Annotated in this window: 54 protein-coding genes and 1 tRNA gene (2 of these 55 running past the window's edge); 25 read left to right on the forward strand and 30 right to left on the reverse strand. The window is 70.8% G+C overall.

Annotated elements, in window-relative coordinates; translation table 11 throughout:
* The 4 genes in view from K7G59_RS08310 to K7G59_RS08325 are tightly spaced (at most 5 nt apart) and all read right to left on the reverse strand, a layout consistent with a single transcriptional unit that may run on beyond the window.
* Window positions 1–202 carry the 5' portion of an ABC transporter permease gene (locus K7G59_RS08310; protein WP_225831719.1) on the reverse strand. 869 nt of this gene lie to the left of the window's left edge, so 202 of the gene's 1,071 nt are visible here — the first part of the coding sequence; its start codon is at window positions 200–202; the stop codon falls past the left edge of the window.
* Entirely contained in the window at window positions 199–1,446 is a 1,248-nt protein-coding gene (locus K7G59_RS08315) for a betaine/proline/choline family ABC transporter ATP-binding protein (protein ID WP_225831722.1), read from the reverse strand. Before K7G59_RS08315 ends, K7G59_RS08310 begins: the two co-directional genes overlap by 4 nt.
* The gene (locus K7G59_RS08320) at window positions 1,439–2,086 is read right to left on the reverse strand and encodes an ABC transporter permease (protein WP_225831724.1); all 648 of its coding nucleotides are present in this window, start codon (window positions 2,084–2,086) and stop codon (window positions 1,439–1,441) included. The genes K7G59_RS08315 and K7G59_RS08320 overlap by 8 nt, the downstream gene beginning before the upstream one ends.
* A 5-nt stretch (window positions 2,087–2,091) precedes the next feature.
* Complete coding sequence (locus tag K7G59_RS08325) at window positions 2,092–2,586, reverse strand: Lrp/AsnC family transcriptional regulator (RefSeq protein WP_225831726.1); 495 nt, start codon at window positions 2,584–2,586, stop codon at window positions 2,092–2,094.
* A 122-nt stretch (window positions 2,587–2,708) separates the two neighbouring features.
* Here K7G59_RS08325 and hppD point away from each other — a divergent pair, with 122 nt between their 5' ends.
* Window positions 2,709–3,854, forward strand: coding sequence for a 4-hydroxyphenylpyruvate dioxygenase (gene hppD / locus K7G59_RS08330; protein ID WP_225831728.1), 1,146 nt, complete (start codon window positions 2,709–2,711; stop codon window positions 3,852–3,854).
* Window positions 3,855–3,906: 52 nt separating this feature from the next.
* Here hppD and K7G59_RS08335 read toward each other — a convergent pair whose 3' ends face one another.
* Window positions 3,907–5,406 carry a lipopolysaccharide assembly protein LapB gene (locus K7G59_RS08335; protein ID WP_225831730.1) on the reverse strand — a complete coding sequence of 500 codons (1,500 nt, stop codon included), beginning with the start codon at window positions 5,404–5,406 and terminating at the stop codon, window positions 3,907–3,909.
* A gap of 91 nt (window positions 5,407–5,497) precedes the next feature.
* Between K7G59_RS08335 and K7G59_RS08340 the strand changes: the two genes are divergently transcribed.
* Window positions 5,498–6,919, forward strand: a complete 1,422-nt coding sequence (locus tag K7G59_RS08340) for an FAD-binding oxidoreductase (RefSeq protein WP_225831732.1) — start codon at window positions 5,498–5,500, stop codon at window positions 6,917–6,919.
* A 17-nt stretch (window positions 6,920–6,936) separates the two neighbouring features.
* Here K7G59_RS08340 and K7G59_RS08345 read toward each other — a convergent pair whose 3' ends face one another.
* Complete coding sequence (locus K7G59_RS08345) at window positions 6,937–7,350, reverse strand: SsgA family sporulation/cell division regulator (RefSeq protein ID WP_225831734.1); 414 nt, start codon at window positions 7,348–7,350, stop codon at window positions 6,937–6,939.
* A gap of 234 nt (window positions 7,351–7,584) precedes the next feature.
* Between K7G59_RS08345 and K7G59_RS08350 the strand changes: the two genes are divergently transcribed.
* A complete protein-coding gene (locus tag K7G59_RS08350) occupies window positions 7,585–8,934 on the forward strand; it encodes an RDD family protein (protein ID WP_225831736.1) in 1,350 nt (449 codons plus the stop codon).
* An 82-nt stretch (window positions 8,935–9,016) separates the two neighbouring features.
* The gene (locus tag K7G59_RS08355; RefSeq protein ID WP_225831738.1) at window positions 9,017–9,715 is read left to right on the forward strand and encodes an RDD family protein; all 699 of its coding nucleotides are present in this window, start codon (window positions 9,017–9,019) and stop codon (window positions 9,713–9,715) included.
* A gap of 18 nt (window positions 9,716–9,733) precedes the next feature.
* On the opposite strand, the gene K7G59_RS08360 is transcribed toward K7G59_RS08355, so the two are convergent.
* Window positions 9,734–9,970, reverse strand: coding sequence for a hypothetical protein (locus tag K7G59_RS08360; RefSeq protein ID WP_225831740.1), 237 nt, complete (start codon window positions 9,968–9,970; stop codon window positions 9,734–9,736).
* Window positions 9,971–10,346: 376 nt separating this feature from the next.
* Between K7G59_RS08360 and K7G59_RS08365 the strand changes: the two genes are divergently transcribed.
* The gene (locus tag K7G59_RS08365) at window positions 10,347–12,695 is read left to right on the forward strand and encodes an immune inhibitor A domain-containing protein (RefSeq protein ID WP_225831742.1); all 2,349 of its coding nucleotides are present in this window, start codon (window positions 10,347–10,349) and stop codon (window positions 12,693–12,695) included.
* A gap of 120 nt (window positions 12,696–12,815) precedes the next feature.
* Window positions 12,816–13,148 carry a hypothetical protein gene (locus tag K7G59_RS08370; RefSeq protein ID WP_225831744.1) on the forward strand — a complete coding sequence of 111 codons (333 nt, stop codon included), beginning with the start codon at window positions 12,816–12,818 and terminating at the stop codon, window positions 13,146–13,148.
* A gap of 214 nt (window positions 13,149–13,362) precedes the next feature.
* Here the strand turns inward: K7G59_RS08370 and K7G59_RS08375 are convergent, their stop codons facing one another.
* Window positions 13,363–13,956, reverse strand: coding sequence for a nicotinamidase (locus K7G59_RS08375; protein WP_225831746.1), 594 nt, complete (start codon window positions 13,954–13,956; stop codon window positions 13,363–13,365).
* A 91-nt stretch (window positions 13,957–14,047) separates the two neighbouring features.
* Window positions 14,048–15,394 (reverse strand): nicotinate phosphoribosyltransferase, encoded by a 1,347-nt coding sequence (locus K7G59_RS08380; RefSeq protein ID WP_225831748.1) that lies wholly within the window; start codon window positions 15,392–15,394, stop codon window positions 14,048–14,050.
* 56 nt (window positions 15,395–15,450) lie between these two features.
* Between K7G59_RS08380 and clpS the strand changes: the two genes are divergently transcribed.
* The 9 genes from clpS to K7G59_RS08420 all read left to right on the forward strand — a co-directional run bounded on the left by clpS (window position 15,451) and on the right by K7G59_RS08420 (window position 23,232).
* Window positions 15,451–15,768 (forward strand): ATP-dependent Clp protease adapter ClpS, encoded by a 318-nt coding sequence (gene clpS / locus K7G59_RS08385; protein WP_225832243.1) that lies wholly within the window; start codon window positions 15,451–15,453, stop codon window positions 15,766–15,768.
* A 30-nt stretch (window positions 15,769–15,798) separates the two neighbouring features.
* Window positions 15,799–16,404, forward strand: a complete 606-nt coding sequence (locus K7G59_RS08390; RefSeq protein ID WP_225831749.1) for a DUF2017 domain-containing protein — start codon at window positions 15,799–15,801, stop codon at window positions 16,402–16,404.
* A 339-nt stretch (window positions 16,405–16,743) separates the two neighbouring features.
* Entirely contained in the window at window positions 16,744–18,180 is a 1,437-nt protein-coding gene (locus K7G59_RS08395; protein ID WP_225831751.1) for an amino acid permease, read from the forward strand.
* A 133-nt stretch (window positions 18,181–18,313) separates the two neighbouring features.
* Window positions 18,314–18,736 (forward strand): Mov34/MPN/PAD-1 family protein, encoded by a 423-nt coding sequence (locus K7G59_RS08400; protein ID WP_225831752.1) that lies wholly within the window; start codon window positions 18,314–18,316, stop codon window positions 18,734–18,736.
* Between the two features lie 79 nt (window positions 18,737–18,815).
* The gene (locus K7G59_RS35280; RefSeq protein WP_020940333.1) at window positions 18,816–18,911 is read left to right on the forward strand and encodes a putative leader peptide; all 96 of its coding nucleotides are present in this window, start codon (window positions 18,816–18,818) and stop codon (window positions 18,909–18,911) included.
* A gap of 90 nt (window positions 18,912–19,001) precedes the next feature.
* Window positions 19,002–19,280, forward strand: a complete 279-nt coding sequence (locus tag K7G59_RS08405) for a MoaD/ThiS family protein (RefSeq protein WP_225831754.1) — start codon at window positions 19,002–19,004, stop codon at window positions 19,278–19,280.
* A 16-nt stretch (window positions 19,281–19,296) separates the two neighbouring features.
* The gene (locus tag K7G59_RS08410) at window positions 19,297–20,247 is read left to right on the forward strand and encodes a PLP-dependent cysteine synthase family protein (protein WP_225831756.1); all 951 of its coding nucleotides are present in this window, start codon (window positions 19,297–19,299) and stop codon (window positions 20,245–20,247) included.
* A gap of 262 nt (window positions 20,248–20,509) precedes the next feature.
* On the forward strand, window positions 20,510–22,588 hold the full coding sequence (locus K7G59_RS08415) for a putative Ig domain-containing protein (protein WP_225831758.1): 2,079 nt from the start codon (window positions 20,510–20,512) through the stop codon (window positions 22,586–22,588).
* A 182-nt stretch (window positions 22,589–22,770) separates the two neighbouring features.
* Complete coding sequence (locus K7G59_RS08420; RefSeq protein ID WP_225831760.1) at window positions 22,771–23,232, forward strand: hypothetical protein; 462 nt, start codon at window positions 22,771–22,773, stop codon at window positions 23,230–23,232.
* A gap of 4 nt (window positions 23,233–23,236) precedes the next feature.
* On the opposite strand, the gene K7G59_RS08425 is transcribed toward K7G59_RS08420, so the two are convergent.
* Window positions 23,237–23,707 (reverse strand): type II toxin-antitoxin system PemK/MazF family toxin, encoded by a 471-nt coding sequence (locus K7G59_RS08425; RefSeq protein WP_225831763.1) that lies wholly within the window; start codon window positions 23,705–23,707, stop codon window positions 23,237–23,239.
* Between the two features lie 249 nt (window positions 23,708–23,956).
* Here K7G59_RS08425 and K7G59_RS08430 point away from each other — a divergent pair, with 249 nt between their 5' ends.
* Window positions 23,957–24,709, forward strand: coding sequence for an MBL fold metallo-hydrolase (locus K7G59_RS08430; RefSeq protein WP_225831765.1), 753 nt, complete (start codon window positions 23,957–23,959; stop codon window positions 24,707–24,709).
* Between the two features lie 160 nt (window positions 24,710–24,869).
* On the opposite strand, the gene K7G59_RS08435 is transcribed toward K7G59_RS08430, so the two are convergent.
* Window positions 24,870–26,120 (reverse strand): PTS transporter subunit EIIC, encoded by a 1,251-nt coding sequence (locus K7G59_RS08435; protein WP_225831768.1) that lies wholly within the window; start codon window positions 26,118–26,120, stop codon window positions 24,870–24,872.
* A 113-nt stretch (window positions 26,121–26,233) separates the two neighbouring features.
* On the reverse strand, window positions 26,234–27,550 hold the full coding sequence (locus K7G59_RS08440; protein ID WP_225831771.1) for a PTS transporter subunit EIIC: 1,317 nt from the start codon (window positions 27,548–27,550) through the stop codon (window positions 26,234–26,236).
* Between the two features lie 193 nt (window positions 27,551–27,743).
* On the opposite strand from K7G59_RS08440, the gene K7G59_RS08445 reads away from it, so the two are divergent.
* From K7G59_RS08445 to K7G59_RS08455, 3 genes are all read left to right on the forward strand, one after another.
* Entirely contained in the window at window positions 27,744–27,977 is a 234-nt protein-coding gene (locus tag K7G59_RS08445) for a glucose PTS transporter subunit EIIB (RefSeq protein WP_225831773.1), read from the forward strand.
* Between the two features lie 109 nt (window positions 27,978–28,086).
* Window positions 28,087–28,824, forward strand: coding sequence for a ribonuclease PH (gene rph / locus K7G59_RS08450; protein WP_225831775.1), 738 nt, complete (start codon window positions 28,087–28,089; stop codon window positions 28,822–28,824).
* Window positions 28,825–28,965: 141 nt separating this feature from the next.
* Window positions 28,966–29,367: a hypothetical protein gene (locus K7G59_RS08455; protein WP_225831777.1), complete on the forward strand. Its 402-nt coding sequence runs from the start codon at window positions 28,966–28,968 to the stop codon at window positions 29,365–29,367.
* Between the two features lie 30 nt (window positions 29,368–29,397).
* On the opposite strand, the gene K7G59_RS08460 is transcribed toward K7G59_RS08455, so the two are convergent.
* The 4 genes from K7G59_RS08460 to K7G59_RS08475 form a co-directional block, all read right to left on the reverse strand.
* Window positions 29,398–30,135, reverse strand: a complete 738-nt coding sequence (locus tag K7G59_RS08460; protein ID WP_225831778.1) for a DUF1707 domain-containing protein — start codon at window positions 30,133–30,135, stop codon at window positions 29,398–29,400.
* A 9-nt stretch (window positions 30,136–30,144) separates the two neighbouring features.
* On the reverse strand, window positions 30,145–31,134 hold the full coding sequence (locus tag K7G59_RS08465; protein ID WP_225831780.1) for an ATP-binding cassette domain-containing protein: 990 nt from the start codon (window positions 31,132–31,134) through the stop codon (window positions 30,145–30,147).
* A 4-nt stretch (window positions 31,135–31,138) separates the two neighbouring features.
* Complete coding sequence (locus K7G59_RS08470) at window positions 31,139–31,903, reverse strand: ABC transporter permease (protein ID WP_225832245.1); 765 nt, start codon at window positions 31,901–31,903, stop codon at window positions 31,139–31,141.
* Between the two features lie 73 nt (window positions 31,904–31,976).
* Complete coding sequence (locus K7G59_RS08475) at window positions 31,977–32,777, reverse strand: ABC-2 family transporter protein (protein ID WP_225831782.1); 801 nt, start codon at window positions 32,775–32,777, stop codon at window positions 31,977–31,979.
* A gap of 986 nt (window positions 32,778–33,763) precedes the next feature.
* On the opposite strand from K7G59_RS08475, the gene K7G59_RS08480 reads away from it, so the two are divergent.
* Window positions 33,764–36,574: a transglycosylase domain-containing protein gene (locus K7G59_RS08480; protein WP_225831784.1), complete on the forward strand. Its 2,811-nt coding sequence runs from the start codon at window positions 33,764–33,766 to the stop codon at window positions 36,572–36,574.
* 139 nt (window positions 36,575–36,713) lie between these two features.
* Here K7G59_RS08480 and K7G59_RS08485 read toward each other — a convergent pair whose 3' ends face one another.
* Both K7G59_RS08485 and K7G59_RS08490 read right to left on the reverse strand, forming a co-directional pair.
* Window positions 36,714–37,073, reverse strand: coding sequence for a co-chaperone GroES (locus K7G59_RS08485; RefSeq protein WP_225831786.1), 360 nt, complete (start codon window positions 37,071–37,073; stop codon window positions 36,714–36,716).
* A 63-nt stretch (window positions 37,074–37,136) separates the two neighbouring features.
* On the reverse strand, window positions 37,137–37,466 hold the full coding sequence (locus K7G59_RS08490; protein ID WP_225831787.1) for a DUF3618 domain-containing protein: 330 nt from the start codon (window positions 37,464–37,466) through the stop codon (window positions 37,137–37,139).
* Window positions 37,467–37,583: 117 nt separating this feature from the next.
* Between K7G59_RS08490 and bcp the strand changes: the two genes are divergently transcribed.
* Window positions 37,584–38,051 carry a thioredoxin-dependent thiol peroxidase gene (gene bcp, locus K7G59_RS08495; RefSeq protein ID WP_225831789.1) on the forward strand — a complete coding sequence of 156 codons (468 nt, stop codon included), beginning with the start codon at window positions 37,584–37,586 and terminating at the stop codon, window positions 38,049–38,051.
* A 19-nt stretch (window positions 38,052–38,070) separates the two neighbouring features.
* On the opposite strand, the gene K7G59_RS08500 is transcribed toward bcp, so the two are convergent.
* The 5 genes from K7G59_RS08500 to K7G59_RS08520 form a co-directional block, all read right to left on the reverse strand.
* Window positions 38,071–38,586: a hypothetical protein gene (locus tag K7G59_RS08500; protein ID WP_225831791.1), complete on the reverse strand. Its 516-nt coding sequence runs from the start codon at window positions 38,584–38,586 to the stop codon at window positions 38,071–38,073.
* Window positions 38,583–40,142, reverse strand: coding sequence for a cell wall metabolism sensor histidine kinase WalK (locus K7G59_RS08505; RefSeq protein ID WP_225831792.1), 1,560 nt, complete (start codon window positions 40,140–40,142; stop codon window positions 38,583–38,585). Before K7G59_RS08505 ends, K7G59_RS08500 begins: the two co-directional genes overlap by 4 nt.
* On the reverse strand, window positions 40,139–40,819 hold the full coding sequence (locus tag K7G59_RS08510; protein WP_225831794.1) for a response regulator transcription factor: 681 nt from the start codon (window positions 40,817–40,819) through the stop codon (window positions 40,139–40,141). The genes K7G59_RS08505 and K7G59_RS08510 overlap by 4 nt, the downstream gene beginning before the upstream one ends.
* A gap of 107 nt (window positions 40,820–40,926) precedes the next feature.
* The gene (gene murJ / locus K7G59_RS08515) at window positions 40,927–42,705 is read right to left on the reverse strand and encodes a murein biosynthesis integral membrane protein MurJ (protein WP_225831797.1); all 1,779 of its coding nucleotides are present in this window, start codon (window positions 42,703–42,705) and stop codon (window positions 40,927–40,929) included.
* Window positions 42,702–43,886 (reverse strand): peptidoglycan bridge formation glycyltransferase FemA/FemB family protein, encoded by a 1,185-nt coding sequence (locus tag K7G59_RS08520; RefSeq protein ID WP_225831799.1) that lies wholly within the window; start codon window positions 43,884–43,886, stop codon window positions 42,702–42,704. Before K7G59_RS08520 ends, murJ begins: the two co-directional genes overlap by 4 nt.
* A 249-nt stretch (window positions 43,887–44,135) precedes the next feature.
* On the opposite strand from K7G59_RS08520, the gene K7G59_RS08525 reads away from it, so the two are divergent.
* Entirely contained in the window at window positions 44,136–45,329 is a 1,194-nt protein-coding gene (locus K7G59_RS08525) for an Ig-like domain-containing protein (protein ID WP_225831801.1), read from the forward strand.
* A gap of 516 nt (window positions 45,330–45,845) precedes the next feature.
* A tRNA-Leu gene (locus tag K7G59_RS08530) sits at window positions 45,846–45,928 on the forward strand.
* Window positions 45,929–45,968: 40 nt separating this feature from the next.
* Here K7G59_RS08530 and rdgB read toward each other — a convergent pair.
* Both rdgB and K7G59_RS08540 read right to left on the reverse strand, forming a co-directional pair.
* Window positions 45,969–46,571 carry an RdgB/HAM1 family non-canonical purine NTP pyrophosphatase gene (gene rdgB / locus K7G59_RS08535; RefSeq protein ID WP_225831803.1) on the reverse strand — a complete coding sequence of 201 codons (603 nt, stop codon included), beginning with the start codon at window positions 46,569–46,571 and terminating at the stop codon, window positions 45,969–45,971.
* 89 nt (window positions 46,572–46,660) lie between these two features.
* Complete coding sequence (locus K7G59_RS08540; RefSeq protein ID WP_225831805.1) at window positions 46,661–47,974, reverse strand: DUF445 domain-containing protein; 1,314 nt, start codon at window positions 47,972–47,974, stop codon at window positions 46,661–46,663.
* A gap of 299 nt (window positions 47,975–48,273) precedes the next feature.
* Here K7G59_RS08540 and K7G59_RS08545 point away from each other — a divergent pair, with 299 nt between their 5' ends.
* On the forward strand, window positions 48,274–49,671 hold the full coding sequence (locus tag K7G59_RS08545; protein WP_374114198.1) for an SGNH/GDSL hydrolase family protein: 1,398 nt from the start codon (window positions 48,274–48,276) through the stop codon (window positions 49,669–49,671).
* A gap of 46 nt (window positions 49,672–49,717) precedes the next feature.
* Here the strand turns inward: K7G59_RS08545 and K7G59_RS08550 are convergent, their stop codons facing one another.
* The 3 genes from K7G59_RS08550 to K7G59_RS08560 form a co-directional block, all read right to left on the reverse strand.
* Window positions 49,718–50,020: a hypothetical protein gene (locus K7G59_RS08550; protein ID WP_225831808.1), complete on the reverse strand. Its 303-nt coding sequence runs from the start codon at window positions 50,018–50,020 to the stop codon at window positions 49,718–49,720.
* Window positions 50,021–50,229: 209 nt separating this feature from the next.
* Entirely contained in the window at window positions 50,230–50,424 is a 195-nt protein-coding gene (locus K7G59_RS08555; protein ID WP_225831810.1) for a hypothetical protein, read from the reverse strand.
* An 11-nt stretch (window positions 50,425–50,435) separates the two neighbouring features.
* Entirely contained in the window at window positions 50,436–51,284 is an 849-nt protein-coding gene (locus tag K7G59_RS08560; protein ID WP_225831811.1) for a helix-turn-helix transcriptional regulator, read from the reverse strand.
* 227 nt (window positions 51,285–51,511) lie between these two features.
* Between K7G59_RS08560 and K7G59_RS08565 the strand changes: the two genes are divergently transcribed.
* Window positions 51,512–52,192 (forward strand): ATP-binding protein, encoded by a 681-nt coding sequence (locus K7G59_RS08565; protein ID WP_374114199.1) that lies wholly within the window; start codon window positions 51,512–51,514, stop codon window positions 52,190–52,192.
* Between the two features lie 109 nt (window positions 52,193–52,301).
* Here K7G59_RS08565 and drmB read toward each other — a convergent pair whose 3' ends face one another.
* Together drmB and K7G59_RS08575 are read right to left on the reverse strand one after the other, a co-directional pair.
* Window positions 52,302–54,167, reverse strand: a complete 1,866-nt coding sequence (gene drmB / locus K7G59_RS08570) for a DUF1998 domain-containing protein (RefSeq protein ID WP_225831813.1) — start codon at window positions 54,165–54,167, stop codon at window positions 52,302–52,304.
* A protein-coding gene (locus K7G59_RS08575) for a helicase-related protein (protein ID WP_225831815.1) crosses the window boundary here: on the reverse strand, window positions 54,164–56,357 show its 3' portion. Its footprint extends 1,055 nt past the window's final position; 2,194 of the gene's 3,249 nt are visible here — the last part of the coding sequence; the start codon falls outside the window, past its right edge — the gene reads right to left on this strand; the stop codon is at window positions 54,164–54,166. The genes drmB and K7G59_RS08575 overlap by 4 nt, the downstream gene beginning before the upstream one ends.

A 56,357-nucleotide genomic window follows, 5' to 3' on the forward strand; every position in this document is an offset into this window, starting at 1 on the left:
CGCCTTCGTCGGTGGAAGGGCGTGCCTCGCCTTCGTTGGTGCGGGCGGGTTCCTTGCCTGGCTCGGTGCGGAGGGGTTCCTCGCGTCGGTCGGTGCGGAGGGGTCCTCCTTCGTCGCCGAAGGGGCGTCCCCCGCCCTTGGCGTCGAAGGCGGGCCCGTTGGCCTCGTTCTCGCCCCCGGGGCGCCGTTCGGTGGTGCTCATGCCTTCTGCTCCGCGCCGTCGTCCTGCTGCGCGAGGTGGGGCGGGGGCGTCGGTGCGGCGGGGGCCGCCGCCGGCGCGTGCTGTGCCTCCCGTGCCTCCAGCCGGTCGGCGTCCAGCAGCCCGTGCACGGAATTCATCAGCGTCTTCATGTCGACCACGCCGATGTACTCGCCGTGCCACCCGGTCACCACCACCCGCCCGGCGTCGTCCGTCAGTACGGCCTCCAGCGCATCCCGCAGGGTGGTGTCCCGGGTCACCGTGCCGTGCACCGGTGTGCCCGCGCGGGACAGCGAACCCCGGGCCCGCATCAGGTCGCCGCGCCTGAGCCATCTCCAGGGGCGGCGGTGCCCGTCGAGGAGCAGGACCTCGTCCATACCGCTGCCGTGCAGGGAGCCGAGGATCTGCTCGATCGGGATGTCGGCGGTCACCGCCGGACAGTCCCGCATCCGCACGTCCCGCACCCGGATCAGGTCAAGCCGCTTCAGGGCCGCGCCCGCACCGACGAAACCGGAGACGAAGTCGTCCGCCGGGTCGGCGAGGATCGCCTCCGGGGTGTCGAACTGGGCGATGCGCGAGCGTTCGCGCAGCACCGCGATACGGTCGCCCAGCTTGATCGCCTCGTTGAAGTCATGGGTGACGAAGACGATGGTCTTGTGCAGCTCACGCTGGAGCCGGAGCAGCTCCTCCTGGAGGTGGGCACGGGTGATCGGGTCGAGCGCGCCGAACGGCTCGTCCATCAGCAGCACCGGCGGATCGGCCGCCAGCGCCCGCGCCACGCCCACGCGCTGCTGCTGCCCTCCGGAGAGCCGGCGCGGATAGCGGTCGTGGAACTCGCCCGGGTCCAGGCCGACCAGGCCGAGCAGCTCCTCGACCCGCGACCGGATCCGCGACCTCGGCCAGCCGATCATCTTCGGGACCAACGCGATGTTCTGGGCGACCGTCATGTGCGGGAAGAGCCCGGCCGACTGGATGGCGTACCCGACCTTGCGGCGCAGCTTCACCGGGTCGATGCCGGTGACGTCCTCGCCGTTGATGCGGACACGGCCGCGGGTCGGCTCGATCAGCCGGTTGATCATCTTCAGGGTCGTGGACTTCCCGCAGCCCGAGGGGCCGACGAAGACGACCGTCTCGCCCGCCCTGATCTCCATGGTCACGTTGTCCACGGCCGGCCGCGGACTGCCCGGGTAGTGCTTGGTCAGGTTCTCCAGTTCGATGATCGCCCCGGCGACGGATGCCTCAGACACGGATGCCCCTGGGAATCGTCAGCCGTCCGACCAGGACGTACGCGGCGTCGAACGCGAGGGCGAGGACGATGATCCCGAGCGTGCCCGCGAGCACCTGGTTCAGGGCGTTCGCGCTGCCCAGGGAGGCCAGCCCGCGGAAGATCTCGTTGCCGAGGCCCGGCCCGGAGGCGTAGGCGGCGACGGCCGCGATGCCCATCAGCATCTGCGTGGAGACGCGGATCCCGGTCAGGATCGGCGGCCACGCCAGCGGCAGCTCCACCCGCACCAGCCGCATCGTCCCGGACATGCCGATGCCCCGGGCGGCGTCCACCAGCGCCGGGTCCACCCCGCGCAGGCCGACGATCGCGTTGCGCACGACGGGCAGCAGGCCGTAGAGGATCAGGGCGATCACCGTGGGCGGCACGCCCAGCCCGACGACCGGGATCAGCAGACCGATCAGGGCGAGGGAGGGGACGGTGAGGATCGCGGAGGTCGCGGTGGTGGCGAGGCCGCCCACCCACTCGCTGCGACAGGCGACGATCCCGATGAGCACGCCGAGCACGGTCGCCGGCACCATGCACTGCAGGACGGCGCCGGCGTGCTGGAAGGCGTCGGTGAGCAGTTGCTGGTGGCGATCGCCCAGGTACTCCCAGAAGCTCACACGCCTCACCCCGTCGTCGGCTGCGTCCCTTCGCGGTCCCGGGCCGCCTGCTCCACCAGCGGGATGATCCGCAGCGGAACAGGGGTCTCCATGACGATCGTCGTGGAGGCCCGGACGATGCCATCAAAACCGACAACCAGGTCGATCACCCGCTGGAGATCGGCGTTCGAGCGGGCCACCAGCCGGCACAGCATGTCCCCGCTGCCGGTGGTCGTCAGCAGCTCCAGCACCTCCGGCACGGTCGCCAAGTGCGCCCGTACGTCGGCCCCTTGGCCCTGCCGGATCTGCAGCGTGGCGAACGCGGTGACCGGGTAGCCGAGGGCCGCGGGGTCCACCTGCGGACCGAATCCGTGGATGACTCCGTTCGACTGAAGCCGGTCGAGGCGCGCCTGCACCGTGCCCCGCGCGACACCGAGGCGCCGGGACATCTCCAGCACGCCGATGCGCGGCTCCCGGGCGAGCAGCACGATGATGCGGCCGTCCAGATGATCGATCGCCACGGGACCTCCCGAGATGGTCAGCGTGCACAGACCAACCGCCGTAGCGGCGAGATGGCTGAACAAATTGTCCAGCGATTACAGTAACTATTGCGCACCTTGCAGACCCGGTCCAGGCTTCGCCCATGACGCAGACCACACACCACACTCCCGACACCGCTCGGCAGGCCGACCCCTTCCCGGTCAAGGGAATGGACGCGGTCGTCTTCGCCGTGGGCAACGCCAAGCAGGCGGCGCACTACTACTCCACCGCCTTCGGCATGCGGCTGGTCGCCTACTCCGGACCGGAGAACGGCAGCCGTGAGACCGCCAGTTACGTGCTGGAGAACGGCTCCGCCCGGTTCGTCCTCACCTCGGTGATCAAGCCCAGCAGCGACTGGGGCCACTTCCTCGCCCGGCACGTGGCCGAGCACGGCGACGGCGTCATCGACCTGGCCATCGAGGTTCCGGACGCGCGCGCCGCGTACACCTACGCCATCGAGCACGGTGCGAGGAGCGTCGCGGAGCCGTACGAGGTGAAGGACGAGAACGGCACCGTCGTCCTCGCCGTCATCGCCACCTACGGCGAGACCCGCCACACCCTGGTCGACCGCTCCGGCTACGACGGTCCGTACCTGCCCGGCTACGCCGCCGCGTCCCCGATGGTCGAACCCCCTGCGCAGCGCACCTTCCAGGCCATCGACCACTGCGTCGGCAACGTCGAACTCGGCCGCATGAACGAGTGGGTGGAGTTCTACAACAAGGTCATGGGCTTCACGAACATGAAGGAGTTCGTGGGCGACGACATCGCCACCGAGTACAGCGCCCTGATGTCGAAGGTGGTCGCCGACGGCACCCTCAAGGTCAAGTTCCCGATCAACGAGCCCGCGATCGCCAAGAAGAAGTCGCAGATCGACGAGTACCTGGAGTTCTACGGCGGCGCCGGCGTCCAGCACATCGCGCTGAACACCAACGACATCGTCCAGACGGTACGCACCATGCGCGCGGCCGGTGTCGAGTTCCTCGACACCCCCGACAGCTACTACGACACCCTCGGCGAGTGGGTCGGCGACACCCGCGTCCCGATCGAGACCCTGCGCGAGCTGAAGATCCTCGCGGACCGCGACGAGGACGGCTACCTGCTGCAGATCTTCACCAAGCCGGTCCAGGACCGCCCGACGGTCTTCTTCGAACTCATCGAGCGGCACGGCTCCATGGGCTTCGGCAAGGGCAACTTCAAGGCCCTGTTCGAGGCGATCGAGCGGGAGCAGGCCAAGCGGGGCAACCTGTAGCCACGCTCGGGCCCGCTCCGGGGAGGTCGGCCCGGGCCCGCTCCCAGAGGTCTCAGGGCTTCCGGGAGGCCGGGGGCAGGGGCTCATCCGGTACGTCCCCCAGCCCCCGCAGCGCCGCCCGCGCGGCGGGCACCCGCAGAGGCGAGAAGTACGGACTGATCCGCAGCGCCTCCTGCAGATGCCGCCGCGCGGGCGCCGTCAGCCCCAGATCCTTCTCGATCATCCCCCGGTGGAAGGCGTACAGGGCGCTGCGCACCCCGCCGCCCTTCGCCTTGTCCGTCGCGGCAGAGGCGTACGTCAGCGCCTCCTCGTCGGCGCCGGACATGTGCAGCGCCCAGCCGAGCGCGTCGGCCACCTCGATGCCCGGCTGGCGCCGCCACTCCGCCCGCAACCGCGTCACCGCCTCCCGCGCCCTGCCGTGGTCCGCCTCGAACCGCCCGGTCAGCAGTTCCTCGTCGACCCCGGCCGCCACCGCCTGCCGGATCTGGTCCCGCAGCTGCTCGTACTGGCCCCGGGCGGCCCCGTCCCTGCCCAGCGACTGGTACAACTCGCCCAGCTCCAGGGTGACGTCCGGGCTCGGATGCTTCTCCTGGGCCCGCTGGTACGCACTCAGCGCCCGCGCCGTACGGCCCAGCGCCGCCAGCGCCCGCCCCTGCCCGGCCCACGCCGTCCGCCGGCCGGGGTCGAGGCGTACGGCCGCCCCGAAGTGCCGCAGTGCGTCCTCGCGGTCGCCCCGCTCCCACGCCAGCTGCCCGACCCCGGCCAGATAGGCGGCCTGCTCGGCGGGCGTACCGGCGGCTGCCGCGGCCTCGGTCAGCTGTGCCACCGCGTCCTCGCGCCAGCCCTGGTCCCGGTACACCGCCGAGGCCCGCGCCATCACCGCGGGCCGTGCCGCCGCTGCGGGGCGCAGCGCCAGCAGCTTGTCGAGGGTCTGCCGGGCCGCCTTGTAGTCACCGAGCCCGGTGTAGGCGTCGAGCAGCGGCGGATACGCCGTCCACCGCTTCGGCGCCAGCTTCAGCGCCTGCTCGCCGTATCGTTTCGCCGCCGGGAAGTCCCGGCGCGCGTTCGCCAGCGCGGCCAACCCGTCCAGGACCGCCGCGTCCTTGCCGCCGGCCAGCCGCAGGGATGTACGCAGGGCCCGTTCGGCCCTCGGATAGTCCGCCACGTCGGCCGTCCCGCGTCCCCGCTCCACATAGGCGGCCCCCAGCACCGCCCACGCCCGCGCGTCCCGCGGCCGGGCCCGCACCCTGCTCTCCTGCCGCCCGATCAGCGCCGTCACCTCGTGCGGCGCGGCCGGCCTCCCGGAGGTGACCGCCGTCAGCGCCTGTGCCTGTGCCTGTGCCTGCGCGCCCGCGGCCGGCGGCCTCGCCCGGCGCGGCCCGTGCGACGACGACGGCAGCAACAGCAGCAGCACGACCGCCGCGGCGGCACCCGCCAGCAGGACGGCCGTCACGGCCGTCAGCAGCCGTCGCGGCCACCGCCGGCGCGGCCCGGACGCCTCGGCCACCAGGGACCTGCCCGCCTCGGACGGCCCGTACGGTCGGTTCTCCATGCCGCTCACTGTGCGACAACATGATGAGCGGGCCCGGGCGGCCCAAGGGCGCGGCCGACGGGTTCACACCGATGGCCCCGGGTGCGACGCTGTGATCATGAGCCGCATCGAAGCGCCCAGCGACCAAGCGCCCCGCGAGCAGGCGGCCGGCAACCTCACCGACCGGCTCCTGGCCGGTCTGCCCGCCGAGGCCGTCCTCACCGACCCCGACATCACCGCCTCCTACGCCCACGACATGGCGAGCTTCTGCCCGGCCGGCGCCCCGGCCGTGGTCGTGCTGCCGCGCACCGTCGAACAGGTCCAGCACGTCATGCGCACCGCCACCGAGCTGCGCGTCCCCGTCGTCCCGCAGGGCGCCCGCACCGGCCTGTCCGGCGGCGCCAACGCCACCGACGGCTGCATCGTGCTGTCCCTCACCAGGATGGACCGCATCCTGGAGATCAGCCCCGTCGACCGGATCGCCGTCGTCGAACCGGGCGTCGTCAACGCCGCCCTCTCCCGCGCCGTCGGGGAACACGGCCTGTACTACCCGCCGGACCCCTCCAGTTGGGAGACCTGCACCATCGGCGGCAACATCGGCACGGCCTCCGGCGGCCTGTGCTGCGTCAAGTACGGGGTGACCGCCGAGTACGTCCTCGGCCTGGACGTGGTCCTCGCCGACGGCCGCCTGATGTCCACCGGCCGCCGCACCGCGAAGGGCGTCGCGGGCTACGACCTCACCCGCCTGTTCGTCGGCTCCGAGGGCTCGCTCGGCATCGTCGTCCGTGCCGTCCTCGCCCTGAAGCCCAAGCCGCCCCGGCAGCTGGTGTTGGCCGCCGAGTTCGCCTCCGCCGCCGACGCCTGCGCCGCCGTCTGCCGGATCATGGAGGGCGGTCATGTGCCGTCCCTCCTCGAACTGATGGACCGTACGACGGTCAAGGCCGTCAACGACCTCGCGCGCATGGGGCTGCCCGAGACCACCGAGGCACTGCTGCTGGCCGCCTTCGACACCCCGGACCCCGCCGCCGACCTCGCCGCCGTCGGCGCGCTGTGCGAGGCCGCCGGTGCCACCCAGGTCGTCCCCGCCGAGGACGCCGCCGAGTCCGAACTGCTCCTCCAGGCCCGGCGGCTCTCGCTGACCGCGCTGGAGGCGGTCAAGGGCACGACGATGATCGACGACGTGTGCGTGCCCCGCTCGAAGCTCGCCGCGATGCTCGACGGGGTCGAGCGCATCGCCGCGAAGTACGACCTGACCATCGGGGTGTGCGCGCACGCGGGCGACGGCAACACGCACCCCACCGTCTGCTTCGACGCCCGCGAACCCGACGAGTCCCGCCGGGCCCGCGAGTCCTTCGACGAGATCATGTCCCTCGGTCTGGAACTCGGCGGCACCATCACCGGCGAACACGGCGTCGGCGTCTTGAAGAAGGAGTGGCTGGCCCGGGAGATCGGCCCCGTAGGGGTGGAGATGCAGCGGGCCGTGAAACAGGCCTTCGACCCGCTGGGCATCCTCAACCCGGGCAAGCTCTTCTGACTCCACGGGTACGGCCCTCACCGGGCGAGCAGCTGGTCGAGCGCGTCGTCGATGCCCAGCTGCCCGCCCTCGGCCCCCGGGGGCACCACCCGCAGCGTCCGCTCCAGCCAGGCCGACACCTGGGCGGCCGGCGCCTCCAGCAGGGCGTCGCCGTCGGGTGAACTGAGCGCCATCAGCACGACGCCGCGGCCCTCGACCTTGGTCGGCCACACCCGCACGTCCCCGTGCCCGCACGGCCGGAACACGCCCTCCACCAGGAGGTCACGGGCGAACGTCCAGTCGACGGGGTGTTCGGAGTTGATGTGGAAGGTGATGTGGACGGCGTACGGGTCTTCGGAGCGGTAGCTGAGCAGCGCCGGGACCGGGACGCTGCGCTCCGGCGACAGAACAAGCTTCAGCTCCAGCTCCCGCTCCACCACGGTGTGATGCATGACCTGCGATTCCTTTCCGTTCAGGGCCGCTCGGGCGGGCCCGCACCAGCAGAGAGAGGGGAGGGGCACGGCCATTACGCGGGTTCGGGGAAATTTTTTTCGCGGACCTGCGAGATCCGTGCACGGCGTTACCCGGAAAGGAGTGGGTCCGGCGGGACTGGCGCTGAGGGCTGCCCCGGTCTGATAGATGTGGAGGCCCCCATCCCACCCCCGAGCAGATACGGGACGACGGACATGAGCGCCCCAACCCCGGCCCCAGGTGACGACCGGCCCCGCGAGGGCTACTACCCGGACCCGTCCATCCCCGGCTACGTCCGTTACTGGAACGGTGCCTCCTGGGTGCCCGGCACCAGCCGCCCCGCGCCGAAGGACGGCGAGCCGCTCACCCCGCCGCCCGGCGTGCGCCCCGCGGCCCCGGCGGTGGAGGAGACGGGGCCGCACTTCTTCGACGAGGACCCGCAGCCGGAGCCCGCCGGGCGAGAGACCCCGGGTTCCGCGGAGTCCGCCGGCCGTGCCGCCCCCTGGGCCACCGACCCTCGCGTGCCCATGGACACCCCGGCCCGCGAGGAGGGCACCACCCCCGACTCCGGCGGCACGTTCGTCTTCCGCCGCCCGCCGGTGTCCCCGCCGGAGGACGGCACGATGACCTTCCGCAGGCCGGAGCCGGGCCCCGGCCCGCACGGGGGAGCACCGGGCGGCGGCACCCAGGGGCCGACGGGGGCGTCCTCCGCGGGGGCGCAGGGGAAGGCGGCGCAGGCTGCCGTGGCTCCCTCCGTGCCGCACCAGGGCGGGCCGCAGCTCAGCGGGCCTCAGCAGGGGGGCGTGCCGCAGCAGGGCGTACCGCACCAGGGCGGCCCTCGGCTCAGCGGGCCGCAGCAGGGCGTACCGCAGCAGGGCATGCAGCCGCAGGGCGCGTCGGCGCAGTCGGTGGTGCCGCAGGCCGCTGCCCCCGTCTCACCGGTGACCACCGGTCCCGGTGGCGGTCAGACCTCCTGGGCGCAGCAGGTGCACCAGCTGGCCGGTGCCGGGGACGAGCAGCCGGTGGCGCCGTGGAAGCCGCCGGTGGAGGACCCGTTCCAGGCCGCCGCGCGCCGGCAGGCCGCCGCGCGCCCGGCGGGACTGGGCAGGCGTCTGGCCGCCCGGCTGATCGACAGCCTGGTCGTCGGTGCCGTCACCGCCGCCGCCGCGGTCCCGCTCGGAGTCAGGGCCGCAGACCACGTCCAGCAGAAGATCGACCAGGCGAAGCAGTCCGGCCACACCGTCACCGTCTGGCTGCTCGACGGCACGACCGGCGCGAGCCTCGGCATCGTCCTCGCCGTCCTCCTCGTCTTCGGTGCCCTCTACGAGGCGCTGCCCACGGCCAAGTGGGGCCGCACGCTCGGCAAGAAGCTGTGCGGCCTCGAGGTGCGGGACATCGAGGGGCACGAGCCCCCGTCCTTCGGTCTCGCCCTGCGCCGCTGGCTGGTCTACAGCGTCCCCGGTCTGCTCGGCATCGGGCTCGTCGGTGTTCTGTGGTGCCTGTTCGACCGTCCCTGGCACCAGTGCTGGCACGACAAGGCGGCCCACACCTTCGTCGCGGGCTGAGGCAGGCAGCGGCCGAACGCCCCGTACCCCGTACGGCCGTCCGCCAGGTGCGGAGCCGGGGCGTTCGCGGTCCACTCGGGCCATGAGCAGCGAACCGCCCCACGGCTCCGCACCGCAGCCTCCGGAAGACGATCCGTTCAAGAAGCGGCCCCCGTCGGACCAGGGGGCGGGCTCGCCGTACGACACGCCGTACGGAGGCCAGCAACCCCCCTCCGGCGGAGGCCAGCAGCCTCCCTACGGCGGCGGACCCTACGGCGGCGGACCCTACGGCGGCGGACCCTACGGCGGCGGACCCTACGACGCCGGCGGCTACCCCACCGACCCCCTGGCCGGGATGCCCCCGCTCGCCGACAGCGGCAAGCGCACCCTCGCACGCATCATCGACATGATCCTCGTCGGTATCGTCGTCTGGCTGCTCACCTGGGCGTTCGGGGTCCGCGAGTACCAGGTCAACGGCGATCGCGCCGAGGTCGCCAGGTCGTTCGCGCAGTCCTTCGTCGCGGCCGTCCTCTACGTCGGCTACGACACCTTCATGATCTCCAAGTCGGGTCAGACCCTCGGCAAGAAGTGGCTCAACATGCGTGTGGCGAACCTGGACAACGGCGCCACCCCCTCCGTGCAGACCGCGCTGATCCGCTCCCTGGTGCTGTGGGTGCCCTTCGCCTTCTGCTGCGCCTGCATCTGGACCGCGATCGCGGGCGGCTGGAGCTATTTCGACAAGCCCTACAAACAGGGCCTGCACGACAAGGCGGCCAAGACGGTGGTGGTCAGCACGAGTTGACCCGCAAGCGCCGACGGGTCAGAGCGTCGTCGGGACCCGTTCCTCGCCGGCCGGGGCCTCTGCCGGCGCCTCGGCCGTGCGCGTTCTCGGCAGTGAGGCCGTCATGGCGACCAGCACGCCCAGCGCGAGCGCGGCGAGGGCGACGACGGTGATGCCGACGGGTGAACTCGTCTGGGACAGCAGCAGCATGGCGAGCGTCGAGAAGACCACGGTGCAGGAACCGTAGGCGATCTGTGCGGCGGTCGGACGAGGCATGGCAATCGTGTCCTCGGAAGGTTTCGGCAGCAGGTGCGGGGGGCGGGTGCCAATCAACTCTTCTTGGCGTGCATGCCCGAGCCGGACGCCCGGTAAGCCTGACCTAACCCAGGGTACAGGTGCACGGGGGGCGCACGGAGTCACCGGGTCCGGCAAGCAGACGGACTCCTGCGCTCGTCGAGCGAGACACAAGGCTGTTCGTAAAGCGAACCCCGGCTCCGCATAGTGCACTTGTCCTGCCCAAGTCAAGATCTGTCTTTTCTTCTAAACGTCTAGTCAAATGACGTCACTTGAACACGCGCACTCACGCGCGCGCGGACACCTCCGATGACCAGGACCCTCCCGTCCGTGCGCGCCGCGCGGGGGAGGAACTCAAGTGACCAGCAGAAACTGGACGTTCAGAGCTGCCGCGATCGGCGTGACCCTCGCCGCGGCCTCCGCGACCTTCACGACCTTCGCCGTCGCGGAGGCGGGCGCCACCGCCCGGTCCGCCGCGAACCGGCACGACCCGGCCCCGGTCAAGCAGCAGTCGCACGACCTCGACGGCCCGATGAGCAAGACCCAGCGGGCCCAGCGCCAGGAGGCGCTGAACCAGCTCATATCGGGCAAGGCCAAGGCGCAGGAGCGCAACGGCTCGACGGTCGTCCAGCTCAAGGGCCGCAAGGGGGACAGCAAGTACGTCGAGCTGGGCCGTGAGAAGACCGACAAGATCTTCACGATCCTGGTGGAGTTCGGCGACCAGAGCGACCCCAAGTACGGCGGAACCCCCGGCCCCCTGCACAACACGATCCCGGCTCCGGACCGCACCAAGGACAACAGCACGGCCTGGCAGGCCGACTACGACAAGCAGCATTACCAGGACCTCTACTTCGGCACCGGCAGCAAGACGCAGTCGCTGAAGAAGTACTACGAGAAGCAGTCCTCGGGCCGCTACTCGGTCGACGGCGAGGTCAGCGACTGGGTCAAGGTCCCCTACAACGAGGCCCGTTACGGCAACAACGCCTGCGGCTCCACCAACTGCCCGAGCGTGTGGAACGTCGTCAGCGACGGCCTGAACGCCTGGGTCGCCCAGCAGAAGGCGGCCGGCAAGTCCGACGCCGACATCAGGGCGGACCTGGCCAAGTACGACCAGTGGGACCGCTACGACCACGACGGCGACGGCAACTTCAACGAGCCCGACGGCTACGTCGACCACTTCCAGATCGTGCACGCCGGCGAGGACGAGTCCGCGGGCGGCGGCGCCCAGGGCAAGGACGCGATCTGGGCACACCGCTGGTACGCCTTCGGCACCGACGCCGGCGCCACCGGCCCCGAGGGCAACAAGCTCGGCGGTGCGCAGGTCGGCGACACCGGTGTCTGGGTCGGCGACTACACCATCCAGCCGGAGAACGGCGGCCTCGGTGTCTTCGCCCACGAGTACGGGCACGACCTGGGCCTGCCGGACGAGTACGACACCAACGGCGGCGAGAACTCCACCGGCTTCTGGACGCTGATGTCCTCCGGCTCCTGGCTGGGCACCGGCAAGGAGTCCATCGGTGACCTGCCCGGCGACATGAACGCCTGGGACAAGCTCCAGCTGGGCTGGCTGAACTACGACACCGCCAAGGCCGGCATCAGGTCCTGGCACAAGCTGGGCCTCGCCGAGTACAACACCAAGTACCGTCAGGCGCTGGTCGTCAACCTGCCCGACAAGGCGGTCCAGACCGACGTCGTCACCCCCGCGCAGGGCTCGACCCAGTGGTGGAGCGGCAGCGGTGACAACCTCAAGAACACGCTGACCCGTTCCGTCGACCTGACCGGCAAGTCCTCGGCCACGCTGAGCCTGGACGGCTGGTACGACATCGAGAACGGCTACGACTACCTGTACACCGAGGTGTCGACCGACGGCGGCGCCAACTGGACCGCCCTGGACGGCACGGTGGACGGCCAGGCCGTCCCGCGCGACGGCTCGGGCAAGCCGGCCCTGACCGGCACGGTCGACGGCTACAAGAAGCTGTCGTACTCGCTGGACGCCTACGCGGGCAAGAAGATCGACGTCCGTTTCCGCTACCAGACCGACGGCGGCGTGGCCCAGAAGGGCTTCGCGGCGGACGAGATCACGGTGACGGCGGACGGTACGCCCGTCTTCTCCGACAACGCGGAGTCGGCGGACGTCGGCTGGACCGCTTCCGGCTTCTCCCGCATCGGCGCGTCCTTCACCAAGGACTACAAGCAGTACTACATCGCCGAGAACCGCCAGTACGTGTCCTTCGACCGGACGCTGAAGACCGGCCCGTACAACTTCGGCTTCTCGACGACCCGTCCGGACTGGGTGGAGCACTACCCGTACCAGAACGGCCTGCTGATCTGGAAGTGGGACACCTCCCAGGCGGACGACAACACCAAGGACCACCCGGGCACCGGTCTGATCCTGCCGGTGGACGCCCACTGGAAGGCCCTGAAGTGGGCCGACGGCACGCTGCTGCGCAACCGGATCCAGGCCTTCGACTCGCCGTTCAGCCTGGAGGCCACGGACGCGATCACGCTGCACAGGGCCGACGTCGCGACCACCATCCCGGCGCGCAAGGGTGTGTCGGTCTTCAACGACCACACCCACACCTACTGGGACCCGGCGAACCCGACCGCCGGCGTCAAGATCACTGACACCAACACCAAGGTCAAGATCCTCAAGCAGGGCCTGAACGGCTCCACGATCGAGCTGGAAGTCGGCCCCGCGGTGAACTAAGCGGACATTCCCAGGTCAGAAGCGCATCGGCGGCATCCCCTTGGCGGGGTGCCGCCGGTCGTGTTTAGGTGCGTCCTATGGCTCTCTTATCGACATCGACCGAAACGGGGATGTGACCGCATGGCCGTAGGAGGCTTCAGCAAGCTGCCGAGCGGCACGGTGGTGGTGGCACTCAACCTGCCGCACGTCGCCGACGGCTCGACCGGGGTACGGGTGCTCGTGCACGCCCAGAACCGGGCCCGGGCCCTGACCAGGCTCCGCAACCTGGGCCTGCGCGCGATCTACCTGCGCGGTAACGCCGCCCCACCGACCCCGGACGAGATCACGGCGGTCCTGCACCACCCCGACGGCCTGATATGGCGCACGGCACCCGGCAACGGCGTCGCGGTGACCGAGCTGTGGCACCCGATCAGAGCGCTTCTCCGCAGCTCAGCGGTGGTGCAACAGAGCTGAGCGCGGCGCCGGACCCACCGGCGGGCCCCGTGAAGCCCTAGGGCGTGTTTCGAAAGTCCCGTCTGGCTCGCGACGCCTGGCACGGCACCTCGCCGCGTTGTCGGGATCGTCCGCGTACGCCCAGTACGCGGACGACCCTCCGCCTTGCGATGCACCGCACCAGACGCCGCGGGCCCCGCCCTTCGGGCGGACGACGCTACTTTCGAAACACGCCCTAGCCGCTCACGACGGGCTTGCCGGTGAGTTCGACGCCCGCCTCCCTCAGTTCCTCCAGGGCCCGCTCGGTCGTCTCCGGGGCGACGCCCGCCGTGAGGTCCAGCAGCACATGCGTCCGCAAGCCCTCTCTCACGGCGTCCAGCGCGGTGGCGCGTACACAGTGGTCCGTGGCGATGCCCACCACGTCCACCTCGGTGATTCCCCGCTCGCGCAGCCAGTCGGCCAGCAGGACCCCGTTCTCGTCCCTGCCCTCGAAGCCGCTGTACGCGGCCGAGTACGCGCCCTTGTCGAACACCGCGTCCACCGCGCCGGACGCCACGGCGGGGGCGAAGTTCGGGTGGAAGCCGACGCCCTCCGTGCCCGCGACGCAGTGCGCGGGCCAGGAGCGGGCGTAGTCGGGGTTGTCGGCGAAGTGCCCGCCCGGCGCGATGTGGTGGTCGCGGGTGGCCACCACGTGCCGGTAGCCGGAGCCGGCCGCCTGCCCTATCAGCTCGGTGATCGCGGCCGCCACGTCGGCTCCGCCGCTGACCGCGAGGCTGCCCCCTTCGCAGAAGTCGTTCTGCACATCTACGACGATCAAGGCGCGGCGCATGGTGGTGTCCTTCGACTGAGGTGGAATATCTGAGCCTAGAGACTTCGGGGCCGGTACGGGAGACGGCGTCGGCTGCGGGCAATGTCCCGCTTTAGCTACCCGAGCGTCCGTGGACGTACTCCGTCGGGATGACGGGTTCCCCGCGCGAGAGCTGCGTGGCGGACAGCGGCAGGTTCGCGCGCGCGGCGATGTGGCGCTCGCGCGGCACGTCCAGCGGCTCGCGGGCGACGACCTCACCGCTCTTGACCAGCTCCACCAGCAGCTGCCGGTCGGCCAGCTCGGCCGGCACCGCGCCGGTGCCCACGACCTCGGCCTCCGCCACCCCGTCCGCGTCCAGCCGGCGGGCCGCCCACTTGCGGCCACCGAGGGAGGTCTTGCCGCCGGCGGCCTTCTTCGCGACCGGCACCAGCGGCGCCCCGGGGTCGGCGGACCCGGCGCGGGCGACCAGCTTGTAGACCATCGAGCAGGTCGGGTTCCCGGAGCCCGTCACCAGCTGGGTGCCGACGCCGTACGCGTCCACGGGCGCTGCCGCCAGCGACGCGATGGCGTACTCGTCCAGGTCCGAGGTCACGACGATCCTGGTGCTGCGGGCGCCCAGCTCGTCCAGCTGCTGGCGCACCCGGTGCGCCACCAGCAGCAGGTCGCCCGAGTCGATACGGACCGCGCCCAGCTCCGGTCCGGCCACCTCCACCGCCGTACGGACGGCCTCGGCGACGTCATAGGTGTCCACCAGCAGGGTCGTGCCCCGGCCGAGCGAGTTCACCTGGGCCTGGAAGGCGTCCCGCTCCCGGTCGTGCAGCAGGGTGAAGGCGTGCGCGGAGGTGCCGACGGTCGGGATGCCGTAGCGGAAGCCGGCCGCCAGGTCGGAGGTGGTGGCGAAGCCGCCGACGTACGCGGCCCGCGCGGCGGCCACGGCGGCCAGCTCGTGGGTGCGCCGGGCACCCATCTCGATCAGCTGCCGGTCGCCCGCGGCCGAGGCCATGCGGGAGGCGGCGGCGGCGATCGCGGAGTCGTGGTTGAGGATGGACAGGATCACGGTCTCCAGCAGCACGCACTCGGCGAAGGTGCCCTCCACCCGCATGACCGGCGAGCCGGGGAAGTACACCTCGCCCTCGGGGTAGCCCCAGATGTCACCGCTGAAGCGGTAGCCGGCGAGCCACTCCAGGGTCTCCTCGTCGACGATCTTCCGGTCGCTCAGGAACGTGAGGACGCCGTTGTCGAAGCGGAAGTTCTCCACCGCGTCCAGGACACGCCCGGTGCCCGCGACCACGCCGTAGCGGCGCCCGTCGGGCAGGCGCCGGGTGAAGACCTCGAACACGCTCCGCCGTTCGGCCGTACCGGCCCGGAGGGCGGCCTGGAGCATGGTCAGCTCGTACTGGTCCGTGAAGAGCGCCGTCGAGGGAACATCCACCGGCAGCCCAAGGTCCGCTGTGTTCATGACCAGGATGCTACCCCCATTTCGTCAGTGTGACGATTTTCGCCCGCCGTGGCAGCATGGGCTGTGTGACGTCACCCGCGCCCCTAGAGATCGAACGCACCGAGTCGGCGGAGGAGGCCTTCGCCGTACCCGAGCCCGACGTCCCGTGGTTGACGATCGTCCACAACGATCCGGTCAACCTGATGAGCTACGTGACCTATGTCTTCCAGACGTACTTCGGCTACACCAAGGACAAGGCCACCAAGCTCATGCTCGATGTCCACCACAAGGGCCGGGCGGTCGTCTCCAGTGGCACGCGCGAGGAGATGGAGCGCGACGTCCAGGCGATGCACGGCTATGGCCTGTGGGCCACCCTCCAGCAGGACCGCAAGTAGCCAGTAGTCCGCCAAGCAGCGAAAGACCCCATGCCCGGAACCTTCGAACCGCTCCCCGGCGGCGGCGCGGCCGTCGCGCTCGACGAGGTCGAGATCTCCATCATCCGCTCGCTGGCCGTCCAGCTCCTGGAGCTCATCGGCCCCGGACCCGCCGAGGACGCCCCCGCCGACCCGCTCGCCGAGCTGTTCGCCGAGGGGCCGAGCGAGCCGCCCGCCGACCCCGTCCTGCGCAGGCTCTTCCCGGACGCCTACAGCGACCCGGAGCGGGTGCCCGACTCGCCGGGCCAGGCCGAGGAGCAGCAGGCGCACTCCGCGGAGTTCCGTCGCTACACCGAGAACGATCTCAGGGCCGGCAAGCGGGACAACGCGCTCGCGGTGATCCGCAGCCTCGACGCGCTCACCCCGGCCGGTGACGGCGGGGCGGTGCTCCAGTTGAGCCCGCAGGAGTCCCGGCAGTGGCTGGGCGCCCTCAACGACCTGCGCCTGGCCATCGGCACCCGGCTGGAGATCACCGACGAGGACGACACCGATCTGCTCTACCGGCTCCCGGACGAGGACCCGCGCAAGCCGATGGTGATGGCCTATCTGTGGCTGGGCGGGCTGCAGGAAACCCTGGTGACGACCCTTATGCCCTGATACGGGCACGAAAGTGTTCGCTCAGCGGACGCTCAAATCCGGATAACGATCCCATCACCGTTGCGGCCTAGTTCGTCGCATTTGGTTGTTCTTTGTCCGGTTCTACCTGTGTGATGCGCCACATCTCACCCGGGCGATCAGCGTTGCGGCCGTGATACATCTTCACGACCGCCCGGCCGACACCACCCATGTCCGGCCGGGTGCGCCACCGAGCCGGCAACCGCCGGCCAGGCACGAGCGGGCCTGGAAACCCGCTCAGCTCCATCAGTCCGGGGGGATGAAACCCGATCCGAGGCCCTGACAGGGCCCGGTTCGGCATGGAGAAAGGCGCATCACACCATGACCTCAGCGCAGGTCGACCAGCACCGCGACGGCAGCGAGACCGTGCGGGGCGCGGCGGAGGACGGCGGCGAGGGGTATCAGCGCGGGCTCGGCTCGCGGCAGATCCAGATGATCGCCATCGGCGGTGCCATCGGCACCGGCCTGTTCCTCGGCGCGGGCAAGGGCATTTCCAAGGCGGGCCCCAGCCTGATCCTGGCGTACGCCGTCGCGGGCGTCGTCATCTTCCTCATCATGCGGGCCCTCGGCGAACTGCTGATGTACCGCCCGGTGTCCGGATCCTTCTCCGAGTACGCGCGCGAGTTCATCGGTCCCTTCGCCGGTTTCGTGACCGGCTGGACCTACTGGCTGTTCTGGGTCGTCACCGGCATCACCGAGGTCACCGCCGCCGCGGCCTACATGACGTACTGGTGGAACATCCCGCAGTGGCTCTCGGCCCTGGTCTTCACCGTCGTTCTGTACAGCGCCAACCTGATCTCGGTGAAGCTCTTCGGTGAGCTGGAGTTCTGGTTCTCGATGGTCAAGGTCACCGCGATCATCGGCATGATCCTGATCTGCGCCGGCATCCTGACGCTCGGCTTCTCCGACGCCGGCGACACCGCCTCCGTGAGCCACCTGTGGAACGACGGCGGCTTCTTCCCGCACGGCGTCGGCAACACCCTGATGACCCTGCAGATGGTCATGTTCGCCTTCCTCGCCGTCGAGCTGGTCGGTGTGACCGCGGGCGAGTCCAAGGACCCGGAGACCGTGCTGCCCAAGGCGATCAACACCGTGCCGTGGCGCATCGCCGTCTTCTACGTGGGCGCGCTGATCATGATCCTGTCGGTCGTGCCGTGGACGCAGTTCCACCCGGGCGTGAGCCCCTTCGTGGCCGCCTTCGAGAAGATGGGCCTGGCCGCGGGCGCCGGCATCGTCAACTTCGTGGTTCTCACGGCCGCGCTGTCGTCCTGCAACTCCGGCATGTACTCCACCGGCCGCATGCTGCGCGACCTCGCGCTCAACGGCCAGGGGCCGCGGCTCTTCACCCGGCTGACCGCCGGCGGCACCCCGCTCGTGGGCACGACGGTCTCCGCCGCGCTGATGATGGTGGGCGTCTGGATCAACTACCAGTGGCCGGGCAAGGCGTTCGACTACGTCGTCTCCTTCGCCACCATCTCCGGCATGTGGGCCTGGATCGTCATCCTGGTCTGCCAGATCCGCTACCGCACCCTGTCCGACCGCGGTGTACTGCCCCGTTCCGCGTTCCGCGCGCCGGGCGGCCGGTTCGCCAGCTGGTCCGCGCTCGTCTTCATCGGCATGGTGATCGTGATGATGGGCATCGACAAGGACGCCCGTATCTCGCTTTACTGTGCACCGCTGTGGGCACTGATCCTCGGCGTGTCCTACTGGGTGCTCAAGCGCCGCAACCCGGAGGCCGCCGCCTTCAGCAGGCGCTGACTTCCCCCGAGGACGTCCGGTGGCCGGGAGTACTCGTGGCACCCCCGGCCGCCGCCGCTCAGGACGTCCACCATATGGGCCGCCCTGTACCGCCCCTCGGTACAGGGCGGCCCCTCTGCTTATTCTGAACCTCATGCTGACCATCACCCAGGCCCTTTTCGACCAGATCGTGGACCACGCGCGCAAGGACCACCCCGACGAGGCGTGCGGCGTCGTCGCAGGTCCGGTGGGTGCCGGACGCCCCGAGCGGTTCATCCCGATGCTCAATGCGGCCCGCTCGCCCACGTTCTACGAGTTCGACTCGCAGGATCTGCTGAAGCTCTACCGCGATATGGACGACCGCGACGAGGAGCCGGTGGTCATCTACCACTCCCACACGGCGACCGAGGCCTACCCCTCCCGTACCGACATCTCCTACGCCAATGAGCCCGGTGCCCACTACGTCCTCGTGTCCACGGCGGACACGGACGACGCCGGTCCCTTCCAGTTCCGCTCGTTCCGGATCGTCGACGGTGAGGTCACGGAGGAGGAGGTCAAGGTCGTAGAGGCCTACTGATCCCACCATCCGGTCAGAATCCATCCGGTATGCGAGATCACACTCGGGGACCCGGTCCGGGAATCGATACGATGAGTCCATGGTTCTGAACGACGTGAGCGAGAAGACGCCGGGCATCCTGCTCGTGGCGCGGCTGCACGTCGACCTGTGCAGGCTGAACAGCGCCATCTGTTGACGTTCCCCGCCCCGCCGCACGGCTGTAGGCCGCGGGGCGCCGCTGCGCGCACACCCAACGACGAACCTTTCCCGACAGGAGCCCGCAACCATGGCCATCGAGGTCCGCATCCCCACCATCCTCCGCCAGTACACCGACGGCCAGAAGGCGGTGGAGGGCAACGGCGAGACCCTCGCCGCGCTGTTCGCCGACCTCGAGACCCGCCACGCGGGCATCGAGGCCCGCATCGTGGACAACGGCCAGCTGCGCCGCTTCGTCAACGTGTACCTGAACGACGAGGACGTCCGCTTCGTCAACGGCATCGACACCAAGCTGTCCGACGGCGACACCGTGACGATCCTGCCGGCCGTGGCCGGCGGCATGGCCTGATCGGCTGCCGACCCCGATGCGCTACGACTCCCCGCTGGCCGCGGTGGGCAACACCCCTCTGGTGCGCCTGCCGCGGCTGTCGCCGTCCGCCGACGTCCGGATCTGGGCCAAGCTGGAGGACCGCAACCCGACCGGCTCGGTCAAGGACCGTCCCGCCCTGCACATGATCGAGCAGGCGGAGAAGGACGGCCGGCTGACCCCGGGCTGCACGATCCTGGAGCCCACCTCCGGCAACACCGGCATCTCACTCGCGATGGCCGCCAAGCTCAAGGGCTACCGCATGGTGTGCGTGATGCCCGAGAACACCTCGCAGGAACGCCGTGACCTGCTCGGCATGTGGGGTGCCGAGATCATCTCCTCCCCGGCCGCGGGCGGCTCCAACACCGCGGTGCGGGTCGCCAAGGAGCTGGCCGCGGAGCATCCCGACTGGGTGATGCTCTATCAGTACGGCAACCCGGACAACGCGGGCGCCCACTACGCGACCACCGGCCCGGAGATCCTCGCCGACCTCCCCTCCATCACCCACTTCGTCGCGGGTCTGGGCACCACGGGCACCCTGATGGGCGTCGGCCGCTACCTGCGCGAGCACAAGCCGGACGTGCAGATCGTCGCCGCCGAACCGCGCTACGACGACCTGGTCTACGGCCTGCGCAACCTCGACGAGGGCTTCGTGCCGGAGCTGTACGACGCCTCCGTCCTCACCACCCGCTTCTCGGTCGGCTCGGCCGACGCGGTCACCCGCACCCGCGAACTGCTGCAGCAGGAGGGCATCTTCGCGGGCGTCTCCACCGGCGCCGCCCTGCATGCGGCGATCGGCGTGGGCAGGAAGGCGGTCAAGGCCGGCGAGAGCGCCGACATCGTCTTCGTCGTGGCCGACGGCGGCTGGAAGTACCTCTCCACCGGCGTCTACACGGCTGCCACGACGGAAGAAGCCATCGAGACCCTCCAGGGACAGCTCTGGGCATAGCCCCCGCACGGGCGCTGCCCCTCCAGGCCAACCCCCTCCTATGAGGGGGCTAAGCCCATCCTATGGAGGGGCAAAGAATTCCTCTCGGCACTGCCGGTAGCGCTGTGGCCAGGGCTACGGTCCTCACGCACCCTGTCATGTCATGGTCATCCGACAGCTGGGGTGTCATGCCCATGACTGCTCTGTCCCGCCGCCGCGACACGCGTCCTGGGTCTGCCCGCACAGCGCGAGAACCCCCACTTCCCCATGGAGGCAGTACCCCATGCGTGAGTCACGCACGAGCAAGCGGAGGGCGGGTCTGCGACGACTCCTCGCCGTCGCCGCCCCCGCGCTCGCCCTCACCGTCGCCGGACTGGCGGCGGCCCCCACGGCAGGCGCCCAGCCCACCGCGGCCCCGGCCGCGGCACCCCACATCTCCAAGGCCGCGCAGAACTCCAAGGCCCTGACCGACCCCACGCGGCAGACCTTCCACGCCACCGGCAAGGCCGGCCAGAAGGTCCCGACCGCGCACCTGTGCGCCAAGCCCGCGCCGGGTCACGCGGCCTGCTTCGCCCAGCGCCGCACCGACATCAGGCAGCGGCTCGCCTCGGCCCTCGCCGCCGCCACGCCCTCGGGCCTGTCCCCGGCCAACCTGCACAGCGCCTACAACCTGCCCAGCACGGGCGGTTCGGGCATGACGGTCGCCATCGTCGACGCGTACAACGACCCCAACGCCGAGTCGGACCTGGCGACTTACCGCGCCCAGTACGGCCTGTCCTCCTGCACCAAGGCCAACGGCTGCTTCAAGCAGGTCAGCCAGACCGGTTCGACGACCTCGCTGCCCACGAACGACACCGGTTGGGCCGGCGAGGAGGCGCTGGACTTCGACATGGTCAGCGCCGTCTGCCCGAACTGCAACATCATCCTGGTGGAGGCCAACTCCGCGAACGACACCGACCTCGGCATCGCCGAGAACGAGGCCGTCGCGCTCGGCGCCAAGTTCGTCTCCAACAGCTGGGGCGGCTCCGAGTCCTCCACCCAGACCACCGAGGACACCCAGTACTTCAAGCACCCGGGTGTCGCCATCACCGTCTCCTCCGGTGACTCCGCCTACGGCGCCGAGTACCCGGCCACCTCGCAGTACGTGACGGCCGTCGGCGGCACCGCGCTGACCACCGCCTCCAACTCCCGTGGCTGGACCGAGTCCGTCTGGCACACCAACTCCACCGAGGGCACCGGCTCCGGCTGCTCCGCCTACGACCCGAAGCCGACCTGGCAGACCGACACCGGCTGCACCAAGCGCATGGAGGCCGACGTCTCCGCGGTCGCCGACCCGGCCACCGGCGTCGCGGTCTACGACACCTACGGCGGCTCCGGCTGGGGCGTCGTCGGCGGCACCAGCGCCTCCGCCCCGATCGTCGCCGGCGTCTACGCCCTCGCGGGCACCCCGGGCTCGACCGACTACCCGGCGAAGTACCCGTACCAGCACACCGGCAACCTGTACGACGTGACCACCGGCTCCAACGGCTCCTGCACCACGTCGTACTTCTGCACCGCCAAGACCGGCTACGACGGCCCGACCGGCTGGGGCACCCCGAACGGCACCGCCGCCTTCACCTCCGGCACCACCAGCGGCAACACGGTGACCGTCACCAACCCCGGCAGCCAGTCCACGGCCGCGGGCAGCACGGCGAGCCTGCAGATCAACGCCACCGACAGCGCGGGCGCGGCCCTCACCTACAGCGCCTCCGGCCTGCCGGCCGGGCTCTCCGTCAACAGCTCCACCGGCCTGATCTCCGGCACGGCGACCACCGCGGGCACCTACCAGGTCACCGTCACCGCGACCGACTCCACCGGCGCCTCCGGCTCGACCTCCTTCACCTGGACGGTCACCTCCACCGGCGGCACCTGCACCTCCACCCAGCTGCTGGCCAACCCCGGCTTCGAGTCGGGCAACACCGGCTGGAGTGCGACCAGCGGTGTCATCACCAACGGCACCGGTGAGACGGCCCACGGCGGCTCGTACTACGCCTGGATGGACGGCTACGGCTCGTCGCACACCGACACGGTGTCGCAGTCGGTGACCATCCCGGCCGGCTGCAAGGCCACGCTCACCTTCTACCTGCACGTCGACACCGCCGAGACCACCACCACCAGCGCGTACGACAAGCTGACGGTGACCGCCGGTTCGACCACCCTGGCGACGTACTCCAACCTGAACGCCGCCTCCGGGTACACGCAGAAGACCTTCGACCTGTCCTCGCTGGCGGGCCAGACGGTCACCCTGAAGTTCAACGGCGTGGAGGACTCCTCGCTGCAGACCAGCTTCGTCGTGGACGACACCGCCCTGACGACCGGCTGACCCGTACGGCCCTGGGATCCCGCACACGCGAGCCGTGTGCGGGATCCTTCTGTTGTGCCAGTTGTTTCAATTGTGCCGTTTGTGGCAGTTGTAAGGTTCTCCGCGTGCTTCCTGTGGCGCGGGATCCGTTCGCGCCGTCGGCGCGTCACATCGGCACCAGCGGACGAAAGGCGGGCTGACCCATGCGCCGTACGACACCCCTCGCCCTCGCGGCGGCAGTACTGATCCTCACGGGTTGCGGCTCCCAGAGCGGCGGGAGCGCCGGCAGCGACGGCAAGGCGTCGCCGTCCGCGAGCATCCGCTCGCCGCACCCGAGCGCGGGCGGGTGCGTGAGCAGGGCGGAGCTGACGGCCGCCGACAACGGCCGCCAGGTCTGCCTGCGCAAGGGCGGCGAACTGCGGCTCACACTGGACGGCACCAAGGAGCGCCCCTGGAAGCCGGTCGCCGTGAGCGGCACGGCCCTGGAGGCGATCAACGCGGGCTTCGTCATCCGGCCGGGCGATGCCACGGCGGCCTACCGGGCGGTGTCTGCCGGAAAGGCCGAGCTGACCTCGTCCCGGCCGCTGTGCGCCGAGCCCACCGCTCCCGGCGCGGTGTCCTGCCTCGGCATCCGGGGGTGGAAGGTGACGGTCACCGTGCGCTGACGGCTCAGCCCGCCAGATGCCGTACCTGGTCCCACAGGACCGGGTCGACCACGCCCACCCGGCGCCGGAAGTGCCCCACCGGCACCTCGCGCAGCTCGTCGGTCTGCAGGAAGCTGGGCCGGCCCTGGGCGTCACCGACCGCGCCGGGCGGCAGCGGGATCACCCCGGCGCGCTCGTCGTGGTACCGGGTGGTGATGTTCGCGACCGTGGCCCGGTCGCCGTGCACGGCCAGCACCAGACAGGGCCGGCCCTTCGCTTCCGCCCGGTCTTCGTAGTGCACGTCGGCCCACCAGATGTCGCCCGGGTTCGGCCGCGCCCCGGGCGCCCTCGGTCCGCCGGGCCGTCCCCCCGGCCGTCCCGGCGTACGCAGCCGCCGACCGCGGGGCCGCCGCCCGCGGCCCCAGCCGTCGACGAGCGTGGCGACCAGGGCGAGCAGCACCACCGCCGCGAGCGCCAGCCACCAGGACGTGTCCATGGGCACGACGTTACCGGCGTGCGCCGCGCATCGCGCGCCCTCTTGCACGCCTTATCCACCCCCGGTCCAGCCGAACCGGTGACAGCACAGGTGAGTTCGCCCACAACGGCCCCTGGCGGAGGAGCGACCCGCCCTTTTGCGCCTTACTCTCGACGGACCGCACGACCCCCGAGCTCCCCCGCCCTCGACCCCGGTCTTCGCTCTTCCGCTCCCGCCCACCGCTTTCCCGCCAACGGAGGTTTCTGCTTCATGAAGCTCACCGTCGTCGGCTGCTCGGGGTCGTTCCCGTCCGCGGAATCGGCCTGTTCGAGCTACCTCGTCGAGGCCGACGGCTTCCGGCTGCTCCTCGACATGGGCAACGGCGCCCTCGGCGAGCTGCAGCGCCACTGCGGTCTCTACGACCTCGACGCGATCTTCCTCAGTCATCTGCACGCCGACCACTGCATCGACATGTGCGGCTACTTCGTGGCCCGCTACTACCGTCACGACGGTGGTCGCTGCGACCCGATCCCGGTCTACGGCCCCGAGGGAACCGAGCACCGGCTGACCACGGCCTACGCCGACACGCCCTCCGCCTCCTCGATGAGCGAGGTGTTCGACTTCCACACGGTCAAGCCGTCCACGTTCGAGATCGGCCCCTTCACGGTGCACACCGAGCGGGTCAACCACCCCGTGGAGGCGTACGGCATCCGCCTGGAGCACGGCGGGCGTTCGCTGGCGTACTCCGGCGACACGGGCGTCACCCCGGCGCTGGACAGGCTGGCCCGGGACGTCGACCTGTTCCTGTGCGAGGCCGCCTTCACGTACGGCAAGGAGAACATCCCGGACCTGCACCTCAACGGCCGCGAGGCGGGAGAGACGGCCGCCCGCGCGGGTGCGCGGCGCCTGGTCCTCACCCACATCCCGCCGTGGACCGACCCCCAGGTCAACCTCGCGGACGCCCGCGCGGTCTTCGACGGCCCCGTGGAACTGGCCGCGCCCCGCAAGACGTACGAGATCTAGCAGACGTACGAGACCTAGCAGACGTACGAGACCTGGAAGACGTACGAGGTCCCCGCGACGTACGGATCCGGCGGCGGTCCGGCCCGGATGTGCGAAGGCCCCGGAACCAAGCCGGTTCCGGGGCCTTCGTCGTGCCGCTGCCGTCATGGCGCGGCGGCACTCACGCCTTGGTGAGGTCCTCGACCTCCTCCTCGGGCTCGCGGCCCGGGGTCTTCAGGTCGAATCTGAGGATCGCGAACCGGAAGAGCGCGTAGTAGACGGCCGCGAAAACCAGGCCGATCGGGATGATCAGCCAGGGCTTGGTCGCGAGGTTCCAGTTCAGGACGTAGTCGATGGCGCCGGCCGAGAAGTTGAAGCCCGCGTGGACGCCGAGGGCCCAGGTGACCGCCATCGACGCGGCCGTCAGGGCCGCGTGGATCGCGTACAGCGCCGGGGCGATGAACATGAAGGAGAACTCGATCGGCTCGGTCACACCGGTGACGAACGAGGTGAGCGCGAGCGAGATCATCATGCCGAGGACGGCCTTGCGGCGCTCGGGACGGGCGCAGTGCGCGATGGCGAGGGCCGCCGCCGGCAGACCGAACATCATGATCGGGAAGAAGCCGGACATGAACATACCGGCGCTCGGGTCACCGTGCAGGAAGCGGTTGTAGTCACCGTTGAAGACCTGGCCGGCGGCGTCCTTGTAGGTGCCGAGCTGGAACCACGCCACGGTGTTCACGAACTGGTGCATGCCGATCGGGATGAGGCCGCGGTTGACCAGACCGAACAGGGCCGAGCCGCCGGCGCCGAGCCCCGTCATCCACTTGCCGAAGTGCGTGATGGAGTCTCCGACCGGCTCCCAGACGAGGGTGAAGAAGACGCCGACGAGCGTGCCGACGAAGGCCATCAGGATCGGCACCAGTCGGCGGCCGTTGAAGAAGCCGAGCCAGTCCACCAGCCTGGTGCGGTGGTAGCGCTGCCACATCACGGCGGACAGCAGGCCCATGATGATGCCGCCCAGGACCCCGGGGTCGTTGTAGGTGGCCGCGACGATCTGCCCGTGGTCGATGTGCTCCCCGGTCAGCGGGAACGCCTGCAGCACCTTGCTGTAGACGAGGAAGCCGACCAGCGCGGCGAGCGCGGTGGAGCCGTCCGCCTTCTTGGCGAAGCCGATGGCCACCCCTATGCAGAACAGGATGGGCAGATTGCCGGTGATGGCGCCGCCGGCCGCGTTGAACACGGTCGCGACCTTGTCCCAGCCGAGGCCGTCCTTGCCGAAGATGTCGTCGTGGCCGAGCCGGACCATGATGCCCGCCGCCGGCAGTACGGCGATCGGGAGCTGCAGGCTGCGGCCGACCTTCTGCAGGCCCTGGAACAGGCCGGAGCCCCGCTTCTTCGCGGGGGCCGCCGTTGCGGTGGCGGTGGTCATACGTCCTCCGTCGGGTGGTGGTCTACACCACTCAGTGGTGTAGACCTGTTGTAGCAGATGAAGGGCTGACAAGGAACAACGAACTCCGCTACGACGGCGCTACGCTCCGTGCCTCACAGCCTGGTGACGTCCTCGACCTCGTCCTGGGGCTCCCGCCCCGGCGTCTTCAGGTCGAACTGGGTGATCGCGAAACGGAAGACGGCGTAGTAGACGGCCGCGAAGCACAGGCCGATCGGGACGATCGCCCACGGTCTCGTCGCCAGGTTCCAGTTGATGACGTAGTCGATGAGACCGGCCGAGAAGCTGAAGCCGTCATGCACCCCGAGCGCCCAGGTCACCGCCATCGACATTCCGGTCAGCAGCGCGTGCACGGCGTACAGCGCCGGCGCGATGAACAGGAACGAGTACTCGACCGGCTCGGTGATGCCCGTGACGAACGAGGTCAGCGCCACCGAGAGCATCATTCCGCCGACCTCCTTGCGGCGGCTCGGCCGGGCGCAGTGCGCCATCGCCAGTGCCGCCGCCGGCAGGGCGAACATCATGATCGGGAAGAAGCCCGAGGTGAACTGGCCGGCGTTCGGGTCGCCCTGCAGGAACATGTTGATGTCGCCGTGCACCACCGTGCCGTCCGGCTTGGTGTAGCTGCCGAACTGGAACCAGACCGGCACGTTCAGGAACTGGTGCAGGCCGACGACCAGCAGGGCCCGGTTGGCGACGCCGAAGATGCCCGAGCCCCAGGCGCCCGCGTCCCGCAGCCATGCGCCGAAGCCCTCCAGGCCGTCGCCGATCGGCGGCCAGATCCACAGGCACAGCGCGGCGAACACGATGGCGACGAACGCCATGACGACCGGCACCAGGCGGCGCCCGTTGAAGAAGCCGAGCCAGTCGACCAGCCTGGTGCGGTGGAAGCGCGCCCAGAAGAAGGCCGCGAGCAGCCCCATGACGATCCCGCCGAACACCCCCGGGTTCTGGAAGGTGAACGGTGTCACCGCGCCCGCGCCCGCGCCCGCGCCGCTGCTGACCTGGCAGCCGACGCCGGTCACCGCCTTCGAGCCGCCGGGACAGGCCACGGGGAACTGGTGCAGCACGTTGTAGTAGACGAGGAAGCCCGCCACCGCCGCGAGTGCCGTCGAACCGTCCGCCTTCTTCACCATGCCGATCGCGACGCCCACGCAGAACAGCAGCGGAAGGCCGAGCGAGCCGTCGAGCAGGGCGCCGCCCGCGCCGCCCATCACCTTCGAGACATCGGTCCAGCCCAGCCCCTTGGCGCCGAACACGTCCGGCTGGCCCAGCCGGTTGAGGATGCCCGCCGCCGGCAGTACCGCGATCGGCAGCTGAAGACTGCGGCCCATCTTCTGCATGCCCTGGAACAGCCGGTGCCGTCGCTCCGGTGCCGGACCGGCCGTGCTCTCGGCACTGCTGGCGCTCATCGGCGTCCTCCGCACCGCTCGACTCGGACGCGGTTTGGCGACCGTCCCCCGGGTGGTGTAGACCAGTCGCGGACGGTTCCGCTGTCGTGATCGCCATCATTCGGCACGTACGGCATGACCGCTCGCGAAGATGGGCCAACTGTGGGTTACTGCGACCAAGCGGTACGGACCAGGGAATTCAGGGAGACGGAACATGGCCAGCAAGGCTGAGAAGATCGTCGCCGGGCTCGGCGGCATCGACAACATCGAGGAGATCGAGGGCTGCATCACCCGGCTGCGCACCGAGGTGTCCGACCCCTCGCTGGTCGACGACAACGCCCTGAAGGCCGCCGGCGCCCACGGCGTCGTCAAGATGGGTACCGCCGTGCAGGTCGTCATCGGCACCGACGCCGACCCGATCGCCGCGGAGATCGAAGACATGATGTGAGCCCACGAGACCCGCACCGCTCCGGGACCCAGCCGACGTGATGCACCTGTAAGGGGCTCTTCCCGCCGGGGGAGGAGCCCCTCGCCTCACTCCGGATAGGCTCGACGCCATGTCTCGCATCGACGGCCGTACCCCCGAACAACTGCGCAAGATCACCATCGAGCGCGGATGGAGCAAGCACGCCGAGGGCTCCGTCCTCGTCTCCTTCGGCGACACCAAGGTCTTCTGCACCGCCTCCGTCACCGAAGGAGTCCCGCGCTGGCGCAAGGGCACCGGCGAGGGCTGGGTCACCGCGGAGTACGCCATGCTGCCCCGCGCCACCAACACCCGCGGTGACCGCGAGTCGGTCAAGGGCAAGATCGGCGGCCGTACCCACGAGATCTCCCGGCTCATCGGCCGCTCCCTGCGCGCCGTCATCGACTACAAGGCGCTCGGCGAGAACACCATCGTCCTCGACTGCGACGTCCTCCAGGCGGACGGCGGCACGCGCACGGCGGCGATCACCGGCGCCTACGTGGCCCTGGCCGACGCCGTCACCTGGGCCCGCGGCAAGAAGCTGATCAAGGCCGGCCGTCAGCCGCTCACCGGCACCGTCTCCGCCGTCTCCGTCGGCATCGTCGGCGGCATCCCGCTCCTCGACCTCTGCTACGAGGAGGACGTGCGCGCCGAGACCGACATGAACGTCGTCTGCACCGGCGACGGCCGCTTCGTCGAGGTCCAGGGCACCGCCGAGGCCGAGCCCTTCGCCCGCGAGGAACTGAACGCCCTGCTCGACCTCGCCGTCGCCGGCTGCGCCGAGCTGACCGAGCACCAGAAGGCCGCGCTGGCCGCCACAATCGAAGACTGACGCGGAAAGTAAAGGGCGCGCCAAAGCCGCGGGTACGGAAGGGCAACCCCCGCACCCGCCCAGGCGTCCCTATGGTTACGGGCGCACGGCACCGCCGTGCGCCCGCCAGTCATGTCAGTCCTTATCAGGGGGAACACCACCATGGGCGCCAGCCGACGCCGAGGCCGTGCCATCGCCATCGCCGCCGTCATCGCGGCCGTCGGGCTCACCGCGGGCCTCACCACCGGCTGCGACGCCGTGAACAAGGCCCTGGACTGCGTGCAGGCCGCGGACTCCATAGCCGACAGCGTCACCGCGCTCCAGCAGGCCGTGGAGAACGCCGCGAACGACCCGAGCCAGGCCGACACCGCCCTCGACGCCATCGACAAGAACCTGACGAAGATCGGCGACAAGACCGACGACGCCGACGTCAACAAGGCCGTCGACGACCTGAACAAGGCCGTGGAGAACGTCCGCACGGCCATCAGGAACGGCGACCGCACGCCCGATGTCAGCCCTGTCACCGATGCGGCGGGCGAACTGACCAAGGTCTGCACACCGTAAGCGGGCGGGGTCCGGGGAGCGCGCGCTCGCTCAGTCCGTGTCGTACCCGCGCCGCTCCCGGTGCTCCCGGGGCAGCTCCTTGCGCGGCTCGCCGTGCTCCAGGCCCTCCTGACGCCGCTGTTCCTTCAGCCGCTGCCGCTCGGCCCGGGTGACCCTGCGTTCCACGCCGACCCCGCCCCAGAACGCGAAACCGCCGATCACCACGCGCGGGGCACCCGGCTCGGGCGGACCGTCGCCCCTCGGGTGCTCGAAGGCGCCCATCACCCCGACGCCGCGTACGACGACGTCCACGCCGGGCGGCACGATCACCTGCACCCCGCCCATGATCGTCACACAGTTGATCTCGACCTCGCGGTCCGCGAAGTCCGCCTCCCTGAGATCGATCTCGCCGCCGCCCCAGAACGCGAAACAGCTGAACCGCCTGGGCACGGTCCAGCGCCCCCTGCGCCGGAACCCCGACATGACGGCGACCGCGCCGGTGGACGACCCCTCACCGCCGACGATCCGGTCGGCCCAACCCCCGCTCGCCACCGCCGCCTTGCCGAACGAGACGGGCGGCGGCACCACCGCCCCGCCCGCCGGCAGATCCCGGGTCAGCGGCGCCAGGTCGGCATACGTACGGGCCGTGTACGCCGCCTCCAGCCGCTCCTCGAACTCCTCCATGTCCAGACGCCCTTCGGCAAGGGCGTCCCGCAGGATCTCGGCAACCCGCTCGCGGTCGGCGTCGGACGCCCGGAGGTCCGGAAGGCCGGGGACGTTGTCGGTCATGACCGCAGCCTACGAGACGGCCCTGTGCGCGTACATCTTGGCGATCACCGCCTCGATGTCCGGCTCCCGCACCGACAGGTCCGCCAGCGGATACTCGGCCGCGATGTGCGCCACCAGCGGCGCCGCCGACTGCCCCGCCGGGAACGCCAGCCACTGCCGTGGCCCCTCCACGCGCACCACCCGGCCCGCCGGCACCTCGATCGGCGGCAACTCCCGCTCCAGGTCCACCACCAGCGTCCGCTCGCCGTCCCCGGCCTCGTGCAGCCCCGCCAGCGGGCCGTCGTACATCAGCCGCCCGTGGTCGATCACCATCACCCGCGAGCACAACTGCTCGATGTCCTGCAGGTCGTGCGTGGTCAGCAGCACGGTCGTCCCGCGCTCGGCGTTCAACTCCTTCAGAAAACCCCGTACCTTCGCCTTCGAGACCACATCCAGGCCGATCGTCGGCTCGTCCAGGTACAGCACCTCCGGGTCGTGCAGCAGCGCCGCCGCGATGTCCCCGCGCATCCGCTGTCCCAGCGACAGCTGCCGCACCGGCACGTCCAGCAGACCGGCCAGCTCCAGCAGTTCGACACAGCGGTCCAGGTTCTCCCGGTAACGCGCCTGCGGAATGCGGTACATGCGGTGCGCCAGCCGGTACGAGTCGATCAGCGGCAGGTCCCACCACAGCGTGGTCCGCTGCCCGAACACCACACCGATCCGGTGCGCCAGCCGCCTGCGCTCCCGCGCCGGATCGATCCCCGCCACCCGCACCCGGCCCCCGCTCGGTGTCAGGATGCCGGTCAGCATCTTGATCGTGGTCGACTTCCCGGCGCCGTTCGGCCCGATGTACCCGACCATCTCCCCGCGCGTCACACCGAAGGAGATCGAGTCCACCGCCCGCACCTGCCGCCGCTCCCGCTTGAGGAACCCGGTCCTCTTGCGCACCTCGAAGACCTTCTCGACCTCCTCCAGCGAGATGAAGGCACTCTCCCGTGCACTGACGTCCCTGTCCGGCACCGCGCTAGCTCCCTGTGCTCCGATACGAACGAAGTCCTGCCCGCCACGCCAGCCCCGCCAGTGCACAGCAGCCCACCGCCACCAGCGGCGGTGTCCACGCCACCCACTCGGGCAGGCCCAGCGGAAGAGGCCGCCCCAGCACGAACGCCGAGGGCAGCCAGTTGACGAAGGCCAGCGGCACCACGAAGGTCACCCCCCGCACCAGCTCCCGCCCGAACAACGTCGGCGGGTACTGCAACAGCGTGGTACCCCCGTAGGTGAACGCGTTCTGCACCTCCGAGGCGTCCTGCGCCACGAACTGGAACGCCGCCCCCGCCACGAACACCGCGCAGAAGATCCCGCAGCCGCTCACCACCATCACCGGCAACAGCAGCAGCTTCGCCGCCGTCCAGTCGATGTCCACCCCGGTCAGCGACCAGCCCAGCACCAGCGACCCCTGGGTCAGCCGGCCCACCCTGCGCAGCGCGAACCGGTCGGCCGCCATCTGCGCCAGCACCGGAGCCGGACGCACCAGCAGCGTGTCCAGCGTGCCGTCCCGCACCCGCCGCCCCAGCCGGTCCATCGAGCCGATCGCCAGATCGGCCAGCCCGAAGGACATCGCCGACAGCGCGTACAGAAACGCGACCTCGGGCAGCGCGTAGCCACCCAGCGTGTCCACCCGCGAGAACATCAGCATGATCGCGACGAAGTCCAAGGAGGTCGCCAAGAAGTTCCCGAGCGCCGTCATCGCGAAGGACACGCGGTAGGCCATCGCCGAGCGGATCCACATCCCGGCGATCAGCCCGTACGCCCGCACCCCCTCCCGCAGCCGGCCGCCGCCGGTGCCGCGGTCCCGCAGTGCCTCAGCCACCCTGGACCACCACCCGCCGCGTCGCCACCGACTGCACCAGCCGCCCCGCACCCAGCAACGCCACGGCCCACGCACCCTGGAACGCGTACGTCCCCAGCGGATCCGCCTGCCCCAGCAGGACGTCCGCCGGCGCCTGCAGCAGCGACGACCACGGCAGTGCCCGTACGACCTCCCCGAGGACGCCCGGGAACACGTTGAGCGGCAGCAGCATCCCCGAGCAGAAGAAGCCCGCGAGCCACGCCGCCTGCGTCACCCCCGTGCCGTCCAGCAGCCAGAACGCGCTCAGCGCCACCAGGAAGCGGATCCCGAAGCCGACCAGCATCGCCAGCAGCACCGCGACGAAGAACGCCGCCCACCTGCCGGCGTCGGCCGGCAGATACGCCGGGAAGCACAGCGCGCCGATGACGAACGGCACCACGCCCCGCCCCAGCAACTGGAAGAAGGCCCGCCCCAGGTCGGCGGCGAGCCACCACAGTTGAAGATCGGCCGGCCGGTACAGGTCGATCGCCACGTCCCCCGTACGGATGCGTTCCATCAACTCGTCCTCGACGCCCCCGCCGCCGATCGCCAGTGTCGACAAGAACGCCTGCCCCAGCCACACGTACGTCACGGCCTGCGCCTGGTCGTACCCGCCCAGATGCGGTCGCTCGTCCCACAGCGCCTTGTACGTGTACACGAGGATCAGGCCGAAGACGGTGTTCGTGAACACCCCTGCCGCAGTGGCGGCTCGATACGTCGCGTACCGTCTGAATCCCCCCGTCGCAACGGCCGCGTACAACCGTCCCGCGCCCACGCCAGTCGACCTCCTCGGGACCGCTCGACACCGAAGCGCAGGAGCCTAGTCCGAGGCCCGGCGACCGGCCACGCATTTCCGCCGGAAGCCTGCCGGAATCCGGGAACGGAATGCCAGGTGCGAGAGTCTTCAAACTGGGGGCAGAAGGCGTACGAGCGTACGGGAACGTACGACGAAATCAGGAGTCCGTGCACGACATGAGCGACGAGCCGCAGCCGCAGCAGCCGAACGAGGGCGTGGCGCAGAGAGGGCCGCTGCCGGCTGAGGGGCCCGAAAACCCCGAAGGTCACGGGAAACCGGCCGCCGAGAGGAACGAGGGGAACCAGGGCATACAGGGGAACCGGGCCGAGCGGCGGACGGGCGAGCCCGGAGGTACCGAGGGGCTGAGGCGTGCCGAGGGAGCCTCGGATGCGCCCACGTCCGTCCCGGGACCGCGGGAGGGCATGCCCGCACGGGACGGCGGGGCCGCCCGCAGGGGCCCGGCGCCCCAGGACCAGACCCTCTCCGTGGCCCGAGCGCGCCGCGCCGCCCAGGCACGCGCCCGAAGCGGACAGCCCGGCGCAGCCGCCGCTGCGTCTGAGGGTGGCTCTGCTGCCGGTGGGTCGCCTGCTTCGGGGGCGACGGGGGCGGGCGGTGGATCCACCGCCTCCCGGGCGGCTGCGGCTGCGGGTGGTCCTCCTGCCTCCCAGGGATCTTCGCCCGACGGCCGGCCGGCCGCTTCGCGGCAGTCTCCGCCTCCCGGTGGGGCCGCTGCTTCGCGGGAGCCCTCGGCTGCTGGTGCGTCCGGTGCTCCTCGTGAGACCGGGGCCGTAGGCGGGGCCGCTCCTTCTCCGGGCACCCCGGCGGCCGGCAGGTCCGCGGGCTCCCCGGCTGCCGGGGGGTCTGGTGCCGCCCGGCAGACCCCTGGTTCCGCCGGCGCCGCCTCCGGCGGCCGTACGGGTGCCGAGCAGACCCAGTCGGCGGAGAGCACCCAGGTCCTCCGGCGCGTGAAGGTGTCCGGGACCACCTCCGGTAAGGGCGACTCCGCTGGTCAAGGCGCCGGTGAGCCCGGTCCGTCCGAGAGCACGCAGGTCCTCCGTCGTGTCACCGCCCCCCGCACGCCCGAGCCCGGTCAGCCCGGGCAGCCCGGCGGCGAGGGCGCGGCCTCCGGGGCCTCCCCCTCCACCGGAGCGAACCCCGCTGCCCGAACCCCCCGCGTCCCCCGCCCGAACCCCGCCGCCCAGGCCGCCCGTGCCGCAGGCGTGGCCGGCGCCGCCGCTCAGGGGGCCGGGGCCGGTGCGCAGGCCGGGCAGGCAGCCCAGGCAGCCGCTGTCGGCGCAGCGGCCGGCGCAGCTGTCGGTGTCGGTGGCAAGGCTGCCCGTACGGCCGTACCCGGTGCCGCCGCCCCGGCGGCCTCCGCCTCCGACACCCCCGAGCAGCAGGCCACCGCGTCCGCCTCCGACGGCGGCAACGGCGGCGGTGCCGGTGGCGGCGGCAAGGGCAAGAAGCCCAAGCGGCCCAAGCGCACCGGATGGCGGCGGCTCCTGCCCACCTGGCGCATGGTGCTCGGCACCTTCTTCGTCGGTGTGCTCCTGGTCATCGGCCTGTTCTTCCTCGGCTACTCCCTCGTGAAGATCCCGCCGGCCAACGCGCTCGCCACCAAGCAGAGCAACGTCTACCTCTACGCCGACGGCTCCCAGCTGGCCCACGACGGCGAGATCAACCGTGAGAACGTCACCCTCGCCCAGATCTCCAAGGACGCCCAGCACGCCGTACTGGCCGCCGAGGACCGCGACTTCTACTCCGAGTCCGCCGTCGACCCCAAGGCCATGATCCGCGCCGCCTGGAACACCGCCACCGGCAAGGGCACCCAGTCCGGCTCCACCATCACCCAGCAGTACGTGAAGAACTACTACCTGGCCCAGGAGCAGACCCTCACCCGCAAGGCCAAGGAGTTCTTCATCTCGATCAAGCTGGACCGCGAGAAGTCCAAGGACGAGATCCTGGAGGGCTACCTCAACACCAGCTACTTCGGCCGCAACGCCTACGGCATCCAGGCCGCCGCCCAGGCCTACTACAGCATGGACGCCACCGACCTGGACCCGGCCCGCGCCGCCTACCTCGCCGCCCTCGTCAACGCGCCCAGCGAGTACGACGTCGTCGCCCACCCCGAGAACAAGAAGGCGGCCATCGCCCGCTGGAACTACGTCCTCGACGGCATGGTCAAGAAGGGCTGGCTCAGCAAGGGCGAGCGCACCGGCATGAAGTTCCCGATGCCGAAGGAACAGACGGCCTCCGCCGACCTGTCCGGCCAGCGCGGCTACCTCGTGGAGGCGGTCAAGCACTACCTGATCACCAACAAGATCGTCGACGCCGACGAACTCGCGGCCGGCGGCTACCGCATCACCACCACCATCCAGAAGAACAAGCAGGACGCCTTCGTCAAGGCCGTCAACGACCAGCTGATCTCCAAGCTCGACAAGAAGAACCGCAAGGCCGACACCTACGTCCGCGCCGGCGGCGCCTCCGTCGACCCCAGGACCGGCAAGGTCGTCGCCATGTATGGCGGCATCGACTACGTGAAGCAGTACACCAACGGCGCCACCCGCGGTGACTTCCAGGTCGGTTCGACCTTCAAGCCGTTCGTGTTCACCTCCGCGGTGCAGAACGGCTCGACCACCCAGGACGGCCGCCCCATCACCCCGAACACCTACTACGACGGCACCAACCAGCGCCCCGTGGAGGGCTGGCCCGGCGGCAGCTACGCCCCCGAGAACGAGGACCAGAAGTCCTACGGCCAGATCACCGTCCGCAAGGCCACCGACCTGTCGGTGAACTCCGTCTACGCGCAGATGGCCGCCGACGTCGGCCCGTCCAAGGTCAAGCAGACCGCGATCGGCCTCGGCATCCCCTCCGACACCCCGGACCTCTACCCGTCCCCGTCCATGGCCCTCGGCACCGCCAACGCCAGCGTCCTGGACATGGCCGAGTCGTACGCGACCCTCGCCAACCACGGCAAGCACGGCACGTACACCATGGTCACGAGGATCACCAAGGACAGCACCCAGGAGATCGAGCTGCCCCAGCAGGAGGTCAAGCAGGCCGTCAGCCGCGAGGCCGCCGACACCACCACCTCGGTCCTGCAGAGCGTCGTCGACAGCGGCACCGCCATCGCCGCACAGGCCGCCGGCCGCCCCGCAGCCGGCAAGACCGGTACCGCGGAGAAGGACCAGGCCGCCTGGTTCGCCGGCTACACCCCCGACCTGGCCACCGTCGTCGCCGTCATGGGCCAGGACCCGGTGACCGCCCAGCACATGTCCCTGTACGGCGCCCTCGGCCAGCCCCGCATGAACGGCGGTGGCCCGCCCACCCAGATCTGGGCCCAGTACACGCGTGACGCGCTGCAGGGCAAGCCGGCCGCCGACTTCGACCTCCAGCTCCAGCAGGGCGCCGACCAGGTCGCACCGCCCACCGCCGCGCCCTCGGCCGAGCCCGGCACCGGCGGCCAGGACAACGGCGGCACCACCACCGACGGCGGCCAGGCGGCCGGCGGTCCGACCGGCACCCCGACCGACGGCACCACCGGCACCACCGGCACCCCGACCGACGGCAGCACCACCACGACGGGCGGTACGACCACGGGTGGTACGACCACCGACGGCAGTACCACCACGGGCGGTACGACGACCGGCGGCACGACCACCGGCGGCAGTACCACCACCACGGGCGGCACCACCACAGGCGGTACGACCAGCGGCGGCACCGGAGGCGGCGCGGGCGGCACCGGGGGCCCGACGACGGGCGGCGGAGGACTGTAGGACCACCGCCGGTCACTGCCGGTCGCCGTCAGCTCCCACCACGGCGACCGGCAGCAGACACCCGGGTGGACAAGACACAACAAAAGGGCTGGTGACAACCGTCACCAGCCCTTCCCGTCCCTGAACCTGGGGAGAGCTGTCAGAGGTACAGGCCGGTGGAGTCCTCCGACCCCTCGAACCGGTCCGCGGCCACGGCGTGCAGATCGCGTTCCCGCATCAGCACGTACGCCACGCCCCGCACTTCCACCTCGGCCCGGTCCTCCGGGTCGTACAGGACCCGGTCCCCGGGCTCCACCGTCCGGACGTTCTGCCCGACCGCGACAACGTCGGCCCAGGCCAGCCGCCGCCCGACGGCCGCCGTGGCCGGAATCAGGATCCCGCCCCCCGAGCGGCGCTCGCCCTCCCCGGTGTCCTGCTTGACCAGAACCCGGTCGTGCAGCATCCGAATGGGCAGCTTGTCGTGATGGGGGGTGCTGTGCTCGTTTCTGTTGGCGCTCACGCCTCGAACCTACCTGCCTCGGCCACGCGGGTGTCCGCCCGGGTCACCGCTTTCCTCGGACTTTCATCCCTTGCGCCGCCGCGACCGGCGGGCGAGCAGCCCCACGATCCCGACGACGACCAGCGCTGCCGGCACGACCCGCTCCATCCGCGGCGCGCCCTCCTCGTCCACGAACTGCGCCCGCACGTCACTGACCAGGCGGTTCACCTGGACGTAAGTCCGCCCGACCGTGTGATCGATGTTCGCCACGACCTTGGCCTTCGCGTCCCCGACGATCGTCCTGGGGTGGACCCGCATCCCGATCTCGTCGAGCGTGTGGGCCAGCACTTCACGGCGACGCCTGATGTCCGCCTCGATCTGCGCCGGGGTTCTGGTGTCCGACGTGTCCGCCACCGTAAGGCCTCCGAAGTCAGCTGGTGCCTGTTGCTGCCGCTTGTTCTGGACAGTCTGTCAGCTCCCGGCGGCACCGCACGGCAAGGCCCCCCGGTTGTGCTGGTCTACGCTGGTCCGATGAGCGAGCGACTCCAGCCCGGGGACGTTGCCCCCGCCTTCACCCTCCCCGACGCCGACGGCAACGAGGTGTCCTTGTCGGACTACAAGGGCCGCAAAGTCATCGTCTATTTCTACCCGGCGGCCCTGACCCCCGGCTGCACCAAGCAGGCCTGCGACTTCACGGACAACCTGCAGCTGCTGGCCTCGGCCGGCTACGACGTCATCGGCGTCTCCCCCGACAAGCCGGAGAAGCTGGCCAAGTTCCGCGAGAAGGAGTCCCTCAAGGTCACCCTCCTCGCCGACCCCGACAAGCAGGTCCTCGAGTCGTACGGCGCCTTCGGCGAGAAGAAGCTCTACGGCAAGACGGTCGTCGGCGTCATCCGCTCCACGGTCGTCGTCGACGAGGAGGGCAAGGTCGAACGCGCCCTGTACAACGTCAAGGCCACCGGCCACGTAGCCAAGATCATCAAGGATCTGGGGATCTGAGCCGCAGGGAGGCCCGGAGCTAACAGCGGGCGGCGGGGAGCGGGCCGTCGGTGCCCCGGACGGTCACCTCCGCGATGCCGTCCCCGCCCTCCGTGTGTGCCATCGTGCACACCAGCTGCCGTACCGCCGCCGTTGTGAGAGAGCGGACCGCGAAGGGGACGGTCGCGAGCACCTCGCCTCCGGATGCCTTGCTGATCATCAGGGCACCTCCCTCCGGGCGGGGCAGCCCCGTGTGGAGGCCGGCCGCGCGCTCGGCCGATGTCGGGCCGGCGAGGAGCGCGGCGAGGACCTTCGCGCCGGGCACCGGATCGCTCAGGTCATCGGTGCGGACCGGCCGGGCCACCGGCATCAGGCGGTCCTGTGAGGAGAGGAAGAAGAGCAGCATTCGCTGCGGGGGGAACGGGACGACGGCGACGGTGGCGGGTCCGCCGGCCTGGACGACGCCCGTGCCGCGCACGCCGCAGCCGGTCAGGAGAACGGTTGCCGAGGCGCAGGCCGCGAGGGCCCGGGCCGCCCGGGAGAGGGTACGTCTCACGCCGTCGCCTCCGCGCGCCGCAGCGGTATCTCCACCGTGAGGACGGCTCCGCCTCCGGGGGCGTTCGCCGCCCGGACGGTGCCGCCGTGCAGGTGCACGTTCTCCAGGGTGATGGCGAGGCCGAGCCCGCTGCCCTCCGAACGGCCGCGGGCCGCGTCGGCCTTGTAGAAGCGCTCGAAGATGTGCGGCAGCACGTCCGCGGGAATGCCGGGGCCGCTGTCCACGACCTCGACGACGATCCGGGCCGCACCCCCGGGGGGCACGGGGGCGGCCGAGGATGCCGGGGCCGCTGCGGGGGCCGTGTCCGCCGGGGACCCCGGGTCGACCGGCGACGCCGGGACGGGCGGGGGCGTCGAGGCGTGCGGGGTCACGCGCAGGCTCACCCGGACGGGTGGGGCGCCGTGGCGGAGGGCGTTGGCCACCAGGTTGGCGACGATGACGTCGAAGCGGCGGGGGTCGAGGCGGGCCCGGACGCCGTCGGGCAGGTCGGCGGCGACCTGTGCCGGGTCGGTCCAGTGGCGGGCCGCCAGGGTCTTGCGGATGGCCTGGGCGACGTCGACCTCGTCGGTGTTCAGCTCGACAGCCCTGGCGTCGAAGCGGGAGATCTCCATCAGGTCCTCGACCAGGACGGCCAGTTTCCCGGTCTCCGCGCTGATCAGCCGGACGGCGGCGGCGGTGTCGGGGGTGAGGCCGGCGGCGTCCTCGTCCAGGACCTCGGTGACGGCCAGCATCCCGGCGAGCGGGGTGCGCAGCTCATGGGAGACGTCGGAGGCGAAGCGCCGGGCGCGGGCCTCGGCCTCCCTCAGCTCGCCGACGGTCCGCTCCAGTTCGACGGCGGACTCGTTGAACGTACGGGCCAGGTCGGCGAGTTCGTCGCTGCCCTTCACCCGTATCCGGGTCTCCAGGTGACCACTGCCCATGTTCCGGGCGGCCCGGCGCAGGTCCCGTACCGGGCGCAGCACGCTCCGGGAGGCCAGCAGTGCGGGGACGAGGGCGAGCGCGAGCCCCGGCAGGGCCCCGTCGCGGGCCGCGGTCACCATGGCCCGCACGCCTGCCTCCTCGTCGGTCAGCGGCATCACGGCGTACACCACCAGCCCCGTGGGGTGCTCGGCGGCCCCGGCCTGGAACACGGTCGGTACGGCGACGGTCAGCCACGGCCGGCCGTGCTCCTCGACCCGCTGGAAGCCGCCGCCGGGATGGGTGAGCGCGGCGCGGCGCAGGGCCGGGGTGATGACGGTCGACACCGGCCGGGTGCCGGAGGAGACCCGGAGCGGGCCGTACTCGGCGAACACCACCCAGGGGTGCGGCTTGCCCTGGCGGGCGATCTCCTGCAGCTGCCGGCGCAGGCTGGACCGCTGGACGGGCAGGTCGACGATCAGGTCCTGGGCGCGGTCGCGGAAGGTGGAGACCGCGGTGTCCTGCGCCTGCCGGAGGATCGCGGTACGGGCCTCGCGGTAGGTGAGGAGAGCGGTGGTCCCGGCGCTGACGACGGCGACCAGCAAAAAGGCCAGCACCAGCCGGGCGCGCAGCCCGATGCGGGCCTTCCAGCGGCTCACAGCGGCCCGAAACGGTAGCCGAAGCCCCGCAGGGTCTGGATGTAGCGGGGGCTGCCCGGCATGTCCTCGATCTTGTGCCGCAGTCGCCGTACACAGGCGTCGACCAGGCGGGCGTCGCCGTGGTAGCTGTGCTCCCAGACCTGTTCGAGCAGTTGCTGGCGGCTGAAGACCTGCTCGGGCGCGGCCGACAGGTACAGCAGCAGCTTCAGCTCGGAGGGGGCGAGGGCCACGCGCTGCCCGGCCTTGGCGACGTTCAGCGCGACCCGGTCGATGGCGAGGTCGCCGTGGAACTCGACGACGGCCCGGCCGCCCGGCTCCTCGATGCGGCGCAGTACGGCCCTGATGCGTGCCTCGATGACCTCCGTGCGGGCGGGTTTGACGATGTAGTCGTCGGCCCCCGCCTCCAGCCCGACCACGACGTCGAAATCGTCACCGCGCGCGGTGAGCATGATGATGGGCAGCTGGCCGGCCTCGCGCACCTGGCGGCAGACCTGGACCCCGTTCATGCCGGGCAGCATGAGGTCGAGGAGCAGCAGATCCGGGCGGAACTCGCCGATGGCGGCGAGCCCGGCCTCCCCGGTGGAGGCGGTGCGTACGTCGTGTCCGCGGCGGCGCAGGCCGAGTTCGATGCCCGCGCGGACGGAGGCGTCGTCTTCGATGAGCAGGACACGGGGCATGCGCTGAGTATTCCATTCAGTTGCGGGCCAACTCGGTCAAATGACGAACAAGATCGTTCAGTTGCGGTCGGTTGTCGGGCCACTTGCTTTGCGGGCGGTTGTCGGGGTCACTTACGAAGGCGGCGCAGCGCCCGGAGCACCGCGCCGAGCCCGGCCTCCACCTCGGTCAGCCGCAACGGGCGGGCCGCCACGGCGAAGGCCGCCAGGACCGCCGCCGTACCCGCCCCCGCCGCCGCGAGCGGGCCGAGGAACGCCAGGCGTGCGGCGACGAGGTGCCCGCTCAGCACGGCCAGGGCCGCGGCCGGCAACAACCGGGCCTGCGCGGCGGCGGTCGGCGAGCGCCACACCGCCCTCCGTCCCCGCCTCCGCTTCCGCCTCCGTCCCTGCTTCCGCCTCCGTCCCCGCCCCGGCCCCGGATCCGGACCCGAGAGCCTGCGGTCGAGGACGTACGCGGTGACCGCCCACCCCGCGCAGAGCGCCACCGAGTACGCCCCGGCCATCCCGGTCACCGCCCAGCGCGCCGGCAGCAGCAGGCAGGCCACCGCGGACAGACCCGCGTTGAGCCCGGCGATGACCAGGTTCAGCAGGAACGGCGTCCGGGTGTCGGACAGGGCGTAGAAGGCGCGGGAGAGGACGTACTGCCCGGAGAAGGCGATCAGCCCCGGCGCGAACGCCGTCAACGCTCCCGCCATGACCGCGATGTCGTCCGGGCCCGTCCTGCCGTACTGGAAGACGACCGCCATGATGGGCCCGGCGACCGCGCCGAGCACGCACGCGGCCGGTACCACGGCGGCGGCGGTGGTGCGCAGGGCGTACGCGACGTCCCGCCGCACGCCGGCCGTGTCGCCGTCGGCCGCCGCCCGGCTCATACGGGGCAGCAGCGCGGTCACCAGCGAGACGGTCACGATGCCATGCGGTACGGCCCACAGCAGATAGGCGTTGCCGTACGCGCTGAAACCCGCCCCGCCGCCGATCCCCTCGGCCGCCGCACGCTGCCCCGCCCACGTGGCGAGCCGGGTCACCACCCAGTAGGCGATCTGGTTGCTGAGCACGAGCAGCACCAGCCAGCCCGCCGAGCGCAGCGGCCGGGACAGCCCGCTGCCCCGCCAGTCGAACCGGGGCCGCCAGCGGAAGCGAGCCGCACGCAGGGACGGCAGCAGCGCCAGCGTCTGGGCGACGATCCCGGCGGTGGTGCCCCAGCCGAGCAGTGCGGTCTCGCCCGGCGTGAGGGTCCGGCCGGTCGCGGCCGTCGCCAGGTACAGGCCGAAGACGGCGATCACGACCACGTTGTTGAGAACCGGCGCCCACATCATGGCGCCGAACCGGCTGCGGGCACCCAGCACCTGCCCGAGCAGGGTGAACAGCCCGAGGAAGAAGATCTGCGGCAGGCAGGCCCGGGCGAAGGCGACCGTCGTCCCCGCCTGCGCACCGCCGTAGCCGGTGTACGCCGCCACGATCGCCGGCGCGGCGAGCACCGCGCCGGCCGTGATCAGCAACAGGGCCACCGTGCAGACGGTCAGCAGCCGGTCGGTGTACGCGGCCCCGCCGTCCTCGTGCTCCTTGGCGGCCCGGACCAGTTCGGGAACGAAGACGGCGTTGAGGGCACCGCCGAGCAGCAGGGTGTAGACGATGTTGGGAACGGTGTTGCCGACCGCGTACCCGTCGGCGACCGCACCGACGCCGAGCGCGGCGGCGACGACGGCGGAGCGTACGAAGCCGGTGGCGCGGGAGACGAGGGAGCCGACGGCCATCAGGGCACCGCTGCGCAGGACGGGGCTCGCGGTCTCGGCAGCGGCAGCGGCAGCGGCAGCGGCAGTGGCAGTGGCAGCAGTACCGTTCACCGGCCGGCCGGGTGCATCGCTCGTCGGCGGGCGTACCTCGCTCATCGGCGGGCCAGGTACATCTGGAAGGCCCGGTACAGCGTCTGGTTGGCGGTGCCGCCGAGCGGACGTTCCCACTCGCCCAGGGTCTCGACGACCCGGCCGCCGGTGCCGAGCTTCCATCGCAGCAGGCCGTACGAGCGGTCCTGCGGATCGAGCGTCGCGGGCACGCCCCGCATGTCGTAGACCTCCGCGCCCAGGGCCTGGGCGTCGAGCATCATCCGCCACTGCAAGGCGTGCGAGGGGTGGACCTCGCGCCGGTGGTCGGCCGAGGCGCCGGTCTGGTACCAGACCCGGCGCCCCACCGTGATCATGGTGTGGGCGGCCAGGATCTCCCCCTGGTGACATGCGAGGTAGAGCCGCATCCGGCCCGGCTCCTCGGCGTTGAGGGCCGCGTACTGGCGCTGGTAGTAGGCCAGTGAGCGCCCGAGACGGAATCCGTCCCGCTCCTCCGTGATCCGCAACAGCCGGTGGAACTCCGGGAGTTCCGCATCCCCGCCCACGGTCACGGTCACGCCCGCCTTCGCCGCCCGGCGTATGCTGCGCCGCCACCCCTGGTTGAGTCCGCCCCACAGGTCCTCGCTGCTGCGCCCGGCGAGGGGCACGTGGAAGACGTAGCGGGGCTGGGCGTCGCCGTCGCCCTCGTCCCCGCCGCAGCGCTGCCAGCCGCGGGCCCGCAACCGTTCGGCCACGGCGGCACCCAGCGGATCGACCTCCCGTGCGAGAACGTCGGTCACCCGCCGCCCGGGCCCGACGCCCGCCTTGAGGCCGGAGGCGTCCCAGTGGCGGTAGGCGGGCGAGGGCCCGATACGCACGGCGAAGGCACCCGCGGAACGCAGGTGGCGCATCAGCGGCTCGAGCCAGCCGTCGAGATCCGGGTCGGCCCAGTCGGCGACGGGCCCTTCGGGCAGATAGGCGAAGTACCTGCGCGTGCCGGGAAACTGACGCAGCAGCACCAGCGCCACACCGGTCAGCCCGCCCGCGCCTGTCCCGAACCCAGGCCCCCAGCCCAGCAGTTGCGCCTGCCAGCCCTCCTTCACCTCGGCCCAGGAAGGGCATTGCAGAAAGCCGGGGGCCAGGGCGGAGCCGGGGCGTGAGGCCAGAAAGGCCCGGTACTCCTCGGCGGTGACGGGCCCCAGCCGGGTTTCCCGCCGGCCACAGCCTGCCGTCGCGAGCAGCGCTGACACTGCGCCTCCTCGGGTGCGGTCGTCAAGTGATGAGTCGATGACAGGAGATTCACAGGCGCCGATGACCGACCCGCGCGCCGAATGTGACCGGACGACGACCATTGCCCCGCAACAGCCGTCACACACCAGGAACAACCGCAGAACCGCACGTCTCGCGGCCTAGAGTCCTGGCATCCCGGCATCCCGGCACCCCCGCTTCCCCACGTCTTCCCGACGTCTCTTCGACGTCCGCTTCCACGGAGGTATCCGTTGAGCCAGATACGCGTCGGCGCCCTCACCACGGCCGTGACCGCCGCCCTGCTCACCACCGCCCTCTCCGCCTGCTCGGCCGGAGGCTCCGCCACCACGGACGCGAAGGGCGGCGGGCGGCCGGGCGGCCGGGCGGCGACGATCACCGTGACACCCCACGGCACGCGGGCGAGGGCCGGCGCCCCGGTCGAGGTGGCCGCCCACGGCGGCACCCTCACCTCCGTCACCGTCACCGGCGCCCACGGCGACCGGCTCCCGGGCAGGCTGGCGAGCGACGGCCGGACCTGGACCTCCGACCGCAACGCCCGGCCCGGCACCGCCTACACGGTCCTCGCCGCCACCCGCACGGCCGACGGCACCAAGAGCCAGGCCCGCACCTCCTTCACGACCGAGGCCGCCACCCTGGTCAACAAGGTGGACTGGCGGCCGGGCAACGGCACCACGGTCGGCGTGGCCCAGCCGATCTCCCTGGTCTTCGACCACCCGGTGCGCGACAAGGCGGCCGTGGAGAAACAGCTCAAGGTCACCACCTCGAACGACACCCAGGGCTCCTGGGGCTGGATGAAGGACCGGTCCGGCAGGGACCGGGTGGACTGGCGGCCCAAGGAGTACTGGCAGCCGGGAACCACGGTGACGCTGGACGCCCGGCTCAACGGCACCGACTCGGGCCCGAGCGGCGGCTGGTTCGTCCGCGACTACCACGTCCGCTTCACCATCGGTGCGCGCCAGGTGTTCAAGGTGGACCTCGACCACTACCACCTCACCCTGTGGCGCGACGGAAAGGCGGAGCGCACCCTCCCGGTCTCCGGCGGCACACCCGGCCCGGACACGGGCTCCTGGCGCGGCACGGAGGTGGTGATGGCCAAGGAGGGCACCATCCGGATGAACTCCGAGACCGTGGGCCTGGGCAACGCCTACAACGCGATGGTCGACTCCGCGGTACGGCTGACCTGGTCGGGCACCTACGCGCACGCCGCGCCCTGGAACGCCGCGTACTTCGGCCGGGCCAACAAGAGCCACGGCTGCATCGGCATGAGCAACGCCGACGCCAAGTGGTTCTACGACCACGCGCAGATCGGCGACCCCGTCGAGGTCAAAGGCGCTCAGACCAAGGGCAGGGTGGCCCTGAACAACGGTTTCGGCGACTGGAACGTCGACTGGGAGCAGTGGCGCACGCTGAGCGCGCTGGACTAGGGGGTGTTGACGCCCCCGGGGCAGGCGGGCCCGGTCCGTATGCGGTGAGTTGCGTGTCGCAGTCGCCGAGTCGTACTCCATCGCCGAGGCGCTCCGCCGCCTTGAGCGCCCGGACGACAGCACGCAGCGTGCTCTGCCGCGTCAATGGATCGCCGAAGACGGCCTCACGACCGCGTACTTCCTGGGGCAGCCTCACCAAACGAGGGAAGTCACGCTCGATGCCGGTCAAGAAGCCGGACGAGATCCTCGTTCTGCGCGACGACGATCAACGGACACGGACTCCGCTCCTGCGACGAGCTCTCCGTGGAATCGGCAGACCTGATGCGTGCGCCGAGTGCGGGACTGCCCCCGGGTGGCTCGGCAGACCGATGACGCTGGAGGCCGGTCACACCAACGAAAACCGGACGGGACAACCGGCGCGAGAATCTCCGGCTGCTCTGCCCCAACTGCCTCGCGATCGCCAGTACGTGGTGCAGGGTGGGCGTCGCGCACATGCCCGGTAACATGGGCGGGCACGCGGCCGTTGCTGAATGGTATAAGCAGAGGTTTTAGGTGCCTCGGGGCATTTGCCCATGTGGGTTCGACTCCCATCGGCCGCACCTGCGAGGGGCCGTCCCGACGGACGGCCCCTCCTGTGCGTCAGCCCAGCAACTCCCGAACCACCGGCACCAGCGCCCGGAACGCCTTCCCCCGGTGGCTGATCGCGTTCTTCTCCTCCGGGCTCAGCTCGGCGCACGTCCGCGTCTCGCCCTCCGGCTGGAGGATCGGGTCGTAGCCGAACCCGTTCGTGCCGGAGGGGGCGTGCCGCAGGACGCCCCGCAGCCGGCCCTCGACCACCCGCTCCGTCCCGTCCGGCAGGGCCAGCGCCGCCGCGCACGCGAAGTGCGCCCCCCGGTGTTCCTCGGCGATGTCGGCCAGCTGGGCCAGGAGCAGCTCCAGGTTGGCCTTGTCGTCGCCGTGCCTGCCGGCCCAGCGGGCGGAGAAGATGCCGGGGGCGCCGTTCAGCACGTCGACGCACAGCCCGGAGTCGTCCGCGACCGCCGGGAGCCCCGTGGCCTTGGCGAGCGCGTGGGCCTTGAGCAAGGCGTTCTCGGCGAAGGTGACGCCGGTTTCCTTGACGTCGGGGACGTCCGGGTAGGCGTCGGCACCGACCAGTTCGTGGGAGAGGCCGGCATCGGCGAGGATCGCCCTCAGCTCGGTGATCTTTCCGGCGTTGCGGGTGGCGAGGATCAAGCGGGTCATGCGACCCAGTATTCCTGGCCCCTCCGACCAGGGACGGGCCCGCCCCGCCCCCCCGGGGCGCGCCCGCGTCAGGCCCCTGGCGCTCCTCCTCATGCCCCCAGCGTCCGCGAGATCACGTAGATCAGCAGACCCGCCAGCGAACCCACCACCGTGCCGTTGATCCGGATGAACTGCAGGTCGCGGCCGATGTGTGCCTCGATCTTGCGGGTGGTGTGCTCCGCGTCCCAGCCGGCGACCGTGTCGGTGATCAGCGAGGTGATCTCCTTGCGGTAGGTGGTGACGACGTGCACCGCCGCGCCCTCCACCCACGTGTCGACCTTCTCCTGCACCTTCGGCTCGCGCGCCATCCGCTCGCCGAGGGACAGCAGCGCGGCCCGTACCCGCAGCCGCAGCTGGCTGCGCTCGTCCTCCGCCGCCGCCACGATCATCGAGCGTACGGCGCTCCACGCGGAGGCGATCAGGTCCTGGACCTCGCCCCGGCCGAGCACGTCGCCCTTGAGCCGTTCCACGCGCGCGCGTGTCTCCGTGTCGGACTGGAGGTCGGCGGCGAAGTCGTTGAGGAACCGGTCCAGGGCGCCGCGGGCCGGGTGCGAGGGCATGTCGCGCATCTCGGCGCAGAAGCGCAGCAGCTCCTTGTAGACGCGTTCGCCGACCTTCTTGTCCACGAAGCGAGGGGTCCAGCCGGGGGCGCCGCCCTGGACGGCGTCCATCACGCTCTCGCGGTGCAGCACGAGCCAGTCGTGGGCGCGGGAGACGATCAGGTCGACGGCCCGTCTGTGACCGCCGTCGGCGACGACCTTCTCCAGCATCTTGCCGATGCCGGGTGCGATCTCCTGCGCGTTGGCGCGCCGCGTGATCGCCTCGCCGACCACGGCCTGGACGTCGGAGTCGCGCAGCACGGCGAGCGCGCCCCGCAGGGCGGTCGCCAGCTCGGCCGTCACCCGCTCCGCGTGTTCCGGCAGGGCCAGCCAGGCCCCGAGGCGGCTGCCGATGCCGACGGCGTGCAGCCGCTGCCGTACGACGTCCTGGGAGAGGAAGTTCTCGCCGACGAACTCACCGAGGGAGATCCCCAGCTGGTCCTTCTTCGTCGGGATGATCGCGGTGTGCGGGATGGGCAGGCCGAGCGGGTGGCGGAAGAGGGCCGTGACGGCGAACCAGTCGGCCAGCGCGCCGACCATTCCGGCCTCGGAGGCCGCCGCCACGTAGCCGGCCCATGACCCCGCCCCCGCCTGCTCGGCCCACTTGGCCAGGACGTACACCACCGCCACGAACAGCAGCAGCCCGGTCGCTGTCAGCTTCATGCGCCGCACCCCGCGCCGCCGCTCCTCGTCGGCCGGGGTGAAGGCGGTCATGGTCCGGTACGACGCGACCCGCGCCGGTGTCCCGGTCTCGGTAGGTTCCATCAGCTCCACAGCTCCACAGCTCCACACCCCCACCGTTCGGCGTTCGGCGTTCGGTGATCCCACACAATTGTCCCTTCCTGACCGACTACCGGAACGGAACAAGAGTTCCCGGCGTCTGTGTGCAGAGGGATGGGCAGCCTTCGGACGGGGGGTCGGGCGGGGGGCCGTCCGGGGAGGGTGGTTGGGCTGACCGGGGGTTTCAGCAGGCCGCTGCCAGTTGTCCCGAGTCCATGACGCATCATGGGGCTCACCGGATCCGGAGCCTCGGGCTCCCTTTTCCCGAGGAGAACGACACAAGCGTGACCAGGCGTCATCACGGGGGCGCGGGGCCCGCTGGGGAGCAGCCGGGGGCCGCAGCCCACACGCAGCACGGTGCGGTCCTGAGCGCGCTGGTCGCGCTGGTCCTGGCCCTGTCTTCGGTCATCTACATCGCGGCGACGGCCGAGGACGGCACCCCCGGCACCAGCCTCGACGGCAACCGCCCGCACCAGGGCTCCTCCGCCGCTCCCGCCGCCCCCGCCTCCACCAGGGCATGGGTCGGCTCCTGGGCGACCGCTCCGGTGGGCGGCGAACCGGGCACCGAGAGGGACGGCCTGGCGGGCCACTCGCTGCGCAACGTCGTCCACGCGAGTACCGGCGGGACGAGCGCGAGGGTCACCCTCTCCAACCTCTACGGCCAGTCGCCGCTGACCGTCACGCACGCCTCCGTCGCCCTGGCCGCGGGCCCGGACACCGCCGCGGCTGCCGCGGGGACGATGCGCAGGCTCACGTTCGACGGCAGCACCAGGGTGGTCATCCCGGCCGGCGCCCAGGTGGTGAGCGATCCCGCACCGCTCACCATCCCGCACGACGCGACCGTCCTGGTCACCGTCTACGCCCCCACCCCCTCCGGGCCGGTCACCTACCATCCCCGCGCCCGGCAGATGTCGTACGCCGCCGACGGCGACCGCAGCGAGGACGCCACCGGCACGCCGTACACCGAACAGACCCCGTACTGGCGCTATCTGACGGCCCTGGACGTCCTGAGCAGCGAGTCCACCGGCACCGTCGTCGCCTTCGGCGACTCCATCACCGACGGCATCACCTCCACCGTCGGCGCCAACCGCCGCTGGCCCGACGTCCTGTGGCGCCGGCTGAGTGCGGCCGTCGCGGGCGGCGGGCACCTGCCGCGCTACAGCGTCGTGAACGAGGGCATCAGCGGCAACCAGGTCCTGGCCGACGGCCCGGGCCGCCCCGCCGAGAACCAGAGCGGCACGGCCCGCTTCACTCGCGACGCCCTCTCCCACCCCGACGTCAAGGTGGTGGTGATCGACCTGGGCATCAACGACATCCTCCGCAACCCCAGGCTGGCCGACCCCGACCGCATCACCGCCGGCCTGCGCACCCTGGTCCGCCAGGCCCACGCCCGCGGCCTGAAGGTCGTGGGCGCCACCCTGATGCCCTTCAAGGGCCACCGGGGCTGGACCCCGGCGAGGGAGGCGGTACGCCAACAGGTCAACGCACGGATCCGGTCCGGCCGGATCTACGACGCGGTGGCCGACTTCGACACATCACTGAGGGACCCCTACGCCCCCCGCAGTCTCCGCCCCGCATACGACTCCGGCGACCACCTGCACCCCAGCGACCTGGGCTTCCGCAGGATGGCGGAGACCTTCGACCTGCGCCTGCTGCAAGGGGCGGGCCGGGCGGAGCTGTAGGCAACTGCCGCCGGGCCCGCTCAGACGCTGCGCACTGGGTCCCGTCTCAGGCCTTGCGGTCGGCGACGGCCCAGGAGGCAAGAGCCACAGCCCCGGCGACACCGAAGACGGACGGCCAGGCGCCGACCTTCTTGGCCAGCGGGTGAGACCCGGCGAACGCGGCGACGTACGCGGCCGTGAGCGCCCCCGCGGCCTTCCCGCCCGCCTGCTTGCGCCACTGCTGCGCCGCGGCGGCCCCGGCGACGGCGAGCACGGCCCCGCCGAGCTGCCGCTTCTTCGTCCAACGGGCGACGCCGTAACCCCCGACAAGCCCACCGGCGGCGACCGCCGCGCTGGGAACCTTGGCCATGAGTTGCCTCCTCGTATCAATTCAGCCGGTGCTGTCCGTCACTGCTCTGGCCCGAGGCTAACGTGCAGGTGACCAGTCTCGATCAACAGGTTCGACCCGTTGGTCGAATGATCGAGCTGGTGCCGAGGGCGTCATGACGGCGACCGCGGCAGTGGCATTCTCCGTAAAGACTTGCTGTCGAGGTCGGGATTCGGGGCCCAGGAGAGGCCTCACTGCAGCAGGTGATCCGCCTTACCCGCCTTGATGTCGAGAATCATGGTCCGCAGGGCGTCACGGCTGTCTCTGACGAAACGCTCCTCCTCGCCGTGCACCGCCACGTATGCGTTGCCGGCTTCGTCGACGCCTATCCGGAAGCACGAGTTGCCTTCGCCGCAGAAGGGTTCTTCCCACTGGATCTCGGACATGACATCTCCTACTAGAGCTGGTGTGCGACGGCGTGGATGAAGTCCTTCGAATCGTCGGGGGAGAGTGCCAGTTCCTCCATCCGATCCAAGTGAGCACGGTACTTGGCCAACTCTGCCTCGCCGTAGAGGAAGTCCGGGCCGTGCGAGTTGTCGATCTGCACGGTGTCCAGTTGCTCCGTCGGTCCCTCCGCGTAGAGGACGGTCTGACCCGCGCCCGGAATGGCTCCGTGGGTGAAAGGGATGACGCGCACCGTGACGCCGTCCTTCTCGGATTGCGTGAGCAGATGTTCCAGTTGTGCGTGAGCGACCCGACGCCCTCCGAACTGCATCCGGATCGCGGCCTCGTGCACGAGTCCGATGAAGGGGGGAGCGGAAGCGGCGGTCAAGAGTTCCTGGCGGCGACTGCGATGGGCCGCCCTCATGGCCACCTCGTGCTCCGGCAGTGGGGGGAGAACGGCACGGAAGACAGCCAGGGCGTAGTCGGTCGTCTGTAGCAGGCCAGGAATGTGTACCGCACAGGCAGTGCGCATGCGAGTGGATCGAGCTTCCAACTCTGCGATGTCCAGCATCCCTTGGGGCAGAGCTTCGCGGTACTGATCCCACCACTCATGGCCGCCCGAGGCCATCGTCACCAAGGCCTCCACGTACTTCTCGTCGGCGCAGCGGCAGTGCTGAGCCAGGGTGCGCAGGCGCTCCTCGCTGATGTTCCGGACCCCGGACTCCATGTAGGAGATCTTTCCGCGATCGACGCCGAGAAGGTTCGCCGCCTGCTCCGCGGACATGCCTGCCGCGATCCGCATCCTGCGCAACTCGTGTCCGAGACGCTTCTGCCGCTGAGTGGGGACTGCTTTCGGGGGCATGTCGGTCCTTCCGGGTTGGCTCAGGAGGCAGTCTGCCGTGCGTCGGTATCCCCCTCCACGATCGAGCTAATTTGCCGGAATGGATGGCAAATTTGCCTACGACTCTTCTAGCTTGAACATCGCACCGCACCGCACGGCGAGGAGAAGTGCACCGCCCATGCCTGCTTGCTCTCTCCCGCCCTGGGAGAGGCGGGCCTGGGCCAGGGCGACAGGCCACTGCTCGCCCAGTGGCACACGACGACAAGCGGGAGAAGGAGTCGGACATGCATTGCAATGCGTGCACACCAAGACGCCCCTGGGCGCTGCCGTTTCTTGCCGTGCCGGAGGGTGTGGCCGCACTACGCGCCACGCTGAGGCTTCATCTGCGGCTGTGGGGACTGCCGGAGCTGACCGATGCGGCGCAACTCTGCGCGAGTGAACTGGTTTCCAATGTGATCACTCACGTGGGCCCGGGTACACCCGCGATCCTCGCCGTCTCCATGAGCGGCACGCACCTGCGCATCGAGGTCCACGACCCTGACCCCCGGGCCTTACCGACGTTGATCGTCTCCGCCGACGATGCGGAGACGGGGCGCGGCATGGCCCTTGTCACCGGCAGCTCCGATCGCTGGGGCGTTCAGCTCCTGCCCGACCGGAAGATCACGTGGGTCGAATTCGCGACCAGCCTCACCACGCCGAACGGGCACAGTCAGAACGTGCATGTCTGGAGGGCTGGGAGCGTCCTCGGTCTTTACGGCGCGGGGCAGCCTGTGTGTCCGACTGGATCGGCCAGGTTGACCGCCACCGTTGCCGAGACTGTGGCGGTCGACGCCATCGCCGACCTTCTTCATTGGCTTCGGGTGCACGGGCATGACGCGGAGGACATGTTGGATCGGGCCCAGATGCAGTTCGAGGCCGACTTGGAGTGAACCGCACGAGAGGAGGCAGCTGACAGCGGGGACTCCATCACGCCCTCACCTTGTGGACGAGGGGACCGGAAGCGGAGCGTCGGCTGCCGCGCGGTCCCCGGTTCGACTGTCAGTGGTCCAGTATCTCGGCGAAGAAGCCCATGCGGGGATCGTCCGGGGTGCCGATGAGCAGCGCGCGGTCGAGCAGGATGTTGTTGTGCTCGCAGCTCGTCTCCGGGAGCATCACGCAGGCGTGGCAGGCGGCGAGGTTGGTGCCATGGGTGCCGGACGCCTCGGCCTCGACGCAAAGCGGGTCGGAGGAGCACCACTCGGCACGGTGCATGGCCGAGCGGATCGCTCGGTCCAGGCGGTCCGGTTCGCCCTGGGCGACGAGCCCGCCGAGGCTGCCCGCCGAGTCGCTCGTCGCTGTGTAGACGAGTACCCCCGCCATGTCGTCGGCGGCATAAAGACGTTCACGCAAGGCGGCGGTCGGATATCCGGCTTCCAGGCTCCATTCGTTGATGAGCACGTGGGCCAGTGTGTGCAGCAGCACCATGCGGGGTGTGGCGGGGGACGGCGGGATACGGCTCGGATCCGTCGCCCGCTGCTCCATCGCCCTCCGGTGCGCGGTGCGTATCCTCTCCACCCGGGCGGCGACGGCAGGGGCCTTCTCCCATGAGGTGAGCCGATTCTCGTCCAGGCGGAGGAAGACCCCTTCGCCGTGAACCACCATCGCGGGGAGCCACTGCAGATCGCGGTCGGAGAGCGGAACCTCGTTCGACTCGGTGGTCGAGTCGGGGTCGGCGAGCCGGGTGAACGCCTTGAGGGCGCGCACCTCACGGAGCTTCTTCACCAGCATCGGGCCCGTGACACCGAGCGGTTGGAGCACCGTCGCATCACCCAGGGGGCTCTCGCAGACGAACTGCTCGTCCCGGGCGTGTTCGAGCTCGTCATTGCCGGAGCGGAGACGCTCGTACTCCTTGTTGCGCAGAGCGCGGTAGCGGTGGTCGAAGGAGGGGGTGTCCTCGCCGCTCGGATCCTCCTCGCGTTCCGCGTCGAGGAGCGCCATCACCTCGTCGATCGGGACGGGGCTTTCACCCTTGAACGCGAATTTGAGGCACATTTCGACGTCCGCGCGACTGTCCAGCTTGCGAAGTTCGTCCCAATGCTCGGCGAGCGGATCAGAGCGTCCGCTGCTCCACGGCGGGATGGAGAGTGCCGACTTCAGCACCGGCTGCCACACGGCCGAGGAACCGCGTTGGAGAGTGCGCGGGGTCAGGCCGCAGGGCCCGGCGGGTGCGGAGGTGCCGAGCCAAGGGCGGGTGCCACGGCAACGAAGGCCCAGGTCCTTCAGGGCGCGTCTACGGAAGGAGCCTTCCATCGAGACCTCGGGCACCCCGCAGGTGCAGGAGACGAGGATCGAGCGGAGCGAAGAACTGCGACCGGTGGAGCGCAGTTTGAGGGTTCCACCGCATTGGCCGGCGGCTGTGGGCCCCTGCCCCGAACCACGGTGGACCCACTGCCAGTAAGGGAATTCGTCGAGGTGTCCGGCCTCGCAGGCGATCACGAAACGGGAGGGGACGAGGTCGACCTCGCACGTGCCGCACACGCTTCGGCCGGGTGGCGGGTTGAATTCCCGGTGCCGGCGCAGGTCGTCGCACTCGGGGCAGGAGTGCATGAGGGGGAAGCGGCGGACCCGGAGGCCGTCCTTGCTGGTGTCGTCGGACGCGGGTGGCAGGCGGAAGTAATGGACGCCCAGGAGGCGAGCGAGGCGCCGCTCGTGGACCCTGGGGGACTCGTCGCTGTTCCAGTGCTCGTCGGCCCCGTCGAGGCCGGAGACAATGAAGGACTCGTGGTCGACGGCTACGAGCGAGCCGACACCGTACGTGGTGATCGCCTGGGCACGACGAACCGCACCACGACGAGGAAGGTTACGCGCGGGCACGGCGCCGTCCGCGCCGGTCCGGCGGCGGCGAGCGGGGGGCGGCGGGGTCATCGGGTTGCCTCCATGAACAGGGCGGACTCGGCATCGACGTCGCGCAGGCTCCACAGGGTGCGCCATGCCTTGCCCTCGGACTCGTCGTCGTACGACTTCAGGAGTGACGGGGTGCGGTCGCCCCTGCGGGGCTCGAAGAGCAGGCCCCCGTGTGTGTCGGCCTCGTCGCACCACCAGTCCACGAACTCGTCGAAGGCACGATCCACCGCGCCGACCTCCTCGGGAGTGACCTCCCGGACGCGATCCAGCAGAAGGGGCTTGATCTTGTCGTGGAGGAGGTGCTCGTAGGAGTCCACCAGTCCCGCTGCCTCGTTGGGGCGGGCGGCCGGAATCAGAATGCGGGCCAGGGCGACGACGACCGCGTGCAGGCCCCGCTCGCGGGCACGTACGGAGAAGGGCGTGACGGAGGTCGACTCGACCTCACGGTAGAGCGCGGAATGGAAGTGCAGGAAGTTCTCGTAGTGGGAGCGGTCGCGGGAACGGGTTGCGTTGAGCATGACGGCGACCAGTCCGGGGTGGGCGCGGCCGACACGGCTGGTGGCCTGGATGTACTCGGCCGTGGTCTGCGGCTGGCCCATCACGGCCATCAGGCCGAGACGGTCCACGTCGACGCCCACTGCGATCATGTTGGTGGCGAGGAGGACGTCCACGGTGTCCTCGTCCGGGAGCCTCTTCTCGATGCCCTTGAGGCGAGCGGGGATGTCGCTCGCGTCGATCCGGCTCGTCAGCTCGGAGTAGTTCGCGACGGGTCGGGCCGGGACGCCCTCTCGCTCGGCAAGCAGCTCCAGGTAGGCCACCACGTCGTCGTGGACCTGGAGTTCGGCGGCGGACAGCAGCCGGAGGCTGTTGAAGTAACCGACCAGGCTCCAGTACGCGTCGCGGACGTCGTCGTCGGTCTGCGCGTACATGGCCCGGTGCAGCAGTGTCGCGTACGTGCGGATGAGCAGCGTGGATTGGCTGGTGCCGGGAGCGAGCAGGCCGACATAGCGGCGGCTGGCCTTCTCCTCGCGAGGAGTCTCGACAGCGAACCAGGAGTCGCGGGAGTCCAGGCCGGCAGGCGGGAACTGGCGGACATCGCGGGCGAAGAGGTGGAGTCCCTGATCGGCGGCACGACGGATGGTCGCTGTGGAGGCGATCACCTTCGGCCGGCCGGCCAGTTCGTCCACGGCGGTCTCGTAGAGGCCGGTGAGTGTGCCCAACGGTCCCGAGATCAGGTGGAGTTCGTCCTGGACGATCAGCTCCGGGGGAGGGGTGCGGTCGCTCGGGTCGTCGCGGTTGAAGAGAGCGGCGGTGGCCGGGCGCCACGGCATCGAGGCGAACTTGTCGACGGTGGCGATCACCAGCGTCGGTCGGGCGTCGTACACCGCCTCGTCGATCAGGTGGACGGGCAGGCCGTCGACGAAATCGCAGTCGGGTCCCGGGCAGCGGACGTACATGCGCTTGGCGTCTTCATCGACCTCGTACGCACGGGCGTCGAGGCGAGTGCCGCACCAGGGGCACGCGTGCAACTGGACCGGGTTCTCGGTGGCGAGACGCTTGTCGAGATCGCCACGGAGCCCCGCGAGTTTCTGCTCGGCCTCCGCCAGAGTGTTGGGTGTGGCCGAACGCCCCACCCACATGCCGATGGAGAACTCCTCGTCGCCCAACTCGGGCGTGTTCCGACGCATGCGCTCCATGGCGCAGAGCAGGATCGTGGCGCGCTCGAACTGCTGGAGGGTGAGCAGCCGCAACGTGTAGCGCATGAGCACGGTGACCCCGCCGCCGGCCGCTCCCCTGCGGATGCGACGCAGGAACGAGGTGAGGGCGATCAGACCGAGGTACGCCTCCGTCTTGCCACCACCCGTGGGGAACCACAGCAGGTCGGAGACCTTCCGGTCGGGGTGCTCGGGGTCGTCGATGCCGGCCAGGCACAGGAGCATGAACGCGATCTGGAAGGGGCGCCAGCGGCCGGCGGCCGGGTCGGGGGCGCCGACGCGTCCGCTCTTCACCCAGGCGCTGCGGGCGCGCTGATCGGCCATGGCGCGGTTGGCGAGTCGGAACGCCCGCATCACGTCAGGCTTGCACCGTAGGAGTTCGATGCCCTCGCGGACGCGGCCCAGTGCCTCCTTGCAGGCCTTCACCTGGTCCCGGGCGGGCTTCTCGTGCGTGGTGCCCGCAAGAGCGTCGGCCTCGACCTCCTTGCGGTCGATC

Source organism: Streptomyces sp. NK08204 (genome assembly GCF_020400585.1).
GTDB lineage: Bacteria > Actinomycetota > Actinomycetes > Streptomycetales > Streptomycetaceae > Streptomyces.

Coding starts and splice junctions, on each gene's coding strand:
- K7G59_RS08355 (WP_225831738.1), top strand. CDS start 9,017: ATGAGCAGCGAACCGCCCCACGGCTCCGCACCGCAGCCTCCGGAAGAC.
- K7G59_RS08345 (WP_225831734.1), bottom strand. CDS start 7,350: ATGCATCACACCGTGGTGGAGCGGGAGCTGGAGCTGAAGCTTGTTCTG.
- K7G59_RS08380 (WP_225831748.1), bottom strand. CDS start 15,394: ATGAACACAGCGGACCTTGGGCTGCCGGTGGATGTTCCCTCGACGGCG.
- K7G59_RS08430 (WP_225831765.1), top strand. CDS start 23,957: ATGAAGCTCACCGTCGTCGGCTGCTCGGGGTCGTTCCCGTCCGCGGAA.
- hppD (WP_225831728.1), top strand. CDS start 2,709: ATGACGCAGACCACACACCACACTCCCGACACCGCTCGGCAGGCCGAC.
- K7G59_RS08555 (WP_225831810.1), bottom strand. CDS start 50,424: ATGTCCGAGATCCAGTGGGAAGAACCCTTCTGCGGCGAAGGCAACTCG.
- K7G59_RS08560 (WP_225831811.1), bottom strand. CDS start 51,284: ATGCCCCCGAAAGCAGTCCCCACTCAGCGGCAGAAGCGTCTCGGACAC.
- K7G59_RS08470 (WP_225832245.1), bottom strand. CDS start 31,903: ATGTGGATCCGCTCGGCGATGGCCTACCGCGTGTCCTTCGCGATGACG.
- rdgB (WP_225831803.1), bottom strand. CDS start 46,571: ATGACCCGCTTGATCCTCGCCACCCGCAACGCCGGAAAGATCACCGAG.
- K7G59_RS08440 (WP_225831771.1), bottom strand. CDS start 27,550: ATGAGCGCCAGCAGTGCCGAGAGCACGGCCGGTCCGGCACCGGAGCGA.
- K7G59_RS08540 (WP_225831805.1), bottom strand. CDS start 47,974: ATGGAACCTACCGAGACCGGGACACCGGCGCGGGTCGCGTCGTACCGG.
- K7G59_RS08410 (WP_225831756.1), top strand. CDS start 19,297: ATGCGCTACGACTCCCCGCTGGCCGCGGTGGGCAACACCCCTCTGGTG.
- drmB (WP_225831813.1), bottom strand. CDS start 54,167: ATGACCCCGCCGCCCCCCGCTCGCCGCCGCCGGACCGGCGCGGACGGC.
- bcp (WP_225831789.1), top strand. CDS start 37,584: ATGAGCGAGCGACTCCAGCCCGGGGACGTTGCCCCCGCCTTCACCCTC.
- K7G59_RS08375 (WP_225831746.1), bottom strand. CDS start 13,956: ATGCGCCGCGCCTTGATCGTCGTAGATGTGCAGAACGACTTCTGCGAA.
- K7G59_RS08510 (WP_225831794.1), bottom strand. CDS start 40,819: ATGCCCCGTGTCCTGCTCATCGAAGACGACGCCTCCGTCCGCGCGGGC.
- rph (WP_225831775.1), top strand. CDS start 28,087: ATGTCTCGCATCGACGGCCGTACCCCCGAACAACTGCGCAAGATCACC.
- K7G59_RS08460 (WP_225831778.1), bottom strand. CDS start 30,135: ATGACCGACAACGTCCCCGGCCTTCCGGACCTCCGGGCGTCCGACGCC.
- K7G59_RS08370 (WP_225831744.1), top strand. CDS start 12,816: ATGGCCGTAGGAGGCTTCAGCAAGCTGCCGAGCGGCACGGTGGTGGTG.
- clpS (WP_225832243.1), top strand. CDS start 15,451: ATGGGCTGTGTGACGTCACCCGCGCCCCTAGAGATCGAACGCACCGAG.
- K7G59_RS08360 (WP_225831740.1), bottom strand. CDS start 9,970: ATGCCTCGTCCGACCGCCGCACAGATCGCCTACGGTTCCTGCACCGTG.
- K7G59_RS08395 (WP_225831751.1), top strand. CDS start 16,744: ATGACCTCAGCGCAGGTCGACCAGCACCGCGACGGCAGCGAGACCGTG.
- murJ (WP_225831797.1), bottom strand. CDS start 42,705: ATGAGCGAGGTACGCCCGCCGACGAGCGATGCACCCGGCCGGCCGGTG.
- K7G59_RS35280 (WP_020940333.1), top strand. CDS start 18,816: ATGGTTCTGAACGACGTGAGCGAGAAGACGCCGGGCATCCTGCTCGTG.
- K7G59_RS08415 (WP_225831758.1), top strand. CDS start 20,510: ATGCGTGAGTCACGCACGAGCAAGCGGAGGGCGGGTCTGCGACGACTC.
- K7G59_RS08435 (WP_225831768.1), bottom strand. CDS start 26,120: ATGACCACCGCCACCGCAACGGCGGCCCCCGCGAAGAAGCGGGGCTCC.
- K7G59_RS08405 (WP_225831754.1), top strand. CDS start 19,002: ATGGCCATCGAGGTCCGCATCCCCACCATCCTCCGCCAGTACACCGAC.
- K7G59_RS08335 (WP_225831730.1), bottom strand. CDS start 5,406: ATGGAGAACCGACCGTACGGGCCGTCCGAGGCGGGCAGGTCCCTGGTG.
- K7G59_RS08445 (WP_225831773.1), top strand. CDS start 27,744: ATGGCCAGCAAGGCTGAGAAGATCGTCGCCGGGCTCGGCGGCATCGAC.
- K7G59_RS08455 (WP_225831777.1), top strand. CDS start 28,966: ATGGGCGCCAGCCGACGCCGAGGCCGTGCCATCGCCATCGCCGCCGTC.
- K7G59_RS08390 (WP_225831749.1), top strand. CDS start 15,799: ATGCCCGGAACCTTCGAACCGCTCCCCGGCGGCGGCGCGGCCGTCGCG.
- K7G59_RS08420 (WP_225831760.1), top strand. CDS start 22,771: ATGCGCCGTACGACACCCCTCGCCCTCGCGGCGGCAGTACTGATCCTC.
- K7G59_RS08550 (WP_225831808.1), bottom strand. CDS start 50,020: ATGGCCAAGGTTCCCAGCGCGGCGGTCGCCGCCGGTGGGCTTGTCGGG.
- K7G59_RS08425 (WP_225831763.1), bottom strand. CDS start 23,707: ATGGACACGTCCTGGTGGCTGGCGCTCGCGGCGGTGGTGCTGCTCGCC.
- K7G59_RS08400 (WP_225831752.1), top strand. CDS start 18,314: ATGCTGACCATCACCCAGGCCCTTTTCGACCAGATCGTGGACCACGCG.
- K7G59_RS08350 (WP_225831736.1), top strand. CDS start 7,585: ATGAGCGCCCCAACCCCGGCCCCAGGTGACGACCGGCCCCGCGAGGGC.